The sequence below is a fragment of the Synechococcus sp. CB0101 genome (assembly GCF_000179235.2).
Classification (GTDB): domain Bacteria; phylum Cyanobacteriota; class Cyanobacteriia; order PCC-6307; family Cyanobiaceae; genus Vulcanococcus.
In genome coordinates this window covers 1308761-1363143 of sequence record NZ_CP039373.1, presented here as the reverse complement: position 1 = coordinate 1363143, position 54383 = coordinate 1308761, and the positions used below count along the sequence as shown (strand labels likewise).

59 protein-coding genes, 1 tRNA gene and 1 pseudogene (2 of these 61 running past the window's edge) are annotated in these 54383 nt (G+C 63.5%); 34 read left to right on the top strand and 27 right to left on the bottom strand.

The annotated features are described in order from the left end of the window. Nucleotides 1–628, bottom strand: partial view of an FAD-dependent oxidoreductase gene (locus CB0101_RS07410; RefSeq protein WP_010305492.1) — the 5' portion only. Its footprint begins 482 nt before the window's first position; only the first 628 of its 1110 coding nucleotides appear in the window; it begins with the start codon at nucleotides 626–628; its stop codon lies beyond the left edge, outside the window. 102 nt (nucleotides 629–730) lie between these two features. Between CB0101_RS07410 and gatB the strand changes: the two genes are divergently transcribed. From gatB to CB0101_RS07390, 4 genes are all read left to right on the top strand, one after another. After that, nucleotides 731–2203 carry an Asp-tRNA(Asn)/Glu-tRNA(Gln) amidotransferase subunit GatB gene (gatB, locus tag CB0101_RS07405; protein WP_010305489.1) on the top strand — a complete coding sequence of 491 codons (1473 nt, stop codon included), beginning with the start codon at nucleotides 731–733 and terminating at the stop codon, nucleotides 2201–2203. A gap of 136 nt (nucleotides 2204–2339) precedes the next feature. Then, nucleotides 2340–2849, top strand: coding sequence for a hypothetical protein (locus CB0101_RS07400; protein ID WP_010305485.1), 510 nt, complete (start codon nucleotides 2340–2342; stop codon nucleotides 2847–2849). Nucleotides 2850–3041: 192 nt separating this feature from the next. Continuing rightward, complete coding sequence (locus tag CB0101_RS07395) at nucleotides 3042–3557, top strand: hypothetical protein (protein ID WP_010305482.1); 516 nt, start codon at nucleotides 3042–3044, stop codon at nucleotides 3555–3557. 113 nt (nucleotides 3558–3670) lie between these two features. Continuing rightward, on the top strand, nucleotides 3671–4081 hold the full coding sequence (locus tag CB0101_RS07390; protein ID WP_136644035.1) for a hypothetical protein: 411 nt from the start codon (nucleotides 3671–3673) through the stop codon (nucleotides 4079–4081). Here CB0101_RS07390 and coaE read toward each other — a convergent pair. Next, nucleotides 4067–4702 (bottom strand): dephospho-CoA kinase, encoded by a 636-nt coding sequence (coaE, locus tag CB0101_RS07385; RefSeq protein WP_010305477.1) that lies wholly within the window; start codon nucleotides 4700–4702, stop codon nucleotides 4067–4069. The genes CB0101_RS07390 and coaE overlap by 15 nt on opposite strands. Nucleotides 4703–4767: 65 nt before the next feature. Here coaE and argJ point away from each other — a divergent pair, with 65 nt between their 5' ends. Beyond that, nucleotides 4768–5997: a bifunctional glutamate N-acetyltransferase/amino-acid acetyltransferase ArgJ gene (gene argJ / locus CB0101_RS07380; protein WP_010305474.1), complete on the top strand. Its 1230-nt coding sequence runs from the start codon at nucleotides 4768–4770 to the stop codon at nucleotides 5995–5997. On the opposite strand, the gene CB0101_RS07375 is transcribed toward argJ, so the two are convergent. Then, nucleotides 5985–6893, bottom strand: a complete 909-nt coding sequence (locus CB0101_RS07375) for a LysR substrate-binding domain-containing protein (RefSeq protein WP_010305471.1) — start codon at nucleotides 6891–6893, stop codon at nucleotides 5985–5987. The genes argJ and CB0101_RS07375 overlap by 13 nt on opposite strands. A 172-nt stretch (nucleotides 6894–7065) precedes the next feature. On the opposite strand from CB0101_RS07375, the gene CB0101_RS07370 reads away from it, so the two are divergent. From CB0101_RS07370 to CB0101_RS07360, 3 genes are read left to right on the top strand one after another with little or no spacing between them, the layout of a single operon-like run. After that, entirely contained in the window at nucleotides 7066–7605 is a 540-nt protein-coding gene (locus CB0101_RS07370; RefSeq protein ID WP_010305468.1) for a hypothetical protein, read from the top strand. 50 nt (nucleotides 7606–7655) lie between these two features. Further along, the gene (locus CB0101_RS07365) at nucleotides 7656–7964 is read left to right on the top strand and encodes a hypothetical protein (protein ID WP_010305464.1); all 309 of its coding nucleotides are present in this window, start codon (nucleotides 7656–7658) and stop codon (nucleotides 7962–7964) included. Next, nucleotides 7964–9631, top strand: coding sequence for an AarF/ABC1/UbiB kinase family protein (locus CB0101_RS07360; protein ID WP_010305460.1), 1668 nt, complete (start codon nucleotides 7964–7966; stop codon nucleotides 9629–9631). Before CB0101_RS07365 ends, CB0101_RS07360 begins: the two co-directional genes overlap by 1 nt. 23 nt (nucleotides 9632–9654) lie before the next feature. Here CB0101_RS07360 and eno read toward each other — a convergent pair whose 3' ends face one another. Then, nucleotides 9655–10947, bottom strand: a complete 1293-nt coding sequence (gene eno / locus CB0101_RS07355) for a phosphopyruvate hydratase (protein ID WP_010305456.1) — start codon at nucleotides 10945–10947, stop codon at nucleotides 9655–9657. A gap of 126 nt (nucleotides 10948–11073) precedes the next feature. Between eno and gloA the strand changes: the two genes are divergently transcribed. From gloA to rplL, 8 genes are all read left to right on the top strand, one after another. Next, nucleotides 11074–11475 carry a lactoylglutathione lyase gene (gene gloA / locus CB0101_RS07350; RefSeq protein ID WP_010305452.1) on the top strand — a complete coding sequence of 134 codons (402 nt, stop codon included), beginning with the start codon at nucleotides 11074–11076 and terminating at the stop codon, nucleotides 11473–11475. Beyond that, entirely contained in the window at nucleotides 11465–14200 is a 2736-nt protein-coding gene (locus CB0101_RS07345) for an ATP-dependent Clp protease ATP-binding subunit (protein WP_010305446.1), read from the top strand. The genes gloA and CB0101_RS07345 overlap by 11 nt, the downstream gene beginning before the upstream one ends. Nucleotides 14201–14272: 72 nt before the next feature. Further along, nucleotides 14273–14515 carry a preprotein translocase subunit SecE gene (secE, locus tag CB0101_RS07340; protein ID WP_050778747.1) on the top strand — a complete coding sequence of 81 codons (243 nt, stop codon included), beginning with the start codon at nucleotides 14273–14275 and terminating at the stop codon, nucleotides 14513–14515. Nucleotides 14516–14595: 80 nt separating this feature from the next. After that, nucleotides 14596–15210: a transcription termination/antitermination protein NusG gene (gene nusG, locus CB0101_RS07335; protein ID WP_371413627.1), complete on the top strand. Its 615-nt coding sequence runs from the start codon at nucleotides 14596–14598 to the stop codon at nucleotides 15208–15210. A 118-nt stretch (nucleotides 15211–15328) separates the two neighbouring features. Then, nucleotides 15329–15754: a 50S ribosomal protein L11 gene (gene rplK / locus CB0101_RS07330; RefSeq protein ID WP_010305434.1), complete on the top strand. Its 426-nt coding sequence runs from the start codon at nucleotides 15329–15331 to the stop codon at nucleotides 15752–15754. 93 nt (nucleotides 15755–15847) lie between these two features. Continuing rightward, nucleotides 15848–16555, top strand: a complete 708-nt coding sequence (rplA, locus tag CB0101_RS07325) for a 50S ribosomal protein L1 (RefSeq protein ID WP_010305430.1) — start codon at nucleotides 15848–15850, stop codon at nucleotides 16553–16555. Nucleotides 16556–16857: 302 nt separating this feature from the next. Next, nucleotides 16858–17391, top strand: a complete 534-nt coding sequence (gene rplJ / locus CB0101_RS07320) for a 50S ribosomal protein L10 (protein ID WP_010305426.1) — start codon at nucleotides 16858–16860, stop codon at nucleotides 17389–17391. Between the two features lie 62 nt (nucleotides 17392–17453). Then, a complete protein-coding gene (gene rplL / locus CB0101_RS07315; protein ID WP_010305422.1) occupies nucleotides 17454–17840 on the top strand; it encodes a 50S ribosomal protein L7/L12 in 387 nt (128 codons plus the stop codon). A gap of 261 nt (nucleotides 17841–18101) precedes the next feature. Here rplL and CB0101_RS07310 read toward each other — a convergent pair whose 3' ends face one another. Next, nucleotides 18102–18776 carry a DUF3747 domain-containing protein gene (locus tag CB0101_RS07310; protein WP_010305418.1) on the bottom strand — a complete coding sequence of 225 codons (675 nt, stop codon included), beginning with the start codon at nucleotides 18774–18776 and terminating at the stop codon, nucleotides 18102–18104. 63 nt (nucleotides 18777–18839) lie between these two features. On the opposite strand from CB0101_RS07310, the gene CB0101_RS07305 reads away from it, so the two are divergent. The 7 genes from CB0101_RS07305 to CB0101_RS07275 are packed head-to-tail and all read left to right on the top strand — an operon-like array spanning nucleotide 18840 to nucleotide 25886. After that, a complete protein-coding gene (locus CB0101_RS07305) occupies nucleotides 18840–19604 on the top strand; it encodes a ribonuclease H (protein WP_010305414.1) in 765 nt (254 codons plus the stop codon). Next, nucleotides 19597–20757, top strand: coding sequence for a quinone-dependent dihydroorotate dehydrogenase (locus CB0101_RS07300; protein WP_010305411.1), 1161 nt, complete (start codon nucleotides 19597–19599; stop codon nucleotides 20755–20757). The genes CB0101_RS07305 and CB0101_RS07300 overlap by 8 nt, the downstream gene beginning before the upstream one ends. A 31-nt stretch (nucleotides 20758–20788) precedes the next feature. Then, on the top strand, nucleotides 20789–21643 hold the full coding sequence (locus tag CB0101_RS07295; protein WP_136644034.1) for a hypothetical protein: 855 nt from the start codon (nucleotides 20789–20791) through the stop codon (nucleotides 21641–21643). Next, nucleotides 21643–22338 carry a PilN domain-containing protein gene (locus CB0101_RS07290; protein ID WP_043717163.1) on the top strand — a complete coding sequence of 232 codons (696 nt, stop codon included), beginning with the start codon at nucleotides 21643–21645 and terminating at the stop codon, nucleotides 22336–22338. The genes CB0101_RS07295 and CB0101_RS07290 overlap by 1 nt, the downstream gene beginning before the upstream one ends. Beyond that, complete coding sequence (locus tag CB0101_RS07285; protein WP_010305400.1) at nucleotides 22335–23024, top strand: hypothetical protein; 690 nt, start codon at nucleotides 22335–22337, stop codon at nucleotides 23022–23024. Before CB0101_RS07290 ends, CB0101_RS07285 begins: the two co-directional genes overlap by 4 nt. A 59-nt stretch (nucleotides 23025–23083) precedes the next feature. Continuing rightward, nucleotides 23084–24940, top strand: a complete 1857-nt coding sequence (locus CB0101_RS07280; protein WP_136644033.1) for a hypothetical protein — start codon at nucleotides 23084–23086, stop codon at nucleotides 24938–24940. After that, entirely contained in the window at nucleotides 24906–25886 is a 981-nt protein-coding gene (locus tag CB0101_RS07275) for an IS5 family transposase (protein WP_136643901.1), read from the top strand. Before CB0101_RS07280 ends, CB0101_RS07275 begins: the two co-directional genes overlap by 35 nt. Before the next feature lie 965 nt (nucleotides 25887–26851). Here CB0101_RS07275 and CB0101_RS07270 read toward each other — a convergent pair. Further along, a complete protein-coding gene (locus tag CB0101_RS07270) occupies nucleotides 26852–27493 on the bottom strand; it encodes a DUF2301 domain-containing membrane protein (RefSeq protein ID WP_010311173.1) in 642 nt (213 codons plus the stop codon). Next, nucleotides 27490–28454, bottom strand: a pseudogene (locus tag CB0101_RS07265) (glutathione S-transferase C-terminal domain-containing protein). The gene CB0101_RS07270 and the pseudogene CB0101_RS07265 overlap by 4 nt, the downstream one beginning before the upstream one ends. 56 nt (nucleotides 28455–28510) lie before the next feature. On the opposite strand from CB0101_RS07265, the gene CB0101_RS07260 reads away from it, so the two are divergent. Further along, nucleotides 28511–29452: an aspartoacylase gene (locus CB0101_RS07260; RefSeq protein ID WP_010311169.1), complete on the top strand. Its 942-nt coding sequence runs from the start codon at nucleotides 28511–28513 to the stop codon at nucleotides 29450–29452. Between the two features lie 34 nt (nucleotides 29453–29486). On the opposite strand, the gene CB0101_RS07255 is transcribed toward CB0101_RS07260, so the two are convergent. Together CB0101_RS07255 and CB0101_RS07250 are read right to left on the bottom strand one after the other, a co-directional pair. Continuing rightward, a complete protein-coding gene (locus tag CB0101_RS07255) occupies nucleotides 29487–29834 on the bottom strand; it encodes a hypothetical protein (protein ID WP_246833848.1) in 348 nt (115 codons plus the stop codon). A gap of 24 nt (nucleotides 29835–29858) precedes the next feature. Then, nucleotides 29859–30182 (bottom strand): hypothetical protein, encoded by a 324-nt coding sequence (locus CB0101_RS07250; RefSeq protein ID WP_010311164.1) that lies wholly within the window; start codon nucleotides 30180–30182, stop codon nucleotides 29859–29861. Nucleotides 30183–30402: 220 nt separating this feature from the next. On the opposite strand from CB0101_RS07250, the gene psbA reads away from it, so the two are divergent. After that, nucleotides 30403–31482 (top strand): photosystem II q(b) protein, encoded by a 1080-nt coding sequence (psbA, locus tag CB0101_RS07245; protein WP_136644032.1) that lies wholly within the window; start codon nucleotides 30403–30405, stop codon nucleotides 31480–31482. A gap of 99 nt (nucleotides 31483–31581) precedes the next feature. On the opposite strand, the gene CB0101_RS07240 is transcribed toward psbA, so the two are convergent. After that, complete coding sequence (locus CB0101_RS07240; RefSeq protein WP_246833847.1) at nucleotides 31582–31938, bottom strand: nucleoside deaminase; 357 nt, start codon at nucleotides 31936–31938, stop codon at nucleotides 31582–31584. Between the two features lie 543 nt (nucleotides 31939–32481). On the opposite strand from CB0101_RS07240, the gene CB0101_RS07235 reads away from it, so the two are divergent. Further along, nucleotides 32482–32667, top strand: a complete 186-nt coding sequence (locus CB0101_RS07235; RefSeq protein WP_168187961.1) for a DUF2887 domain-containing protein — start codon at nucleotides 32482–32484, stop codon at nucleotides 32665–32667. A 127-nt stretch (nucleotides 32668–32794) separates the two neighbouring features. Then, a complete protein-coding gene (locus CB0101_RS15545) occupies nucleotides 32795–33340 on the top strand; it encodes a DUF4351 domain-containing protein (RefSeq protein WP_029553107.1) in 546 nt (181 codons plus the stop codon). Nucleotides 33341–33367: 27 nt separating this feature from the next. Here the strand turns inward: CB0101_RS15545 and CB0101_RS07220 are convergent, their stop codons facing one another. Further along, nucleotides 33368–34819, bottom strand: coding sequence for a DUF6880 family protein (locus tag CB0101_RS07220; protein ID WP_010311150.1), 1452 nt, complete (start codon nucleotides 34817–34819; stop codon nucleotides 33368–33370). A gap of 102 nt (nucleotides 34820–34921) precedes the next feature. Between CB0101_RS07220 and CB0101_RS07215 the strand changes: the two genes are divergently transcribed. Next, entirely contained in the window at nucleotides 34922–35107 is a 186-nt protein-coding gene (locus tag CB0101_RS07215) for a hypothetical protein (RefSeq protein ID WP_043718058.1), read from the top strand. Between the two features lie 31 nt (nucleotides 35108–35138). Here the strand turns inward: CB0101_RS07215 and brnA are convergent, their stop codons facing one another. Then, nucleotides 35139–35396, bottom strand: coding sequence for a type II toxin-antitoxin system BrnA family antitoxin (gene brnA, locus CB0101_RS07210; protein ID WP_010311146.1), 258 nt, complete (start codon nucleotides 35394–35396; stop codon nucleotides 35139–35141). Continuing rightward, a complete protein-coding gene (locus tag CB0101_RS07205; protein WP_010311145.1) occupies nucleotides 35383–35646 on the bottom strand; it encodes a BrnT family toxin in 264 nt (87 codons plus the stop codon). Before CB0101_RS07205 ends, brnA begins: the two co-directional genes overlap by 14 nt. A gap of 194 nt (nucleotides 35647–35840) precedes the next feature. Between CB0101_RS07205 and CB0101_RS07200 the strand changes: the two genes are divergently transcribed. Continuing rightward, nucleotides 35841–36719: a zincin-like metallopeptidase domain-containing protein gene (locus CB0101_RS07200; RefSeq protein ID WP_246833846.1), complete on the top strand. Its 879-nt coding sequence runs from the start codon at nucleotides 35841–35843 to the stop codon at nucleotides 36717–36719. A gap of 34 nt (nucleotides 36720–36753) precedes the next feature. Here CB0101_RS07200 and hsdR read toward each other — a convergent pair whose 3' ends face one another. From hsdR to CB0101_RS07170, 6 genes are all read right to left on the bottom strand, one after another. Further along, nucleotides 36754–39099, bottom strand: coding sequence for an EcoAI/FtnUII family type I restriction enzme subunit R (gene hsdR, locus CB0101_RS07195; protein WP_010311139.1), 2346 nt, complete (start codon nucleotides 39097–39099; stop codon nucleotides 36754–36756). After that, a complete protein-coding gene (locus CB0101_RS07190) occupies nucleotides 39096–39479 on the bottom strand; it encodes a HEPN domain-containing protein (RefSeq protein WP_010311136.1) in 384 nt (127 codons plus the stop codon). Before CB0101_RS07190 ends, hsdR begins: the two co-directional genes overlap by 4 nt. Beyond that, complete coding sequence (locus tag CB0101_RS07185; protein WP_010311133.1) at nucleotides 39466–39849, bottom strand: nucleotidyltransferase domain-containing protein; 384 nt, start codon at nucleotides 39847–39849, stop codon at nucleotides 39466–39468. Before CB0101_RS07185 ends, CB0101_RS07190 begins: the two co-directional genes overlap by 14 nt. A 62-nt stretch (nucleotides 39850–39911) precedes the next feature. Then, entirely contained in the window at nucleotides 39912–40130 is a 219-nt protein-coding gene (locus CB0101_RS07180; protein ID WP_010311131.1) for a hypothetical protein, read from the bottom strand. A gap of 165 nt (nucleotides 40131–40295) precedes the next feature. Continuing rightward, nucleotides 40296–40553 carry a hypothetical protein gene (locus CB0101_RS15630; RefSeq protein WP_010311129.1) on the bottom strand — a complete coding sequence of 86 codons (258 nt, stop codon included), beginning with the start codon at nucleotides 40551–40553 and terminating at the stop codon, nucleotides 40296–40298. A gap of 44 nt (nucleotides 40554–40597) precedes the next feature. Further along, on the bottom strand, nucleotides 40598–41605 hold the full coding sequence (locus tag CB0101_RS07170) for a restriction endonuclease subunit S (RefSeq protein WP_210409955.1): 1008 nt from the start codon (nucleotides 41603–41605) through the stop codon (nucleotides 40598–40600). Nucleotides 41606–41835: 230 nt separating this feature from the next. Here CB0101_RS07170 and CB0101_RS07165 point away from each other — a divergent pair, with 230 nt between their 5' ends. Further along, nucleotides 41836–42816, top strand: coding sequence for an IS5 family transposase (locus CB0101_RS07165; protein WP_136643901.1), 981 nt, complete (start codon nucleotides 41836–41838; stop codon nucleotides 42814–42816). Nucleotides 42817–43028: 212 nt separating this feature from the next. On the opposite strand, the gene CB0101_RS07160 is transcribed toward CB0101_RS07165, so the two are convergent. Beyond that, a complete protein-coding gene (locus tag CB0101_RS07160; protein WP_246833845.1) occupies nucleotides 43029–44807 on the bottom strand; it encodes a type I restriction-modification system subunit M in 1779 nt (592 codons plus the stop codon). Nucleotides 44808–44888: 81 nt separating this feature from the next. Further along, nucleotides 44889–45260: a DUF429 domain-containing protein gene (locus CB0101_RS07155; RefSeq protein ID WP_246833844.1), complete on the bottom strand. Its 372-nt coding sequence runs from the start codon at nucleotides 45258–45260 to the stop codon at nucleotides 44889–44891. 144 nt (nucleotides 45261–45404) lie between these two features. Here CB0101_RS07155 and istA point away from each other — a divergent pair, with 144 nt between their 5' ends. Both istA and istB read left to right on the top strand, forming a co-directional pair. Beyond that, complete coding sequence (istA, locus tag CB0101_RS07150; protein WP_136644007.1) at nucleotides 45405–46718, top strand: IS21 family transposase; 1314 nt, start codon at nucleotides 45405–45407, stop codon at nucleotides 46716–46718. Continuing rightward, entirely contained in the window at nucleotides 46715–47578 is an 864-nt protein-coding gene (gene istB / locus CB0101_RS07145) for an IS21-like element helper ATPase IstB (protein ID WP_136643950.1), read from the top strand. Before istA ends, istB begins: the two co-directional genes overlap by 4 nt. Before the next feature lie 113 nt (nucleotides 47579–47691). Here istB and CB0101_RS07140 read toward each other — a convergent pair whose 3' ends face one another. Beyond that, nucleotides 47692–48189 carry a DUF429 domain-containing protein gene (locus tag CB0101_RS07140; RefSeq protein ID WP_136644027.1) on the bottom strand — a complete coding sequence of 166 codons (498 nt, stop codon included), beginning with the start codon at nucleotides 48187–48189 and terminating at the stop codon, nucleotides 47692–47694. Between the two features lie 3 nt (nucleotides 48190–48192). Then, nucleotides 48193–48927 carry a hypothetical protein gene (locus CB0101_RS07135; protein WP_010311100.1) on the bottom strand — a complete coding sequence of 245 codons (735 nt, stop codon included), beginning with the start codon at nucleotides 48925–48927 and terminating at the stop codon, nucleotides 48193–48195. 439 nt (nucleotides 48928–49366) lie between these two features. Between CB0101_RS07135 and CB0101_RS07130 the strand changes: the two genes are divergently transcribed. After that, a complete protein-coding gene (locus tag CB0101_RS07130) occupies nucleotides 49367–49594 on the top strand; it encodes a hypothetical protein (protein WP_010311097.1) in 228 nt (75 codons plus the stop codon). Nucleotides 49595–49609: 15 nt separating this feature from the next. Here CB0101_RS07130 and CB0101_RS07125 read toward each other — a convergent pair whose 3' ends face one another. Beyond that, entirely contained in the window at nucleotides 49610–50809 is a 1200-nt protein-coding gene (locus tag CB0101_RS07125) for a phage integrase (protein ID WP_010311095.1), read from the bottom strand. Between the two features lie 268 nt (nucleotides 50810–51077). Then, nucleotides 51078–51149: transfer RNA gene (locus CB0101_RS07120), tRNA-Thr, on the bottom strand. Between the two features lie 49 nt (nucleotides 51150–51198). Between CB0101_RS07120 and CB0101_RS07115 the strand changes: the two genes are divergently transcribed. Next, the gene (locus CB0101_RS07115; protein WP_071778155.1) at nucleotides 51199–51468 is read left to right on the top strand and encodes a DUF3493 domain-containing protein; all 270 of its coding nucleotides are present in this window, start codon (nucleotides 51199–51201) and stop codon (nucleotides 51466–51468) included. Here the strand turns inward: CB0101_RS07115 and CB0101_RS07110 are convergent. Beyond that, nucleotides 51382–52326 carry a low-complexity tail membrane protein gene (locus CB0101_RS07110; protein WP_010311091.1) on the bottom strand — a complete coding sequence of 315 codons (945 nt, stop codon included), beginning with the start codon at nucleotides 52324–52326 and terminating at the stop codon, nucleotides 51382–51384. The two genes, CB0101_RS07115 and CB0101_RS07110, sit on opposite strands and share 87 nt — an antisense overlap. Before the next feature lie 16 nt (nucleotides 52327–52342). After that, nucleotides 52343–54383, bottom strand: partial view of a translation initiation factor IF-2 gene (gene infB / locus CB0101_RS07105; RefSeq protein ID WP_136644026.1) — the 3' portion only. Its footprint extends 1316 nt past the window's final position; only the last 2041 of its 3357 coding nucleotides appear in the window; the start codon falls outside the window, past its right edge; the stop codon is at nucleotides 52343–52345.

Below are 54383 nucleotides of genomic sequence, written 5' to 3'. Positions count from 1 at the left end.
TCCAGGCGCCGCTGCAGATCACGGCGGTGGCGGCCTCCAGGGTTTGCACCGTGGCCGCGGCATCGCGCACCCGCACGCCCCTGAGGCGATCACCCTCCTGCAGGAGCTCCAGCACCTCCACGCCCTCCTGGAAGCGCACCCCCAGTTCCACGCAGGCCCGCTCCAGGGCGCGCATCAGCTGGCGGCGGTTGTCGATCTGCCCGTCTTGGCGGAACAGCAAGCCCGCCTGCCAACCCGGCCCGATTCCCGGCAGCTCCCGCTCCAGCCCCTCGCGATTGAGGGCCTCCCCCCAGGCGGCGGTGGGATACACATTCCGTTCGGCAGCCGTGGCGAACGGCACCACGATTCCGCAGGGCCGCAGGCCGCAGCTGAGGCCGCTATCGGCTTCGATCTGGGCCACCCAGGCCGGCACCCGCTCCAGGCTGAGCTGGCCGAGTTGCAGCAGGGCGCCGCTCAGCCCTTCCGCGTGGGGCGCCAACATCCCTGCGGCCACGAACCCCGCGGCTTCGCTGCGGCGCCGGCTGAGCACTTCCACGGCCTGGCCTGCGCGCGCCAGTTGGTGAGCTACCGCCAGGCCCATCAGCCCTCCGCCCAGGATCAACACCGGCGACTCGCTGGAGGCGGCCATGGCTCGCGGGCAGCTGCAGACAGCTCCTCAGTGTTTCAGCCCGGCCCCGCCGATGACCACCGGCGCCCTTCCATAGGATCGGCCCACGCTTGGAGAACACACATGGCTGCTGAGGCCGCCTGGGAAGCCGTGATCGGCCTGGAGACCCACGTTCAGCTGGGAACCAACAGCAAGATCTTCACCAGTGCCTCCACGGCCTTTGGCGATGACCCCAACACCCACATTGATCCGGTGGTGTGCGGGTTGCCCGGCACGCTGCCTGTGCTCAACCAGAAGGTGCTCGAGTATGCGGTGAAGGCCGCGATGGCGCTCAACCTCAACATCGCCGAGCACAGCAAGTTTGATCGCAAGCAATATTTCTACCCCGATCTGCCGAAGAACTACCAGATCTCCCAATACGACGAACCGATCGCCGAAGACGGCTGGATCGACGTGGAAGTGGCTGAAAAAGGCAAAGACACCTATCTCAAGCGCATCGGCATCGAACGCCTGCACATGGAGGAGGACGCCGGCAAGCTGGTGCACGCCGGCAGCGACCGCCTGGCCGGCTCCACCCATTCGCTGGTGGATTACAACCGCGCCGGCGTGGCTCTCGCGGAGATTGTGAGTAAGCCCGATCTGCGCACCGGTCGTGAAGCGGCGGAATACGCCTCCGAGATTCGCCGGATCATGCGCTACCTGGGCGTGAGCGACGGCAACATGCAAGAAGGATCCCTGCGCTGCGACGTGAACATCTCCGTGCGCCGCGGGCCCGACGCACCTTTTGGCACGAAGGTGGAGATCAAGAACATGAACTCCTTCTCGGCGATCCAAAAGGCTTGCGAATACGAAATCCAGCGCCAGATCAAGGCCTATGAGGCTGGCGAGCCGGTGGTGCAGGAAACGCGGCTCTGGGATGAGGGCAAGCAGCTCACCAAGAGCATGCGCGGCAAGGAAGGCGCCAGCGATTACCGCTACTTCCCTGACCCCGATCTCGGCCCGATCGAGGTCAGCGTGGAGCGCCGGGAAGGCTGGCGCGCTGAACTGCCTGAGCTGCCCGCCGCCAAGCGCAATCGCTACGCCGAGGAGCTGGGCCTGTCGCAATACGACGCCCGCGTTCTGACCGATGAGCGCCCCATGGCCGAATATTTCGAGGCTGCCGTGGCCGCCGGCGCTGATGCCAAGGGTCTGACGAACTGGATCACCGGTGACATCGCCGCCTATGTCAATGCCAACCGGCTTTCCTATGCCGATCTGCCTTTCCGCCCCGAGCAGCTGGCGGAGATGGTGCAACTGATCGACGGCGGCAAGATCAGCGGCAAAATCGCCAAGGAGATCCTGCCCGAGCTGCTGGAGAAGGGCGGCTCACCAGCGGCGATCGTGGAGGCCAAAGGCCTGGGCATGATCAGCGATCCGGCGGCGATCACCGCGATCGTGGAGGAGTTGCTGGCGGCCCACCCGGAAGAGGTGGAGGCCTTCCGCGGCGGCAAAACCAAGCTGCAGGGCTTCTTTGTGGGGCAGCTGATGAAGAAGACCGGCGGCAAGGCCGATCCGAAGCTGGCGAACCAGATCCTCAATCAGAAGCTGAAGGGCTGAGTTGCTTTTGAGCCCTGTGATCAACATCACAGGGCTGCATGAGCCGGGTCAAGGGAAGAAGCGGCTGAGCCAGCGAGCTTGGGTTCATCGGAAGGGAACAACCCAACCGCTTCACTCACGCACAACCCTCAGACCCATGACTCTTCAATCCTTCGCTGCCGCCGCCCTCGTTGCTGGTGGTACTGCCCTATCGATCGCTGCACCTGCCGCCCACGCCCAGAACTTTGGGATCTATGGCGCCTGTGATTCCGGTTCGGTGAGCATCTCCGGCAATGGTGGTCATTTTGATGCTGCAGGCCGTGATTGTGCTGCCGCCCGCGACTGGCAATCCAAGGAAAATGCCCGCGATCGTCAGCATGCCACCCAGGGCCAATTGATTGGACTGGGAGGCAATCTGATCACGGGTCTGATCATGAACGCCCAGAACCGTCAGTCTCAACCCCAGCCCCAGCCGGCTCAGCAAGTTGCTGCTCCCAGTGCCACGGAGCTGGAGCTGATGCGGCAGCAGCAGGAGATTGAGCTGCTCAAGTTGAAGTTGCAGCTGTCTCAGCAGCAGAATTCCTACGGCGCCAGCGTTCAGGTGCAACAGGTGCAGCCCATGCCCGGCTATCCCTCGGGTGGGGTGGTGATGGTGCCTGTGCGCTAGTGATTCGATTCTTACCGCAGACGCAAAAGCCCCGGCACATTGTGCCGGGGCTTTTTATTGCAGCTGCTCCCTGTGAGCAAGATCACCCTTGAACTTGTTTTTGGTCAACGGTTGAGATCTTGATCGCGGCGAGGCTGTGTTCATCGGAAGGGAACAGCCCAACCGCTTCACTCACGCACAACCCTCAGACCCATGACTCTTCAATCCTTCGCTGCCGCCGCTCTCGTTGCTGGTGGTACTGCCCTGTCGATCGCTTCACCTGCCGCCCACGCCCAGAACTTCGGGATCTATGGCGCCTGTGATTCCGGTTCGGTGAGCATCTCCGGTAATGGTGGCCGTTTTGATGCTGCAGGCCGTGATTGTGCTGCCGCCCGCGACTGGCAATCCAAGGAAAATGCCCGCGACCGTCAGCACGCCACCCAGGGCCAATTGATTGGATTGGGAGGCAATCTGATCACGGGTCTGATCATGAACGCCCAGAACCGTCAGTCTCAACCCCAGACCCAGCCGGCTCAGAAAGTTGCTGCTCCCAGTGCCACGGAGCTGGAGCTGATGCGGCAGCAGCAGGAGATTGAGCTGCTCAAGTTGAAGTTGCAGCTGGCCCAACAGCAGGGTGGGAACACATACACCAATGCATCCGTGCTGCAGCCCGTGCAGCCGATGCCCGGTTATCCCCAGGGCGGCTACGTGATGGTGCCTGCCCGATGAAGCGCCCGGAGCGCCCAGTTCACCATTTCTTCGCATTGAGCACCATGCACGCTTCTTTCCGATTTCTCCGTCCCGTTGCCGCATTCTTGGCGGCCTGCGCGGCTCCGGGTTTGGTGTTGGCCCTTCCAGCGGTGGCACAGCCAGTCCAGCCCTGCGCCTCCCAGCAGTTGGGACTCACGGTGGATGGCACTGGCTTTCTGCTCAGGCATCAGGCCTGTGCACCGGCTGAGCAGATCGAGCCCGAACGCCCCGCCGTTCGCCGCCCTCTGCTCAGTAGCCCACTCCTGAAAAGCCTGCTTCAGGCTCACCGCGAGCTGGGCAGCCAGGTGCAACCGCGTGCCACAACGTTCCGCTCCGAAGACGCCAATATCGCCTGTATGGCGATTTCCCCGGGCTGCTTCACAGCTGCTGAGTGGGCTTCCTGCGAAAGCAATCCAGGGGTGGCCTTCGCTCAGGCGCGTTCCTGTGCGGATGCCCGCCAAGTGTTGGCCGCTCGCAACGCGTCCTCGTCAGGTTGGCGTTGATGGCCGCAGTTGAGCGGTTAGCTGGCTTGGCAGGTCGCTGGTGGCTGAACGGTTATCAATCACCCAGTCCGCCATGGGGCGCTTGCGCTCCAGAGGCCACTGGGCGTTGATCCGTGCCTCTGCCGCTTCGGGGCTGAGCTCATCCCGTGCCATGAGCCGCTGCAGCTGTTGCGCTGGCTCGCAATCCACAAGCCAGATCTCGCTGCACAGGGCTTCCAGGCCTGCTTCAAACAGCAGCGGGATCACCAGCACCACCGTTGGAGCGCCCGCCAAGTTCGCCAAAGCGGTTTCGAACCGGTCTCGCACCAGGGGATGCACCAAGCGCTCGAGCCACTGCCGCTCCAGGGGATCGTCAAACACGATCCGCCCCAGGGCCCCCCGATCCAGAACGCCGGCGCTGGGCACACTCCCTTCAGCCTGCACCGCCTCCCCATACCGCTGGAGCACCGCTAGGGCAGTAGCGCTGCCAGGAGCCAAGGCCTCCCGGGCATACACATCCGCATCCAGCACAGGCAACCCCTGCTCCGCCAACCAGCGGGCCACGGTGCTCTTGCCGCTGGCAATGCCGCCGGTGAGACCAATGCGGCGTTGCGGGCCGTTCCAGCGGGGCGAGGAGGCCATGGGCGCAGCAGGCGAGCGGCCGATCAGCGCTCAGAATCGCAGGATTCGAGCAAGCAGCGCCGGCCGTGACGCATCCCTGGCAGTTCATCCCCGGCGGCATCACGGCCCCTGAGGGTTTCCAGGCCGCTGGGATCACCGCAGGCCTGAAGGCTTCCGGTAAGCCTGATCTGTCTCTGTTGCTGGCCCCGGAAGGGGCGGTTTGCGCCGGCACGTTCACCACCTCACTGGTGCGCGCGGCTTGCGTGGATCTCTGCGCCGAGCGGCTGCAGGCCAACGGTGGCCGGGCCCGGGCGGTGCTGACCAATTCCGGTCAGGCCAATGCCTGCACGGGCGATCGTGGCCTGATCGACAGCCAGCGCGCCACCCAGGCCATGGCCGATCGGCTGGGGTTGGCTGCCGAGGAGGTGCTGATCTGCTCCACCGGTGTGATCGGTGTGCCGATCCCCATGGACACCCTCTTGGCGGGGATCGATCCCCTGGCCGAAGCGCTCAGCTCCGAAGGGGGGGCAGCAGCTGCCACGGCGATTCTCACCACCGACTTGATCGACAAGCAGATCGCCCTCGAGGCCAATCTCGGCGGCCGCACCGTACGGATCGGCGGCATGGCCAAGGGCTCGGGAATGATCCATCCGAACATGGCCACCATGCTCGGCTACCTCAGCTGCGATGCCGGAGTGCCGGCAGAGGTGTGGCAGGCGATGGTGCAGCGGGCGGTGGATCGCTCCTTCAATGCGATCACGGTGGACGGCGACACCAGCACCAACGACACGTACCTGGCATTTGCAGCCGGCGAGCCCCTGAACCCCGAGCATTTCGAGGCGTTGGAGGCCGGCCTAACGGCGGTGTCGCAACACCTGGCCAAAGCCATCGCTCGCGATGGCGAGGGCGCCACCTGTCTGCTGGAGGTGCAAGTGGAGGGGGCTAGCGATGACGCTGCAGCGCGTGCGATTGCCCGCACCATCTGCGGCTCCTCGCTCGTGAAGTGTGCGGTGCATGGCCGCGACCCCAACTGGGGACGGATCGTGGCGGCCGCCGGCCGCGCCGGTGTGCCCATGGACCCTGATGCGGTGGCCCTTTGGCTGGGTGATCACCAACTGATGGCCGCTGGCCAGCCCCTCCCCTTTGATCGCCCTGCAGCTTCGGCCTACATGCGTGATCGGGCGGCTGGCACCTATCTGCACGACGACACGGTGCTGATCCGCATCCAGGTTGGCGCTGGCTCCGGCAGCGGCTGCGCCTGGGGATGCGACCTATCGGATCAATACGTGCGTATCAACGCCGATTACACGACGTAAGCCACCGGCTGGCGATGCAACACCACGTCTGGATGGTGGGCGGCCAGTTGGGCGATGTGATCGATCAGCTGGTTGAACAGGCTCTGGGTGCGGGGATGGTCGGTGTAGGGCTCGCGCACCATCAGCACATCCCCCACTTCAACGGGTAGTTGCTGGGGCAGCCGAACCCAGTCATCGCCGTAGAGATGCAGGGTGAGCGGGGAGGAATAGCCAATCAGCATCGCTTCCACGGGAATCTGGCCAAACCACGGCGCTTGTTTCATCGCTGCTTCTCGGGCCGCGCTGGGCAATAACCCGCAGTCACGCAGCACGCGTTCGAAGATCGGGAAACTGCCGCCCGGTAGAGGCAGCACTGGGTAGGGGAGGAGCTCATCCCAGGTGATGGCATCGCGCCGCTCCGCCAGGGGATGCCCCACCGGCACCATCAGGTGCATCGGCATGGTCGTCAACCGCAGGCCTTTGAGGCCATCGCGCAGCGGTGCATCGGGTGCTGAGCAGATCCAGGCGTCGATGACCCCGTCTTGCAAGAGCGCCAGGGGTTGCTCGTAATCGAGTTGGTTGAAGTTGCCGCGCTGCCAGTTGTCCAGGGCCAGGCCATCCAGACCTGGCGCTGACCAATGCTGCGCTTCCAGTCGCAGGGTGAAATCACGGCTCCAGCGCCATTGCTGGTGCACGCGTCGCTCCAGGTTGATCAGCTCCGTGTCGCCAATCAGGCGCCACTCGCCGCGGCTGCGCGCCAGCTCCAGCCCAAACACCTCGAGGCATTTGCGGCTGTTGCGGCTCACGGTGGGCTGGGCGCAGGCAAGGGCATCGGCTGCCCGTTGGCCGGTGCGCAACCAGATCAAGTGATCGAGCGCGGCGAGGCAGTCGAGCGAAATCACGATTGCCTCCGTCACGCAACCCTGCCGAAATTAAGAGGCGGGGACTGTCGTCCCTTGTGTTGTTGGCTGCTTCAACACACGCGGGCTTCGTTTATGCAATTTCTGCATGCCCTGGGCTCGCGCCCGGGGTGGCTTCCAGACCCTTCCGGGTTGTGCTGCTTAGAGTTGGCCCTCTTGCGCTGGCCGCATGGCCCGGGTGTTGCAGCCAACCCAGCCTCGGCCTCAGCCCCTTTGGAAGGGGCCCCTGGTGGCAGGCCTCTGCTTTGGGGTGGCCTATGGCGTGACCCAACGGTTGGTCAGCTTCAACGTGGCTGAGCTGATCCGCTTTGGTCCTGGTTTTGATGTGCAGGTGTTCCCTGGCACCAGCCTTGAGAGCCTGAAGCTGCGCTTCGGCGATGCCCAGGCGGAAATCAGAGGCGACCTGGAGCTGCAGGAGCTGGAGCGGCAGCAGGAGGAAGAAGCCAAGCAGCGTGAGGAGGAAGCCAAAAAGGCCGAGGAACGCCTTCAGAACGCGGCTCAGTTGGAGCCGCTGCAAGACGCTGAGGGTTCTGATGCTGAGCCTGTTGTTGCACCCGCACCCGCATCGGCTCCGGTTTCGACTCCCAAGCCAAAACCGAAACCCCAGTCGAAGCCCAAGCCGCAGGAGAAGCCCCCAGCGATCGCTCCCCCTCTGGCCGCGCCCCAACAGCTACCTGCGCCTCTGCCTCCTCCCGCTCCCCAGCTCTGATCTGCCACAGTTTCAGCAGATCTCGCCTGGCCTCGGCCCGGTCGGCCGCCATGAGCACACCCCAGACCCTGGTGCAGGCAGCACTGAATCGCTTATCGGCCCGCCTCGGTAGCGGTTTGGCTGATGCCGCCGCTGGCCTGGCGGTGTTGGCGCAGGACGCACCGGATCGGTTCCGCCAGGAATGGGATCTGTTTCGAGAGGAGGTGGAGATGGAAGCCCAGCGGCTGGAACGCGGCGATGGCGAGCCCGCCCCCGAGGGCGCTGAGTCAACTTCCACTCCTGTTGACCCGCAGCAGCAGATCGATCAGCTGCGGGCGAAGGTGGCGCGGGTGGCGCGCCGCTTGGAGGAGCAGCCCTGATGCCTGCACTGATGCAGGGTGTGCGCAGCGCCAGTCGGGTGTTGCGCATCTGGAGTGCCGTGCTGCAGCTGCTGCTGTGGCTCTGGCTTGATGCCCGCCCCTGGAGCTATCCCGGCGGTGCCAGCGAGGAGCGGCGTGCGGCGCGGCAGCGGCGCCGGGCCCGCTGGCTCACGGCCGAGCTGCTCACGCTGGGTTCGGCCTTCATCAAGTTGGGCCAGTTGCTCTCGGCCCGCCCCGATGTGCTCCCCGCCAGCTGGGTGGAGGAGCTCTCGCGCTTGCAGGACAGCGTTCCGGCCTTCTCGTTCCAAACGGCCCAGGCGTTGTTGGAGCAGGAGCTGGGCGAGCGCTGCGCCGAAATTATTGATCTCGATCCCGATCCGCTCGGGGCCGCCAGCCTGGCCCAGGTGCACCGCGCCAGCCTGCGCAGCGGCCGCCAGGTGGTGCTCAAAATTCAGCGGCCGGGGCTGGAGCGGCTGTTCCGCCTCGACCTCGAGGTGATGCAGCAGGTGGCTGTGTTGTTGCAGCGCCATCCCAGCTGGGGGGTGGGGCGCGATTGGGTGTCGATCGCCCAGGAGTGCCGGCGCGTGTTGTTGCGGGAGCTCGATTTCCGCCTGGAGGCCGAGCATGCGGCCCGCTTCCGCCAGCAATTTCTGGATGATCCAGGCATTCGCATTCCGGCCGTGGTGTGGGAGCTCACCACCCGCCGTGTGCTTTGCCTGGATTACGTGCCCGGGATCAAGATCACCGATCGCGAGGCGATCCTCGAGGCCGGGATCGATCCGGCTGCGGTGGCCGAAAAGGGAGCGGCCAGCTACCTGCAGCAGCTGGTGCGCTTCGGCTTCTTTCATGCCGATCCCCACCCGGGCAACCTGGCCGTGGCCCGCGATGGCGCGCTGATCTACTACGACTTCGGCATGGTGGGCAGCCTCTCGCAGCGGCTGCGCAGTCGCCTGGGTCGCATGGTCACGGCCGCTGCGGCTCGCGATGCCGGCGGCCTGGTGAGCGAACTGCAGGCCGCTGGTGTGATCGCGCCCGACATTGATCCAGGGCCGGTGCGCCGTCTCGTGCGGGTGATGCTCACCGAAGCGCTTACGCCTCCCTTCTCCGCCAATGTGATCGAGAAGCTTTCCGGTGATCTGTATGAGCTGGTTTACGGCCAGCCATTCCGCTTACCGCCCGAGCTGATCTTTGTGATGCGTGCGCTCTCCACCTTTGAAGGCGTGGGCCGCAGCCTCGATCCCAGCTTTAGCCTCGTGGCGATTGCCCGCCCCTATCTGCTGCCCCTGATGAGCGCCTCCGGCAACGGTCCCAACGATCTGTTCAATCAGCTGGGCCGCCAGGCGGTGGAGGTGGGTAGCCGCGCCCTCGGCCTGCCGCAGCGCCTCGAGGACAGCCTTTCGCGCATCGAGCAGGGCGACCTCCAGGTGCAGATCCGAGCCGGGGAAACCGATCGCCTGCTGCGGCGGGTCGCCTTGAGCCAGCAGAGCGCCGGTCAGTCGATGCTGCTGGGCGCCCTTTTGGTGTCGGCTGCGTTGTTGGCGGCCAGCACGCGGCCGGCGCTCACTGCCGTGCCAATCGTGCTCTCAGCGCCGGTGGGCCTGAGCTGGTTGAAGCTTCAGGCCAGGTTGCGGCGCGATGGCCGCATCGACAAGTTGGGTCAATCCTGAGGCGGCTGAGCCGCCTCCCTTGATCAGGCCTTACCGCGGGGGCCGCGATCTTCAGCGCCGGCGTAAACGGCCTGGCTGCCCAGTTCGTCTTCGATGCGCAGCAGCTGGTTGTACTTGGCCACGCGCTCGCTGCGGCTGAGGGAACCGGTCTTGATCTGGCCGGCGCGGGTGGCCACGGCCAGGTCGGCGATGGTGGTGTCTTCGGTTTCGCCGGAGCGGTGGGAGATCACGCTGGTGTAGCCGGCGCGGCCCGCCAGATCGATCGCCTGGAGGGTTTCGGTGAGGGAACCGATCTGATTCACCTTGATCAGGATCGAGTTGGCCACACCCAGGTCGATGCCGCGCTGCAGGCGGGCGCTGTTGGTCACGAACAGGTCGTCACCCACCAGCTGCACGGTTTTGCCGAGCTTCTCGGTGAGCAGAGCCCAGCCATCCCAATCGTCTTCGGCCACGCCGTCTTCGATCGAGGTGATCGGGAAGCGGCTCACCAGGGCTGCCAGCTGATCCACCATCTCAGCGCTGGTGTAGCTGCCGCCATCGAAGGCATAGCGGCCGTCCTTAAAGAACTCGGTGCTGGCCACATCCAAGGCCAGGGAGATCTGATCGCCGGGGCGGTAACCGGCTTTTTCGATCGCCTGCACCAGCAGCTCGCCGGCTTCGATGTTGCCGAGGTCAGGCGCGAAGCCGCCCTCATCACCCACGGCAGTGCTCAGGCCCTTGTCCTTGAGCAGGCCCTTGAGGGTGTGGAACACCTCGGTGCCCATGCGCAGCGCTTCGCGGAAGGTGGGAGCGCCGTGGGGCACGAGCATGAATTCCTGGAAGTCCAGGCTGTTGGCCGCGTGGGCGCCACCGTTGATCACGTTCATCAACGGCACCGGCAGCAGGTTGGCCATCGGGCCGCCCAGGTAGCGGTAGAGGGGCAGACCCACGCCGTTGGCGGCGGCCCGGGCGGTGGCCAGGCTCACGGCCAGGATCGCGTTGGCGCCCAGGGCGCTTTTGTTGGCGCTGCCATCGAGCTCGAGCATCGCCGCATCCACGGTGCCCTGATCGAGGGCGCTGAGGCCGCAGAGGGCGGGGGCGATCTTCTCTTCCACATTGCTCACCGCCTGCAGCACGCCTTTGCCGCAGTAACGGCTGCCGCCGTCGCGCAGTTCACAGGCTTCATGGGCACCGGTGCTGGCACCGCTCGGCACGATGGCGCGGCCGCTGGCACCGCCTTCGAGCATCACCTCGGCTTCCACCGTGGGGGTGCCGCGGGAATCGAGCACCTCCCGGGCCACGATGGTGTCAATCACAAGGTCGAGGGTGTCGATCACAGCGGCCGGGTTGTGTCTCAGTGGTCCTTGAGGGGGATCCTATGGGTCGCCCCCGCCGCCCCTCTTGTGCCCGTTGGCACCGAACGGTGAGCTCTGGTCAGAATGCGCCTGGCTGATGCGGCTTCCATGCGCTTGCTCCACACAATGCTGCGGGTCGGCGACCTGGAGCGCTCGATCACCTTCTATACAGAGGTGCTCGGCATGCGCCTGCTGCGCCGCAAGGACTATCCCGGCGGTCGCTTCACCCTCGCTTTTGTGGGCTATGGCGAGGAGAGCGACACCACGGTGCTCGAACTCACCCACAACTGGGACACCAGCAGCTACGAGATCGGCACGGGCTATGGCCACATCGCCCTTGGCGTGGACGACATCGTGGGCGTCTGCGATCAGATCCGCGCGAAGGGCGGCCGTGTGGTGCGGGAGCCGGGCCCGATGAAGAACGGCAGCACGGTGATCGCGTTTGTGGAAGATCCCGACGGCTACAAGGTGGAACTGATCGAGCTGAGCTCCCGCGCCCATGCGGCCTGACACCCTCACCGCTGAACCGGATCGCTTCAGCGATGCCGCCTGGGATCTGCTGCTGGCCAGCCAGGAGCAGGCCCGCCGTTGGCGCCATGGCGATATGGATGTGGAGCACCTGCTGCAGGTGCTGTTCAGCGACGCGCGCTACGCCAGCTGGATCGATCCCCTGCCCTTGGATTCCGAGGCCCTGCTCGATCAGCTCGACGACGTCTGCGCGGAGCAGCCCACCAGCTCGGGCCGCGAGCTTTACATCGGTGAGGCCCTGGAGGAGTTGCTCGACAGTGCGGAGCGCTGCCGTCAGGCCGCCGGTGCGCGCCTGATCGACATTCCTCAGATCCTGTTGGCCCTGCTGGATGAACCCCGCCTCGGGCGGCGGCTGCTAGCCGATCAAGGCCTCAGTGAAGACCTGCTGCGGCGTCAGCAACGACCCGAGCGCGCCGCCCCGCCACCGGAGGAGCCTGTGCGCCGCGCTCCTGAGCCCCGGCCCGCCCCGCCGAGCGATCGCGACAGCTGGATCGATCGCGCACCAGCCCCCTCGGCTCCCAGCCGGGCTGCTGAGCCCTCGCCGCCGGCGCCGGAGCTCACCCTCGAGCAGGAGCCCAGCGCGCTCGATCAGTTCGGGCGTGATCTCACAGCGGCGGCGCGCGCCGGTGAGCTGGATCCGGTGATCGGCCGCGACACCGAAATCCGCCGGCTGATGCAGGTGCTCTCCCGCCGCGGCAAAAACAATCCCGTGCTGATCGGTGAGCCCGGTGTGGGCAAAACCGCGATTGCTGAGCTTCTGGCCCAGCGGATCGTGGCCGGCGAGGTGCCTGATGCCCTTAAAGGTCAGCGCCTGATCAGCCTCGATCTGGGTGCATTGATCGCCGGAGCCAAGTTCCGCGGTCAATTCGAAGAGCGCCTGCGCAGTGTTCTCAAGGAGGTGCGCGAGGCCGAGAGCGCCGGTGAAGGCGGGGTGATCTTGTTTATCGACGAGCTCCACAACGTGGTGGGGCCGGAGCGCTCCAGCAGCGATGCCGGCAGCATCCTCAAACCGGCCCTAGCCCGCGGTGACCTGCGCTGCATCGGTGCCACCACGCCTGAGGAGTACAGCCGCACGGTGGAAAAGGATCCGGCCCTCAACCGCCGTTTCCAGCAGGTGCTGATCAAGGAGCCGGGGCTCGACGACAGCACCTTGATTTTGCGGGGCTTGAAAGAGCGCTACGAGCTGCACCATGGCGTAGCGATCACCGATGGCGCGGTGGTGGCTGCGGCGCGGCTGGCGGATCGCTACATCGCCGATCGCTGCCTGCCGGATTCCGCCATCGATCTGATTGACGAGGCCGCTGCCCAGCTGCGCATGGAGGTCACCTCCAAGCCGCGGCTGGTGGAGGAGGCCGAAGCAGAGCTGCGCCGGGTGGAGCTAGCGCTCCTCTCAGCGGAGAGCGCGCCAGAGGCGGAGCGGGTGGCCCTGCAGGAGCAGCGTCGTTTGGCCAATGCAGGTTTGCAAGAACTGCAGCAGCGCTGGCAGGGGGAGCGCGAGGAGCTCGCTGAGCTCCGGCAGCTCCTGGCCGACGACGAAAGCCTGCGGCTGCAGATCGCCGAAGCCGAGCGTGATGGCGATCTGGAGGAAGCGGCCCGGCTCCAATACGACCAGCTCCACGGCGTGCAGCAGCGCCGCAGTGAGTTGGAGGCGCAGCTTCAGGAGCAGCAGCAATCCGGCCAATCGTTGCTGCGGGAGCAGGTGGAAGAGGGCGACATCGCGGATGTGGTGGCCCGTTGGACTGGCATCCCGGTGCAACGGCTGATGGCGGGTGAGCGCCAGAAGTTGTTGGAGCTCGAGCAGCGGCTGGCGGAGCGGGTGATCGGCCAGCAGGAGCCGGTGGCGGCCGTGGCGGCAGCGATTCGCCGCGCGCGTGCGGGCATGAAGGATCCGCGCCGGCCGGTGGGTTCGTTCCTGTTCCTGGGCCCCACCGGCGTGGGCAAAACCGAGCTGGCCAAGGCCCTGGCCGCGGCTCTCTTCGATGAGGAGGAGGCGTTGGTGCGGCTCGACATGAGCGAGTTCATGGAGCGCAACGCCGTGGCCCGGTTGCTCGGTGCTCCCCCGGGCTATGTGGGCTACGAGGAAGGGGGCCAGCTCACCGAAGCCGTGCGCCGCCGCCCCTATGCGGTGCTGCTGCTCGATGAGGTGGAGAAGGCCCACCCGGATGTGTTCAACGTGCTGCTACAGGTGCTCGACGATGGGCGCCTCACCGATTCCCAGGGCCGCACCGTGGATTTCCGCCACACCGTGGTGGTGATGACCAGCAACCTCGCCAGCCGCGCGATCCTCGATCAAGCCCGCAGCGGCGGTGATCCGGCCCAACTGGAGCAGCAGGTGGAGCAGGCCCTGGCCAGCCAGTTCCGCCCGGAATTTCTCAACCGCATTGATGAGGTGATCCGCTTCCAGCCCCTCGGCCCCGAGCAGTTGCAGCGCATCGTGCACCTGCAGCTGGCGGAGTTGGCCGCCTTGCTGCGGGAGCAGGGGCTGGAGCTGCAGGTGGAGCCTCCGGTGGTGCCCTGGTTGGCCCAGCAGGGCTACGAACCGGAATACGGGGCGCGGCCCTTGCGCCGGCTGCTGCGCCGCCGCATCGAAAACCCACTGGCCACGGAGCTGCTCGAGGAGCGTTTCCTCGGTGCGGCTGCCGTGCAGGTGAGCCTGCAGGAGGCGGAGGGGCAGCTGCGCTTCAGCCCGATCAGCCAGCCGGTTTGATTACGTCCGGTAGGGTGGCTGTTTGCGCAACAGAGCGCGCCCTCGCTCTGCGAACACCTTCTGGACACCGCGGTGGAAACCCCGACTGAGCCACAGCCCAATCCGCCAGCCCCCGGGCCCTCTGCTGATACCCCTCCAGCCGCCACCGGCTTCGTGGGCAGCACGGTGGCCGAGCTGCGCAAGGTGGTGTGGCCCAGCCGCCAGCAGCTGTTTGCTGAATCGGTGGCCGTGATTCTGATGGTGACCCTCTCGGCCTTTGCCATCGCCGCCATCGACCGCTTCTACAGCTGGGTCAACGCCCAGGTGTTCCGCTGATTTCTCCTTCCCTTTTGCCGCTGCCCGTGTCCGACGTTGATCTGAGCGATCTGAGCACAGAAGATCTGGCCGTTCCCGAGCTGGTGGATACGGCGGAGCCCGCTGCCGCCCCCGCCGCCGAAGGCCGTGCGCCGATCGCCCGCTGGTATGCCGTGCAGGTGGCCTCAAGCTGCGAAAAGAAGGTGAAGGCCACGCTCGAGCAGCGCGCCGTGACCCTGGGCGTGGACAACCGCATCCTCGAGATCGAGATCCCCCAGACCCCGGCGGTGAAGCTCAAAAAAGACGGCAGCCGCACCAGCACCGAAGAGAAGGTGTTCCCCGGCTATGTGCTCGTGCGCATGGTGCTGGATGAGGACACGATGATGGCGGTGCGTAGCACCCCGAACGTGATCAACTTCGTGGGCGCTGAAGATCGCCGCGCCACCGGTAAGGCCCGCGGTCATATCAAGCCCCGTCCCCTGAGCCGCTCGGAGGTGGATCGCATCTTCAAGCGCGCCGCCGAGAAGAAGCCTGTGGTGAAGGTCGACCTCACCGAGGGCGATCAGATCCTCGTGACGGCTGGTCCGTTCAAGGACTTCCAGGGCGAGGTGATCGAAGTGTCGGGCGAGCGCAACAAGCTCAAGGCCCTGCTCTCGATCTTCGGCCGGGAAACCCCGGTGGAACTCGAGTTCTCCCAGATCAGCAAACAGAGCTGATGCCGGTGCGGCCGTCTCCCTGCGGAGGGCGGCCACAGGTTGGGTCCCGGTCAACGGGATCCGCCGCACCCGCTGCCCTAGGGTCGCGGATCCGCAGATTGCTCAAGCCGCCAGGACGATGGCAAAAAAAGTTGTAGCTGTGATCAAGCTGGCCCTCCAAGCCGGCAAAGCCAACCCCGCGCCGCCGGTGGGTCCTGCCCTCGGTCAGCACGGCGTCAACATCATGGCGTTCTGCAAGGAGTACAACGCTCGGACGCAGGACAAGGCTGGCTATGTGATCCCGGTTGAAATCTCGGTTTTCGAAGACCGCAGTTTCACCTTCATCACCAAGACCCCTCCCGCTTCCGTGCTGATCACCAAAGCAGCCGGGATTGAGAAGGGTGCCGCCACCTCCTCCAAGGGCTCCGTGGGCGCTATCAGCCGCGCACAGCTCGAAGAGATCGCCAAGACCAAGCTGCCCGACCTCAACTGCACCAGCGTTGAGTCGGCCATGCGCATCATCGAAGGCACTGCCCGCAACATGGGCGTCGCCGTGAAGGACTGAGATCAGCGGGCCTCGGCCCAACCCTGATCCCTCTCCATTTCTTGTCCCTTATCGGGGGAGAGCCCTTGGGCTCGCCTGCACCCCACGCCTGACATGCCCAAAGTTTCCAAGCGTTATTCCGCCGCCTTCGGCAAGGTTGAGACCCGCACCTACTCCCCGCAGGAAGCGGTGGAACTGGTGAAGGCCAACGCCACCGCCAAGTTCGACGAGACCGTTGAGGCCCACGCCCGCCTCGGCATCGACCCCAAGTACACCGACCAGCAGCTGCGCACCACCGTGGCGCTGCCTCACGGCACCGGCCAGAGCATCCGCATTGCCGTGATCGCCCGTGGTGAAAAGGTGGCCGAGGCCAAGGCCGCCGGCGCCGACCTGGCCGGTGACGACGATCTGGTTGAAACCATCGCCAAGGGCGAGATGGAGTTCGACCTGCTGATCGCTACCCCGGACATGATGCCCAAGGTGGCCAAGCTGGGCCGTGTGCTCGGTCCCCGCGGTCTGATGCCGAACCCCAAGGCCGGCACCGTGACCACCGATCTGGCCTCCGCCATCAACGAGTTCAAGGCCGGCAAGCTCGAGTTCCGCGCCGACCGCACCGGCATCGTGCACGTGCGTTTCGGTAAGGCCAGCTTCGACGCCGCCAAGCTGCTCGACAACCTCAAGGCCCTCCAAGAGACCATCGACCGCAACAAGCCCAGCGGTGCCAAGGGTCGTTACTGGAAGAGCCTTCATATCACCTCCACCATGGGCCCCTCGGTGGAAGTGGATGTGTCTGCGCTGCAGGACATCAAGCAGGAAGGCTGAGCTTCAGCTTCTGCTGGCTGGGTACTCCAGCCCCTTTGCCTCCGCCCCGGCGGGGGCTTTGTTGTATGTTGACAAGCTGGCTAACGCCAGAAGGGCACGCGCCCTACCCAAGACAGCAGGTCTGCCCAAGGCCAGCGATCACTTCGGTGCTTCGCTGCCGCAAGCCGTAAATCCTGCCGAGGTGCACGCGACTGGTTTTGCCCTGGTGGTTCGCTGCCGGGGGAATGCAAGCCGCAGCCCCTCGAGTGCAACCGCACTGGGGCTGCGTACCCGGCTTGTTCCCCCGATCCGTTCCGTTTCCCATGGGCCGCACGCTGGAGAACAAGCAACAGATCGTCGAAGAGCTCAAGCAGCTCCTCGGTGAGGCCGAAATGGCGCTGGTTCTTGATTACAAGGGCCTGTCCATCAAGGAGATGTCTGACCTGCGGACCCGTCTGCAGGCCAGCAACGGTGTGTGCAAGGTGACCAAAAACACCTTGATGCGCCGTGCCATTGATGGCAACAGCGCTTGGTCGGAACTTGATTCCCTCCTCACCGGTACCAACGCCTTCGTGCTCGTTAAGGGCGACGTGGGTGGTGCCGTGAAGGCCGTTCAGGCTTTCCAGAAGGACACCAAGAAATCGGAAACGAAGGGCGGTCTTTTCGAAGGCAAGCTCCTCTCGCAATCCGAGATCAAGGCGATTGGGGATCTGCCCTCCAAGGAGGTGCTCATGGCGCAGATCGCTGGTGCGATCAACGCTGTGGCCACCAAGGTGGCTGTGGGCATCAACGAAGTTCCCTCCGGTCTTGCCCGCGCGCTCAAGCAGCACGCCGACGGCGAGGGCACGGCCAACTGAGGCCTGCTCTGCTGAGCTCTCCGCTCCGACTGTTCACACAGATCTGTTGCTGATTCCCAACCATGTCTGCTACTACCGACCAAATTCTCGAGCAACTGAAGTCGCTCTCTCTGCTTGAAGCTTCCGAGCTCGTCAAGCAGATTGAAGAGGCTTTCGGTGTGTCCGCCGCCGCTTCTGCTGGCGTTGTGATGGCCGCTCCCGCCGCTGGCGGTGCTGCTGAGGCTGCTGAAGAGAAGACCGAGTTCGACGTCGTTCTCGAAAGCTTCGACGCTGCTGCCAAGATCAAAGTGCTGAAGGCCGTGCGCGAAGCCACCGGCCTGGGCCTGGGCGAAGCCAAGGCTCTGGTGGAAGGTGCCCCTTGCGCCGTCAAGGAAGGTGCTTCTAAGGCTGATGCCGAGGCCATGAAGAAGGCCATCGAAGAGGCCGGCGGCAAGGTCGCTCTCAAGTGATCGCGCCCGTGGCCCGCTTGTCGGGCCACACCGCTTCATCTCTGCCGGCTCTTCGGGGCCGGCTTTTTTGTGGCTGCTGAGCGCCACAGGCGTCAGCCAACAAAAAAGCCCCGCCGAAGGCAGGGCTTTGAGTTCGGAACGCTTCTGGGAGTCTGTCCTCGTTTCGACCCCGGAAGTGGTGTTCCGCACTCCTCACACAAGAGAAACATACGGCAGGAGGAAAACCGGGTCGAGGGGGAGTGGACCGCTGCCTCAGCTGGCCTAGGGCTTGTAGGGGATCACCTGCAGGGCGATCGGACCGCTGCCCGGCTGGGGGGGCAGCGGTTTGAGGGGCTTCATCGGTGCAGCCGCGGTGGCGGGTGTGCGATCGGCTCCGCTGCGGTTGGCCTTGGCGATCAGTTGGCTGAGGGGGGTGCCATTGGCGAAATACACGTGGCTGAGGGTCTGGCTGCCATAGGCACGCCGTTCCAGGCTCCAGCCCGGTTCCAGATCGATCGCCACAAAGGCGTTGCGGTCGCGTTGGCGTAGGGAGCCGCGCCCCACCAGCAGTTCGGTGGGCTGGCTGGGGGTCATGGCGAGGAGCGCCACGCTGTTGCCCTGCTGCTCCAGTCGCAGCCGATAACGGCTGGCCAGATCCTCGTTGCCCACCCGCAGCGAGTAGCCGTTGCTGTCGAGGTAGCGGCTGCAGATCCCGCTGAAATCGAAGCGGTTGAGGCTGGGATCAACCAAGCCATCGGAGCGCTTCTCCCAGCAGAGCGGCTCGGGCTTGATCTGCTCCAGCACGAGCAGTTTCCAATCGCTGCGGCCCACGGGCTGGGCGAGCACGGCAAAGCGCGCCTGGTCGAGGGGCTGGCTGCTGAACACGCTGGCTGCCCAGGCCGTAGGGGCTGCGGCAGCGGCGGTGAGCCCCAGGAGGGCCAGGTAGGTTCGCTGCATCGGCATCTCTTCGGCGCACACAGTCCAGGAGAGTGTTGTACCGGACCCGGAGGGAAGAGCCCAGTGCCCGATCAGCCAGTGGTGGTAGCGGCCGCCTGTGATGGAGCCTGCAGCGGCAACCCGGGCCCTGGCGGTTGGGGTTGTTTGCTGCGCTTCAGCGATGGTTCGGTGCAGGAGTTTGGGGGCTTTGAACCCAACACCACCAACAACCGCATGGAGCTCACGGCGGCGCTGACGCTGCTGGAGAAGCTGGCGGTGCTGCCGCGTGATCCCAACCTCACGATCCGCACCGATTCGAAATATCTGATCGACGGCTTCAGCAAGTGGATCAACGGTTGGAAGCGCAAGGGCTGGCGCACCGCCTCCGGCAGCCCGGTGCTCAACCGCGATCTGTGGGAGTCCCTCGATGCGGCCCGGGTGAGTGGTCTGCCGTTCACCTATGTGAAAGGGCATAGCGGCGATCCCGACAACGACCGTTGCGATGCGATTGCCGTGGCGTTTTCCAAAGGCCAGCACCCCCAGCTGGCTGATGGCGATGACGGCGGCCTGATGGTGAGCGAGCCCGAACCCGAGCCCGATCTGGCTCCGCCGGCCTTGCAGCAGCTGCTCACCCGCTTCGAGCTCGCTGATCGCCTTGCCGAAGGCGGCTATGGCCTGAGCCTGCTGGAGCTGGCTCAGCTGGTGGAACAACCGCTCAAAAAGCTGGAAAACCGCAGCGAACCGTGGCGCTGGCGCGACTGGATCGTGCAGCCCAGCGACGACGGACGCTGGCGTCTGGCCCGGGACGCGTCAGGATCGGGTGTAACGGAGCAACAACGGGATGGCTGAACTCGGCACCGGGGCTCTGTATCAACGCTTTGTGGGGCCGCTGCTCAGCCGCGATGAAGGCGCCGATGCCGAGCAGCTCAGCCAGCTGACGCTGCAGGCCCTTGGCCAGGCTTCGTTGCGCCGCAACTGGCCGCTGGTGAGCGGCAGCCTGGCGGGGCTCGGCGCCGAGCTTGAAGTGCGCGATCTGCGCCTCGAACAAACCCTGTTCGGCTGCCGGTTCCGCAACCCGGTGGGCTTGGCCGCTGGCTTTGACAAAAACGCCGTGGCCGCCGGCATCTGGCACCTGTTTGGGTTCGGCTTTGCCGAGGTGGGCACGATCACCTGGCACGCCCAGACGGGGAATCCCAAGCCGCGCTTGTTCCGCTTGGCGGCGGAACGGGCGGCCCTCAATCGCATGGGTTTCAACAACAGCGGCGCCCTGGCGGCCCGCCGCACCTTGGAGCGTCAAAGCCTGCCGCCGGTGGGCCAGCGCCCCGCAGTGTTGGGGATCAACCTGGGCAAATCGAAGGTCACCCCCCTCGAGCAGGCGCCCGACGATTACGCCTCCTCCCTGGAGCTGCTGGCGCCCCTGGCGGATTACGCCGTGATCAACGTGAGCTCCCCCAATACCCCCGGGCTGCGGGAGCTGCAGGACGATGCCCAGCTGCGTCGCCTGGTGGAGCGCCTGCGGCGGCTGCCCGCCTGCCCGCCACTGCTGGTGAAGATCGCCCCGGATCTCGAGGATGAAGCGATCGATGCCATCGCCCGCCTGGCCTACGAAGAGGGCCTCGCCGGCGTGATCGCGGTGAACACCAGCCTCAACCGCCTCGGCCTCGAGCAGCGCCGCATCGCCCAGACCGGCCGCACCCTGGCTGAGGAAGCCGGTGGACTCAGCGGGGCCCCGCTGCGCGCCCGTGCCCTGGAGGTGCTGCGCCGCCTGCGGGCGGTGGCGGGTCCTGGCTTGCCCCTGATTGGCGTGGGCGGGATCGATTCCCCTGAATCGGCCTGGGAGCGAATCAGCGCTGGCGCATCGCTGGTGCAGCTCTACACCGGCTGGATTTACGAGGGGCCGCAACTGGTGCCTTCGATCCTGGAGGGGTTGGTGCAGCAGCTCGATCGCCATGGCTTCCGCAGCATCAGCGAGGCCGTGGGCAGTGGGGTGCCCTGGCGGTAGCTTGCGGGCAGTGGGCAGCTGAGCTGCGGTGGTGCTTGCGGGCGTCCAAGATCGTCTAGCGCCGCTGCAGAGCTGGCTGTTTCCCCGCAGGGTCTACCTCCAGCTGGAGGACCAGGTGCTCGCGGCGATGGTGTTGGAGGGCGATCGCCTGGTGTGGCAGGAGCGGGTGCCGCTGCCAGAGGGCGCGTGTGAGAACGGTGCACCCGCGGCGGTGGAGGCCTTGGGTGATCTGCTGGGGGATTGGTTGATTGAGCGCGGCTATCCCGGTGCGCATGTGAAGGCCGTGTTGCCGCGGGCAGCCAACGCCTGGCGGGTGGTGGAGTGGCCCGATGGGCAGTGGCCAGAGCAGCCTGAACTGCTGGTGCGCCAGCAACAGGATGAGCTCCAGCTCCCCTGGGATTTGCATGACGCTGATCTGGTGCTGGAGCCGTTGACCGCCGCGACTCCGCGATCCCTGTTAGTGGCGGCTCAGCGGGGGGTGCTGGAGGGTTGGATTGAGGTGTTCAGCCAGGCCGGCCTGGTGCTTGATGCCCTGGAGCCATTACCGATCTGTCTTTGGCGGGCGGTGCAGCCGTGTTTGCAGGGAGGGCTGGAGGTGGTGCTCCAGCTGGAGGAGCAACACACCTGGGTGCTGGCGTTCGATCAAGGGCTGCCCCTGGGCGAGTGGCGTTGGCCGCCCTTGGCGGAGCCAGCCCAGCTGGAAGCGGTCATCCAGGCTTGGTTGCATCGCTATCAGCCCACGAGGGGTTTGTTGTGCGGTGCCGCAAGCAGCGATCCGGCCTCGGTGGAGGAATGGAAGACCTGGATGTCCTGTCCGCTGCAGGGAATGGAGCCAGGTGATGCGCCGATGGCCCTGTGGGGTTTGGTTGAGGGAGAGCGGCGCTGATGAACAGGCCTGCTTGGTTGGAGCGCGACTGGGATCTACTGCGGCAGCGCCGATTGGAGCGGGGGCTGCCACCGGCGGCCGAGCCGCTTCAGCCGGCCCGCAGCTTGCTGGTCCGCGGCGTGGCCTTGGGTGGAGGTGTCTTGGCAGCTGTTTTCGGGATTTGGGGTGGGCTGCTCTGGCGGCAAGCGCAGCTCAATGAGCAGTTGGCGGGATTACGCGGAATCCCCGTTCAGGTGCAGGCGCTGGAGGGTCAGGCACTCGCTCAGCGGCGCCGGCTGAGCACGATCCAGCGCAGCAACGAGGGGCTGGCAAAGGGGCTAGTGGCGGTGTCGTCGGGCTCGGCCCTTTTGGCTCAGCTCACGCAGATCACACCGCAGGGGGTGCAACTCACCGATGTGCAGGTGCAGGCAGGCAGCTTGAAACTCAAGGGAGTGGCGGCTGATCCGCAGGCGTTTCGCCGGGTGAATGGCCTGAGCCTTTTGTTGGCTGAATCTCCTTTGTTTCAGCCCAAGAGCGTGAAGGTGGTGAAGCTCAGCCGTGAGGCGAGCAAGCCGGCGGCCCCGGTGGATTGGGATCTCACGGCGGCCTTCGCCACGCTGCCAGCGTCCCAGCAGTTGCGGCTGCTCCAGTCGCTGGGGGCCGAAGGTCTGGCCAAACGGCTGCAGATCTTGGAGCGCGCAGGGGTGCTGCCATGACCAACTTCCAACCCACGTCGGTCACGCCGCGTTTCAAACGCGAGTGGTTGTTGCTGGGGGGGCCTGTGGTGGCTGGGTTGCTGCTGAGCGCTGGTGTCGCGGCTTTAGGGGTGTGGCCGAGTTGGCAGCGGTTGCTGATCGATCAACAGGAGCTGGAGCAACTGGAGGAGCAGCGCCAACGGCTGCCGCTGCTGCGGGCGCAGCTGCTCAAATTGCAGGATTCGGTGAAAGAGGCCGAGCAGCGCAATGCCTCCATCGTGGGGTTGATTGCGGGTAGCGGCGAGATCACCACGTTTTTGGCGCAGCTGAGCGCTGAAGCCCAGCGCACCGGTGTGGCGCTCGATGGCTATGAACCGGTTGTGACCCAGGCGCCGCCGGCTGATCCAAAAGCGACCAAAACCAAGTCCGCGAAAGACAAGACTCCAGCGCCCCCGGCTGATCCGCTGTTGGCTCCAGGCCTGCAGAAAACCTCGCTGTTGCTCACTGCTAGGGGCACAGGCCCGCAGCTCCTGGCGTTCCTGCGCAGCCTCGAACAGCTCAGCCTGCTGGTGGTGCAGAGCGATCTAAACCTCAAACATGAAACCAAGGAAGCCGCCAAGCCTGGTGAAGCGGGTGCCAACACCACCCAGCTCCGTCTCAATCTGAGCCTGTACAGCGAGGCGGAACCAGCCAACAAACAGCCCTGAAGCCTGGTCTGGCCTGGTGTTAGCCGATACCATCCGCCCAAAACGGTGGGATCGAGAGCGTGAAGCTGCGTTGTGGCTTGGTTTTGGCCGTGATGGCCACGGCCTCAACGGTTGCTCCCCTCTTGGCAGCTCCACGCGGGGCTGATCCTTCCACTGCTGTCACCAGTGCTCCGAGCACTGGCGGTGCCGTTGCGCTCACGTTGCGGCGCACGGCAGATGGGGTGGAGTTGGTGGTGGAAGGCACGGGTGCCGCACCTGTGCTGCAACAAAGCCGCGATGGCGATGCTTGGCGAGGTGACCTGCGGATCAGTGCCCCGAGCGGGTTGCGGCTCGGACCCCAACGCATCACCCTCCCGGATGCGGGCCTGCAAACGGTGAGCTTGCAGGGCAGTGGCAGCGATTACGCCTTGGAGGTGGTCCCCACACAGGGCACATCGTTAGGGAGGCCTGTGGTGAGTGCGGATGGTCGCAATCTGGTGATCACCTTCCCAAATGGCGCGCTCAGTCCGTTGCGGCAAACAGCGAGCCTGAATGTGCAGCAACCCGGCCGAGTGCCTCAGCCCGTTGTGGCGCCGCCGTTGCAACCGCGGGCCGTGGCGCCACCGCTTGGGGATATGGCTGTGGGGAGCATGGTGCTCCGCAATCAGAGCTATGTGAATGTTTCTGGGCCGAATGTCACTCTCACGTTGCGCAATGCTCCAGCTAAAGACGCGCTGATGTCGATTGCACAGTTGGGGGGATATGGATTTGTTTTTGTGGATGACCAGCCCGGTGCGGCGGTTACCGCTAATCAGTCGCCTGTGATCCAGAACGGCACAACAGTTTCAGGTGGAGCTGCCCCCTCGCCTTCTCAAGGAGGACGCCCGGTCACGATGGCTTTTCGGAATGAGAGTTATGCCCGGGCGTTGAATAGTGTGCTGCTTGCTGCTGGTTTGCAAGGTAAAAAAGATGGCAACACGATTTTGGTGGGTTCAAATGTTCTTGGTAAAGGATTCGGTTCCCAGATTTCTAAGGTGTACCGCCTGAATCAGGCTTCTGCTGGCTCTGCTGCTGATTACTTGGCGAGCCTTGGCGCTTCGATTACCAACATTTCTGTGATAACCAACTCTGTGAGTCAGGGCACTCCCTTGGCGAATGAAGTGTCGGGCGCCCAGTCCACACAGCAGACCCAGCGTCAAGACATCACAACAACTGAAACCTATGGGGGTGGTCTTGGTCCGCTGCGGGGTCTAATTGGAACGACGGATTCTCGTTTGCAAACGATCACTCTGATTGGTGATTCTGCGCAAGTGTCTGTCGCGGAAAACTACTTGCGTCAACTCGATTTGCGCCAGCGACAAGTGGCGTTAACGGTGCGAATTCTTGACGTAAATCTCGATAATGCGACTGAAATTGACAACAGCTTTGCCTTTCGTTATGGAAGTAATTTCATTGTGAATGATCAGGGAAGGCTGTTGGCTGCGTTTGGTAAGAATCTGCCGGCGCAAGGTGAAAGTTTTGATCAGTTCAAAGAGACCACAAAAACTTCTTCTTCGGGCAGCTCATCTGGGGGTGCTCGTAATTCAAGCTCGGGTCGCAATTCGAGCTCCGGGAGGGACTCCAGTACTGGTTCAACGGCCACAACTGAAGCCTCGGATTCGGTTGGAGATACCTATGAGCTCACGGATACATATACCACCGAAGAGCTCCGTAAAATTAATGATGTTCTGCAGACGTCTAGTGGCACAGTCGTTTACAAAAATGATGTGACGGGAAAGTATGAGACTTTGCCGGTCCCCGCTAATGATGGGTATCGGGAGGTGACGAATACTAAGGAAATTCTGGAAAACCCAGCCCGTCTGCGCGAAAATGAACCTGTAATCGCAGACCAGGACTGGGTTGATGGGCGGCAAGCAGCTCGGTTTCACGGACTATGAGCTGACCACGGCCAAGAAGCGCACCAAGCGCGAGAAATTTCTCTCCGAGATGGAGGCTGTGGTGCCTTGGCAGGCACTCATCGATCTGATCGAGCCGCACTACCCCAAGGCGAGCAAGAAAGGCGGCAGGCCTCCCTATCCGCTGGCAACGATGCTGCGCATTCATCTGCTGCAGCAGTGGTACTCCCTCAGCGATCCGGCCATGGAAGAGGCCTTGATCGAGGTGCCCACCATGCGCCGCTTTGCCGGCATCGAGCTGATCAGCGATCGGATCCCGGACGAGACCACGATCCTCACGTTCCGCCATCTGCTTGAGAAGCATGGGCTGGGTGAGCAGATTTTTGACACCGTCAAAGCGCTCCTGGCCGCTCGGGGCGTAACCATGCGTCAGGGCACGATCGTCGATGCCACCTTGATCGCAGCGCCCAGCTCCACCAAGAACAAAGATGGGAAGCGGGATCCGGAGATGCACCAGACCAAAAAGGGCAACCAGTGGTACTTCGGCATGAAGGTCCACGCCGGCGTTGACAAGGACTCAGGCCTGATCCATTCGGTTGTCGTCACCGCCGCCAACGTGCACGACCTCACCCCGGCAGCTGAGCTACTGCATGGAGATGAGGAGGTGGTGTACGGCGATGCTGGCTACCAGGGCATCGCCAAGAGACCAGAAATGGCTGGCAAGACAGCGGAGTTCAGAGTGGCGATGCGGCCCGGCACGCGCAGGGCTCTTCCTGACACCCCGGATGGGAGGGTGCAGGATCTGATCGAGACGGCCAAAGCTCACATCCGCTCCAAGGTTGAGCATCCCTTCCGTGTGATCAAGCAGCAGTTCGGCTTTCAAAAGACCCGGCTGCGAGGCTTGGCCAAGAACCGCTGCAAAATCAACGTGCTTGCGGCACTGTCGAATCTGTACCAGGCCCGACGACAATTACTCGCGACAGTGTGAACAGGGACTTGGTGTGCCTGCACACCTCTATTTAGCCTCAAAACCAGCCGAAAGTGGCTGGATATGTGAGCCAAGGTCATCAAAAAATGGCCTCAGAGGCAATTTGCAGCCAAAACCACTCTTTCTGCTCGCTGCCGCCGCTCAAACACCGCTTGTCCAGAGTTTCCTTAGATGTACTTGTGATCGATTGGTTTTAAGATCTTCTTTAAAACACCTTATGATTTTAATTGATCTTTATTCATTGCGCTATCGCGCAATGTCGCCTGCGGCGACTCATCTGGAGGTGATATTATTCAATATTGACAATATTGATGCCATCCCTAACAAAGATATTTATAAGAGTTTGTGTTGCATCTATCCTGATTTGTTCTTGAAACCTGACAAAGGTAATTATACATAAAATCTCTATGGTTGTCAAGTCTTCTAGGTATTAGTGAGTGCTTGTAATAATTTAAGGTAAATGCTAAAACAGTTCAGTAAGTAAAGGACAATATGGAAACCCTCTTAGACAGAAGATATCGCCAAAGACTATTTGAATGCTGCCTAAAGAAACCAGTGCCAGTCGGGTCTCCTGGTATTCCTAAGTGGAAGTTGGAATGCCCTCTGTGTGGTGGTGCTGGGGCGTTGCTGGTCTGGTTGCCCGCGCGGAATACCTACAAGTTCTTGTGCTCCTCAAGTAATTCCAGGAATTGCGGAGTCCAGGTGGAGTTCCCTGTGCTCCTGAAGATGTGGAATTTGCCCCTGTATCACCAGTATTTGCAGGAGAGGGAGGAAGAAGGCACTGCTGGTGCAGGGTTCAATGTCCCTAAGGCATCTCAGGTCTTGCCTCAGCGGCGATCGAAGAGGAGTTTGGAAGGGCGCGAACGCCAAGTCCCTCACGAACTCAAAAACGACGGTTCAAGGCATCTCGGCGACACCTCTGATGGTGCGTGACACTTTGAGAACTGGTTGTTGACTTGAGAAAATCAAGTCAACTCGGAGTCCTTGCCACTGCCTCGTCGCTGCTCTTCTAAGTAGGCGAACACACTCTTATCGCCCACATCGGCGGCCGCTGGCATCGGGAATTTGCGCAGGGTGAGCACCAGGAGCAGCGCGGCTTCGAGCCCAAGAAGATTGGCGGTGGCGGTGAGAGGCAGCAGGCCGGTTAAGGCGCCGAGTAGGGCCAGCGGCAGCAGCAGCGTCACCCCAATCGCTTCCGGGCGGCGGAAGCAGAAAAACTCCTTGAAGCCGATGCCGGCCAGGGCGGCAAAGAACGGACCGATCGCCCAGATCCAGGCGGGATGGGCCGCTACCGCAGCGGCCATGCCGCCTGGGCCGGCGCTGATGGCCAAGGCGGCAAAGCCCACGCATCCCAGCAGCCAGAGGAGCTGCAGAGCCCGATGCAGGGGCCGCAGGTAGATGTGAATCCAGCGCAAGGCCAGGCCCACCCCCAGCAGCAAGGGCAGCAGCCACGGCCAGAGCCAGGCGTCGCCGAGCTGGCGCCACTGCAGCAACAAACCCACTTGGGCGATGGCGGCGACGCACAGCGCCAGCCGGTAGCTGAGCACTTCCCGCTCGTCCTCTGCCGTGATGCTGTACGGCCCGTACACCCCTTCGAAGCTGGTCATGGCGGCGGCGGTGCTTGCACCAGTGTGGCCAGGGCCGGACCAGCGGGCACGATCCCGGAGGGGTGCAAGGGGAATAGGGCGCCGAAGTAGTCCTGGCGCCAAGCCTGATCGCAGCAGGTGTCGGCCACGCCAGGCAGCCCAAACACCCGTTGGCGCCAGTGCCACAGGGCCGGCAACTGCCAGAGGGGCCGCCGCGACACACCGAACAACGGGGCGTACACCAGCTCCAGGCGGATCAAGGTGGGGAAGAGTTGCACATCCGCCAGGGTGAGGCAGTTGCCGCACAGCCATGGCCCAGCCCCGGACGTGCCCAGGGCAGCTTCGGCTTGCTCCAGTGCTGCAAACAGTTCGCTTTCGGCGCGGTCGTAGGCCGACTGGTTGCGAGCGAAGCCACAGCGATACACCCCGTCGTTGACGGCTCCTTGAAACAGCTCCCGCCAGCCTTCGATCCCTGCGCTCAGCTCCGCTGGCGCCAGATCGGGGGCCTCGGCTGGAGCCGGCCATTGGTTGAGCAGCTCGATCAGCCGGGCGCTTTCCCCCAGCACCACCCGGCCGCTGCTGCGTTCCACCAGCACCGGCACCGTGGCCCGCTGGTCGGTGGTGGCCCAGAGCGGCGATAGAGCTCCTGGAGGGTGCTGCAGCCCAAAAACGGTGTGCCGAAGCGCCAGCGCCCGGCTTCCGGGTCGGGCTCCACCACCAACAGTTCGATGCTGTTCTGCAACTGCCGCAGCGTCCATACCAGCCAGGCGCGGTGGGCCCAGGGGCAGCTCCGCCCCACGATCAGCACATGGGAGCCCGGCTCTGCGGCATTGGTTGGCAGAGGCGGCAGGGCGCTGAAGGCCGCGGCGGGCCGGCGGTAGTTCCCATCGCTGTCAGCGGGGCCAAGCCCCTGCATCAGCTGTTGCCATTGCCAGTTCCAGCCAGCACGGGCGGCGCTCACCACGACAGGAGGAATCGCCATCGCCGGCATCACTGCATCGCTGCCAGGCTGGCGCAGCAACGAGCCGGAGAACAGGCATGGGCCAGGGCCGAGTGCTGGTGGTAGCGGCCACCCATGGCAACGAGCGCAATGCCCCCTGGCTGCTCGAGCAATGGCGGGCTCGCCCGGAGTTGCTGAATGCCGCAGGACTCGATCTTCAGCTGGAGATCGGCAATCCCGATGCGTTCGCAGCCAATCGCCGCTACCTCGATCGCGACCTCAACCGGTGCTTCACGCCGGAGTTGCTGGCGGATGCCAGTCGCGCCGAACGCGAGGTGCAGCGAGCCCGTGCCCTGCTGGTGGCCCATGGCCCTGATGGGGAGCAGCCCTGTGGGGTGGCCCTCGATCTGCACAGCACCACCAGCGCTATGGGCAATTCCCTGGTGGTGTACGGCCGCCGGCCCGCCGATCTCGCCTTGGCCGCCGGCATCCAGGCTCGGCTGGGCTTGCCGGTTTATCTGCATGAGGCTGATGCGGCCCAAACGGGGTTCCTGGTGGAGCGCTGGCCGGTTGGGTTGGTGATTGAGGTGGGGCCGGTGCCCCAGGGTTTGGTGGCCGCGGCGATCTGCCGGCAAACGCAGCTGGCCTTGGAAGCGGCTCTCGACACCCTGGCCGCGGCGGCTCTAAGCACGCTGCGCCTGCCCTGTCATCTTCAGGTGCATCTGCATCACAGCAGCCTCGATCTGCCCCGCCATCCCGATGGAACCCCGGCTGCTGCGTTGCACCCGCAGTTGCAGCACCGCGATTGGCGGCCTCTGGAGCCAGGCGATCCGCTGTATTGGAGAGCCGATGGAACAACCCTGGCCTACGCACCTGCCGCAGAGGCCGCCTCACTGGCCCGCTGGCCGGTGTTCATCAATGAGGCGGCGTACGGCGAGAAGGGCATCGCCTTGAGCCTCTGCCGCCGGGAAATCTGGGCGTGTCAGCCCAGCTGGGCAGAGGCTCTGGGGTGCTGGCCTCAGATGGCGGGGCCGTTGTAGATCAGCTGTTGCACGGTGCGGCCGTCAGGGCTGATCAGGATCTCGGTGGTGATGGTGGGGGCTGCCCTGCCTCCTGCCAGCCAGGCTTGCCGCCGTTGAAGCGGAACAGGAATCCTTTGCTGTCGTTGCCGACCATGCAGCTGCCGCCGCTGCCACCGGAGGTGAACATGCAGGCGGCGGGGATGTACTGGGTCAGGCCGCCGTTCAGGGTTACCGCGGTGTTTCGCGCCAGGTTCATGGCGCGCTGGCGAGCAGTGGCTTGCTGCTGCAGCTGATCAATCCGATCAAGGGTTTCTTGCACGTTCTGGGCCAGGCCGGTAGCCGGGGCCAGGGCCAGGGACGCCGCAGCAAGTCCGCCTGCGATCGAGGTAATGCGAAGCATGGCAATGAAAGTTGGGGAATCAGCTCAGCCGCAAGCCCATGTGCTCTGCTCCTTGGTGCAGGGCAGGTCGCTGCTGGAGCCATCGGCCCAGTAAATACGAAGCCGATCGTCTGTGGTGCCCATCCGGAACGTGAGCGATTTCACGGGACCGGCTGGTGCTTTGCCCGAGGGATCGGCCGTGTTTCCTGTCCCTGGCTTGGCCTGGCGCTGCTCGAGTTGTTGCAACCGCAGCTCGATTCGATTGAGACGCTCGTCCTCGGCAGGGGGCTGGCTCTGACAACCCACCAGCAGCAGCGCGGCGGCCAGAGACAGGGCGGAGAGGCGCATGGCCTGGGCGGAGAAAGGCAACTCCTAGCAGCGATCTCAGCGATTGACCAGGTGTTGCATCAGCGCAGCTGATCGGATTGATTAGCTGCGCTGCGCCCCGGACGCGCTTCAACCCACGTCACACGGCGCAAACATCCGTTACATTCATCTGTGGCAGGGCGGGTTTCCGGCCTGTCCTTCCTTCCCGCTCAACAACGAGTCCATTCGGGCTTGGCTGCTGAGCACTACGTATCCCGTACTCATGACCACCACCATCCAGCAGCGCCAAGGCGCTTCTGCGTGGAACCAGTTCTGCGAGTGGGTCACCAGCACCGACAACCGCCTCTACGTGGGTTGGTTCGGCGTTCTGATGATTCCCTGCCTGCTGGCCGCCACCATCTGCTTCATCGTTGCCTTTATCGCCGCTCCCCCGGTTGATATCGACGGCATCCGTGAGCCCGTTGCCGGCTCCCTGCTGTACGGCAACAACATCATCTCTGGCGCTGTGATCCCCAGCAGCAACGCCATTGGTCTGCACTTCTATCCCATCTGGGAAGCCGCCAGCCTCGACGAGTGGCTGTACAACGGCGGTCCTTTCCAGCTGGTGGTTTTCCACTTCCTCATCGGCATCTACGCCTACATGGGACGTGAGTGGGAACTCTCCTACCGCCTGGGCATGCGCCCCTGGATCTGCGTTGCTTACAGCGCACCCGTGGCCGCAGCCTCTGCTGTGTTCCTTGTGTATCCCTTCGGTCAGGGCTCCTTCTCGGACGCCATGCCCCTGGGTATCAGCGGCACCTTCAACTACATGCTGGTGTTCCAGGCTGAGCACAACATCCTGATGCACCCCTTCCACATGCTTGGTGTGGCTGGTGTGTTCGGCGGCAGCCTGTTCTCCGCCATGCACGGCTCCCTGGTGACCTCCTCCCTGGTGCGTGAAACCACCGAGAGCGAGTCCCAGAACTACGGCTACAAGTTCGGCCAAGAGGAAGAGACCTACAACATCGTGGCTGCCCACGGTTACTTCGGTCGCCTGATCTTCCAATACGCCAGCTTCAACAACAGCCGCAGCTTGCACTTCTTCCTGGCTGCCTGGCCTGTGGTCGGCATCTGGTTCACCGCCCTGGGCGTGAGCACCATGGCGTTCAACCTGAACGGCTTCAACTTCAACCAGTCGATCCTGGATTCCCAGGGTCGTGTGCTGAACACCTGGGCCGACGTGCTGAACCGCGCCAACCTGGGTATGGAAGTGATGCACGAGCGCAACGCTCACAACTTCCCCCTCGACCTGGCTGCTGCAGAAGCCACCCCCGTGGCTCTGACTGCCCCCGCCATCGGCTGAGGTTGATCCTCAAAACGGTTCAATCACGGTTGAACCAGAAGCCCCCGCGCAAGCGGGGGCTTTTTGTTGTCTTGGTGCCGGGCTCCCGCCGCTGCGCCGTCACTGGCCGATGTCTTCGGCCCAGAGCTCGGGCTTCTGCTCCAGCATGGTTTGCATCAAGTCTTCGCAGGCAGGGTCATTGAGGCACTCCACGGCAATCCCGGCTTCCTCCAGCCATCGCTCGGCTCCTTGAAAGCTGCGCCGCTCACCGATCAGTACCCGGCGGAACCCCAGCAGCACAGCCGTGCCAGCGCACATGGGGCAAGGCGAGAGCGTGGTCACCAGGGTGAGATCCCGCCAGTCGCGGCGCCGGCCTGCATTGCGGATGCATTGCGTTTCCCCATGACTGGTGGGATCACCGTTCTGCACCCGCTGGTTGTGGCCACGGGCCACGATCGTGCCGTCTTCCCTGGCCAAGACCGCGCCGATGGAATCCCCCCTTCCATCCAGCTTTGTTGTGCTTCTTGCCGTGCAGCATCCATCAGTTGCTGCATGGTGGATCGCTCCATGAACTGTGCCTTGCGTGCGAAAGGTCGTATCTGCGTTGTAGCCATCCATCGAGGCTTTTCCCGCTCAACGCTGTCGCACAGCCGTCGCGATCACGGAAAAGCCAATCGCCGTAAAACAAAAGAACCGCCAGTGACTGCAGGGCCTCTGGCGGTTCTTTTGTGTCTTCAAGCCGGTGACTGGATTTGAACCTGCGACCTACTGATTACGAATCAATCGTTTTTCGCTGAGATCGCTTGGTATGACTAGGGGTGGTTGCCCTGCTTTCCCTGTAAGTTTCCCCGTTGCAAACTGAAATGTCGAAATTCCGGTTGCAACCTGCTGATCCCTCATCAGTGGGCTGACCCACTGATTCGGTGTTTTGAGTTTCCCTGTGAGTTTCCCTGTAGATCGCTGTGCTCCCCCTGTTGTTGCAGGGATGCTTAAGTGCATGCGTGCGGCAGATCTGCAGCTGTGAGCGCGAGCGACAAGCTCTTTTATTGGGTGTTTCAGCTCGCGCCGGATCGGATCCTGCAGCTCCAAAACGACCTTCCGCCTGATGCCACCTACAGCTTCAGTGCGCCCGTTCTCAAGGAGCGCGAACACCGGCTCGATGGTCTGTTCTGGCCCCGGAGCAGCGGCCCGATCGGCCGGTGGTGATCTTCGAGGCGCAGATGGGGCCCGACTCTGGGTTCCTGCGGCGCCTCTATGCGGAGAGTGCGCGTCTGCTGCAACAGGACAGCTCGATTCAGCACTGGCGGGTGGTGGTGCTCTGCCGCGGCGGGATATGGGCTTTGGCGATCCCACTGCTGTGGCGGAGTTCATCGAGCGGCGCGTGCAGTGGCTGGAGTTGCAACCAGCCCTCGACGATCCAGCGGCCCCGCCCCTGTTGCGCAGTCTGGCCCTGTTGCTGGAAAGCGAGGACAAGCTGCCTGAGACGGCAGCGCAGATCCGCACCGCCGTTGCTGGCACCACTGATGCCGCCGGAACCATCGATGTGATCGCCGCTATCTTGATGACACGCTTCAGCGGTCGACCCCTACCGGAGATCTGCGCCATGGGCGGCATCACCCTCGAGGATTTCAGCCAAAGCGCCGCCTACCGCGAAATCTTCGGCCAAGGGCGCCAGGAAGGGCGCCAGGAAGGCCGCCAGCAAGGCGAGGTGGAGCTCACCTTGCTGATGCTTCGTCGCCGCTGCGGTGAGCTCAGCCCGGAGCAGCAAGCGCAGGTCAGCCAGTTGTCGCTGCCTCAACTGGAGGCCTTGGCCGAGGCGCTGCTCGATTTCACGGGAATGGCTGATCTCAAGGCTTGGCTGGCAGCGCCTCATCCCTGAGATCCGGCCCCGGGTCGTGTCACACCCTCAGAGCCCCAGCGGCTTGGCCTGGCTCCAGAAGCTGCTCTTGCGAGCATGTTGGCTGCGGATGGTGGCCATGTAGGCGTCGTGGGGCTGGATGGCGCCCCAGTCACTGATGCGCTGGCTGAGCAGCTGGCAGGTGTGCAGATGGTTGGCGGCGTGGCTGTATCGGCTGCTGCGGGCGTGGGTGAGGGTGAAATCCACCATGCAGCGCAAGGCGAGGGTGGCGGCCAGGGGATGGTCGGCGCTCAGCTTCTCCGCTGCGGGACCAAACACGGTGTACTGATCGCCATCCAGGCTGTCGCGGCGCTGCACGATCAGTTCGGCGGCCCGGCCGAGGGCTGACGGCCAGTTGAGCAGAAAGCAGAGCGCTTGCAGGTGTTGGGGGTGCTTGGCGGCCAGGTCGATCGCCTGCTGTTCAGCCTCCACATCCTCGAAAGCGGGCAGCTGTTGCAGGTAAGCCCTGAGGTACTCCTCGTTGAGTGAGCGCTCAAAGCACTGCCAGCGTGCGGCCTGGGCATCGGCGCTGCGACCCAGGGCTTCCAGGGTGGCGATGTGGGCGTCCTCCCAGTCGAACACCGGCCAGCCGCTGCGATGGGCTGGGCCGAATTCCAGGGCCTGCAGGGCATCCGCCGGCCGATCGGCCTTGAGCAGGCGCTGGGCGATCCCGGCGGCGATGCGCGGGGCGCGCCGCTGTTCCTCGCTGAATTGGCTGATGTAGCCATCCACATCACCCATGGCCTGGGCCACGGCCTGCAGGCCGTCCTTCACGGCCCACTGGCGCGCCTGTTCGGCATATTGATGGGCGTAGCCCGTGCCGCCACTGCCCCACGACACCGCTTTCCACTCCGCTTCCGGAGGGACGGGCACCGGCTCCTGGGCCAGCTGCTCGAACCGTTGCTTGAGGGCCTGCAGCCCTTGGGGGCCCAGCGCCTCGGTGAGGCTGGCGATCAGTGGGTCGTAGATGCCATAGCCGTTGTCGCAGAAGGCGTTGAACACCTGTTCGGCCAGCGTTTCTGGATCGGGTTCGGCGGCCAGAGCCAGGGGGCCGAGTTGCCGGCAAGCGCTGCGGAACAGATCCGACAGCACCCCACTGCGGTCGATGCACCGCGCGAACACGCTGTCGCTCAGATCGAGAAACTCCCACAGCAGTGTCAAGGCCGCCGCTGGCTCCGCTGCGGCAATCGGACCGGTGATGGCGTCGCGTTGTTGGTCGAGATCTTTGGCCAGGGCTCTGATCTGGGGCCCTTTGAGGAAGGTGCTGCCGCGGCGGATCGTGCCCAGGCGTTCGCGCACCAGGGATGCCGCATCGGTGGGACTGGCGCCGGTGGCCACCGCCAGCCGCAGTTGGCGTTTGAGCGCTGGATCGGCATTGGCCAGGTCGAGCAGCAGATCGGCGAGCCGTTCCGGCCCCAGGGCGATCAGCGTCTGGCGATCCAGGGCAGCGCGGCGGGCCATGGCGTGAGGTGTCCGCTGTTTGCGGCCGAGGTTGGCACCGGAAGGCCGGAAAACGGTTTCTGGTGGTCAGGCTCCACAGTGATGTACGTCTGGGGAGAAACGATGCCTGAACCGAACACTGAGATCCCTCTCGACGCTACCGAGCAGCAATTGCTCGAAGATGTCGAACTAGGCGCCCTGCAGAGCGTTGCAACAGCTGCGCTGTTGGAGGACCTTCGCGAGTCCGCCAGGGCCACGGGTCAGAAAGATCAGCGCATCAATAGTCGCCTCTCCATCCGTGATCTGTAGGCCATCCCTCTGATGTCTGCCTCGGCACGCGTCAGCGGTTTCCGGTGGCCTGCGGCCGATCGGCCGCGAGAGGCGGCTCCAACCGCTCCGACAGCCAAACCTTGATGATCGACTGGCGCGTCACGCCGAGGCGCGACGCTTCCCGATCCAGTTGTTCGACCATCCAGAGCGGAAAGTCGACATTGACGCGCTTCTGCTGCAGACGGGGCCGCCGGGCGGAGGCGAGATCCAGCGAGTTCAGCACGGAATCGCCCTGATCGAAGGATTGATCAAACTCAGAGCTGTTCATAGAGCTGAATCTCCTCAGGGCGTGATCGACGGACGGAGATGAGTCGGATGGCTTGGCCGCGCAGGGTGATCACCGCTGACCAGTGTTTGCGCTGAATGCGACCGATGACGAGCCATCGCGGCTCATCCAGCGTGCGCGCGGCGATCTCCAGCAAAGCGGGGTCTTCCCAGAGCGCCTGCGCGGCAACGAAGTCAATGCCGTGCTTCTCCTGGTTGGACTGGCTTTTGCTCGGGTCGAACTCAAACTCCATAGAGTTCTGAATCTATACCTTTTTGGGCAGTTGAAGCTCCACCGGTGCCGTTCCACGACCATCAGGGCATCACGGCCATGGGGCTCAGCGTTCTGCACAAATACGTGAGCGGGACCTTGCAGGACCGCGTCGCCTTGCACTGACGCTGCGGGGCGGCCGCGGGGAACGCTCAGGGCAGTGCCGTTTGCGCTGCCATGCCTGCCGTTGTTGATCAGAAGCTCACCGAATCGTTGATCGCCCTGCTCGAGCAGGGAACAACCCCCTGGCGGCGCGAGTGGGACGCGGTGGGTGGTGGTCATCACGTGAACCTGATCAGTGGCCGCCGCTACCGCGGCTCCAATCCGGTGTTGCTCACCCTTGGGATGCACCTGCGTGGTTCGGCCCTGCCTTATTGGTGCGGTTTCGGGGAGGCGAAGTCGCGCGGACTCTCGCCGCGCAAAGGCAGTAAGGCGGTGTATGTGTTGCGGCCTCAGGTGCATGTGAGCCCGGCCGATCCAGAGGCGTCCGCAGCGGTGGAGGCCTCTGGATCGGCCGCCATGCCCCGCAGCTGGGTGAGCTACCGGCCGGTGCCCGTGTTCAACGCGGCGGATCTGGTGGGTGAGGCGCTCGCAGGGCTGATCCAGACGCGCCGTGAGGCGGATGGGGTGGTGCGGCGACCGGTGCCCGAGCGGCTGGCGGCTGCGGAATCTGTGCTCTCCAGCTGGCCGGTTGAGGCGGTGCATGGCGGCGGTCAGGCCTGCTATCGGCCTGCGGCTGATTGCATTCACTTGCCTGAGCGGGCGGTGTTTCACTCCCCGGCTGCGCTTTATGCCACCTGGGGGCACGAGGCGGTGCATTCCACGGGGCATCCCGCCCGCCTGGCGCGTGATCTCTCCGGGACGGTGGGCAGCCGTGCCTACGCCCGTGAGGAGCTGGTGGCGGAACTGGGCGCGGTGTTGCTGGGGAACGACTCGAGATCGGCAGTGATGTGGCCAATCACGCCGCCTATCTCGCTAGTTGGATCGCGTTGTTGCGCGAATCACCGCGGATGTTGGTGGAGGTGCTTGGCGATGCGCGTCGGGCGGTGGATCTGATCTGCCCGGACGAGGTGGTCGTTGATTTGCCGGATTAACACTGAGGCTCGGGCTCGTATAAGTAGCGCTGAAACCCTGCGAACAATTTCCCGATTTCCTCTGGTTGTCCCAGATCCGAAATGGCATCGGCGATGGAGTTCTGGTAGCGGAGACGCAGCAATGCCGCCAGTTTTTCTTGGGCCAGCTCCTGCACGCCTGTGGTCACGTAATGCTGAAGCACAAAGTCGATAAAAAGCTGTTGTTTGTTGGTGAAGTGGGAGTGGATGTACAGCCGAGCCTGTTGCGCGCGCAACTCGCGTGGGATGGGTGGTAAGGCGTAAGCCACGTGAGCCAGTACATCAAAGAGGTCGCTGTCCTCGGCGGAGATGATCGCTTGCATCTCAGTCAGTTGATCGGGTCCAAAGCCCTTGTCTGCCAGTCCCTGCAGCAGCTTGCTGCGAGTGTGTGGCTTGCTCCAGATGGCCCGTAGTTCGGCTTCGTCTCGCACAAACTCAGGCAGTTCTCCATACAGCAGTTCGATGAATTGCTGTGAGCTCATCGGCTTGCCATCGGGATGCCAGAAGCTGGTGACCAGGATGTGCTGGACCGATCGCTCCTTGCCATCGCCGAGCTTGGTCTTGACCTTCGCTGGCCGAGGCTGCGTGTCCGGATCGGTCGTTGCTGGATCTTCCGGCTCTTCAGGTCCCGGGTTCGGTGTAGGGGTGCCTCTCGCAGGCCCTTCGGGCGCGATTGGCTCTCCATCCCATTCCGCATCACTGAAATGGTGATGCGCCTTCACGAAATCGAGGATGGTGAAGTAGTCCTTACCGTCGTAGAGGCGGGTGCCACGACCGATGATCTGCTTGAACTCGATCATCGAATTCACGGGACGCAGCAAGGCGATGTTGCGTACATTGCGGGCATCCACGCCAGTCGAGAGCTTCTGCGAAGTGGTGAGGATGGTGGGGAGTGTCTTCTCGTTGTCCTGAAAAGCCCGTAGCCAGGTGTTGCCGAGTTCGCCATCGTCGGCCGTCACGCGATGGCAGTAGTTGGGATCGGTGCTGCTCTTGCGCTGGTTGATCAGGTCGCGAATCGCCAGGGCGTGCTCCTGGGTGGCGCAGAACACCAGCGTTTTCTCGCGCTGGTTGATCTGACTGAGCAGGATCTCCACCCGCTGCCGTTCGCGCCGCTCAATCTCGATGATGCGATTGAACTCGGCCTCGGTATAGCGCTTCCCCTCCTGAACCTCTCCTTCCACCACGGTGTCGTCTGCGGTGTAGACGTACTCATCAAGGCTTGTGGTGATCTGCTTGACGCGGAAGGGCGTTAGGAAGCCGTCGTTGATGCCTTCCTTCAGGGAGTAGGTGAACACCGGTTCGCCGAAGTAGGCGTAGGTGTCGGCGTTGTCGGTGCGCCGGGGGGTGGCGGTGAGCCCCAGCTGCACCGCGGGGGCGAAGTATTCGAGGATGCCGCGCCAGGTGGATTCGTTGTTGGCGCCGCCGCGGTGGCATTCATCGATCACGATGAAGTCGAAAAAGTCCGCCGGGTATTGACCGAACCAGGGTGAGGGTTTGCCCTCCACCACCGGACCGCTCATGAAGGTCTGGAAGATGGTGATGAACACACTGGCGTTGGTGGGTACGCGGCCCTTTTTGCGCAGATCGCCGGGTTCCATTCGAGCTAACGCGTTGTCTTCGAAGGCGGCGAAACTGGTGAAGTCGTTGAAGGCTTGATCGGCGAGGGTGTTGCGATCCGCGAGAAAGAGAATGCGTGGCCGGCGACTGGGCTGGCCGGACAGATTCCAGCGGGACTGGAACAGCTTCCAGAGGATCTGGAAGGCCATCGAGGTTTTGCCGGTACCGGTGGCGAGGGTGAGCAGGATGCGGTCGCAGCCGGTGGCTACCGCTTCCAGCACCCGCGACACAGCAATGTCCTGATAAAAGCGGATCTGCCAGCTGCCCCCCTTGTCTGCATAGGGAACGGCCGCAAAGCGATCTCGCCAGGCGTTCTCCTCGGCGAACTGGCGTGTCCACAGCTCCTCCGGTGTGGGGAAGCGTTCGGCTTCGCCCTCCTCACCGGTGGCCATGTCGATGGCGTAGACGCCAAGGCCGTTGCTGGCGTAGGTGAAGCGCAGTTGCAGTTTGCTGGCGTAGTCCTTGGCCTGGGCCACGCCTTCGGTGAGGGGTGCGGTGTCGGGCTTGGCCTCCACCACCGCCAGCTGGGTGTTGCGATAGGTGAGCACGTAGTCGGCTGTGAGCGGTTTGCCGCGACGACCACCGCCTTCAATGCGGCCGGGGGTGATCGAAAACTCACGCCGGATGCGGCTGCCTTCCACCACGCCCCAACCGGCTGCCGTGAGCAGCGGATCGATCAATTCGGCACGGGTGTCGGCCTCATTCATGGGATCAGCGCGGCCACATGGGCGAGCAGATCGGCACAGAGCTGATTCCAGGCGGCGCGATCCAGTTGTTCAAGATCCGGTTCTTCGTCGTAGCGCCTGAGAACAGCGAACTCCGTGAAGCGACTCAGCCCGATGAATGGATCAATCGGAGCACTGAGATCGCGCAGCATCTGAAACAACAGCCTCAGGTTGTGGCTGAAGGGTGGTTGCTTTGGCTGGAGCACGAGGAGCCAAGCTTTGAGAGCCTTCTCGGTGGCTTGCTGGATCTGAAAACCCCAGTGCTCTTCATAGAAGAGAGTGGCATCCACCATTCCGTGGGCCGCGCGCAGATCGCGCTGCGCGATGCGCAGAAAACCGCTCGGGGTTTCAGCTGGGGCCATGCAGGGACTCCGCTGAATCCAGCTGGCGGCCATAGCGGAAGGCCTCAGCGATCACATTGCTGTTGCCATGCCGGCGCTCTGCCACCTCGCTGGCGGAGAAGAGCAGAAGCTCGATCGGCAGGCGGTGATAGGCCAACTTCCAGCCCAGGGCATCGGTTTGCTCCAACCGCGAATGAGCCGCCAGCCAGGCATCCGGCACGGTCACCAGAAGATCCAGGTCCGAGTCGGGGCGGGCGGTACCGCGGGCGCGTGAGCCGAACAGGCGCACTACGGCACCGGGGATGGCCGCCTGGATCTCGGCCGCGATCGTGCGAAGCAGCGGCTCGTCGACGACGTAGTGATAGCCGGAGGGACTGGCTGTGGCACTCATGGGGGTAGTCTGACCGATCTCCGCGGGAATAGAGAACCTCTCCACGGCTGCTCAGGTTGATGTCAAGGGCCAGTGGTCCGTTGCGAATCAGGCGTGGACTCCACGATGGGTGGCAGCTTGGCGATCTCCTCGGGCGAAAGTTTGCAGATCTTTCCCTCGCGCATGGTGATCAGCTCGGTGCCGGTCTGGATGGCAATGCGGCGCGCTTCTTCGGCTGCTCGCTGAAGAGCAGCCATGGAGCCACGCATCACAGGATCGCTGCACTCACGGATGTCCTTCATTCCCCTCCACTCGCCTCGCCCCACTCTATCAAGACCGGTTGGTCACCCAAGTTGTTGTACTTCACCCAGTGATCACCTCAGACTTGTAGCAGGCTTCGAAGTTGTGTAAGCCTGCGATAAAGCGTCGCCGGATGACAGCCTCCGGGATGCTGTGCCCTCCCTGTTTCACGCGCGCAGCAACGCGCAGGATGGCTGTTTCTGGACTCGGTAATGCCAGAAAGTAGAGACTGATCTTGTAGCCCATGGAGCGCCACTCGCGAATGCGAGCCAGATAGTCCAGACCTCGTAGGGAGGTAGGCCGGCGGCGATCAGATCGGCATTGATGAACCGTAGACAGTTGGCCTCTTGCGGCAGAAACGAACGCGCGAAGGTGGTTTTGCCGGCGCCATTGGGGCCTGCCAGGATGATGATCGCGGGGCTCATGGCATCAGGGATTACATACGGCTCAACGTCGTGTGCGCCAGGGGTTAGATCTTGCCGCTGAAGGCCTGGTGCAGTAGGGAGGTTTTGAGTTCCTCGAGGGCGGCGATTTTGCGTTCATAGATTGAGGTAAGTCGCTTCGATTCTTTGCTGAAGGCGTCCAAGTGATTCGCGATTTCCTCCTGTTTCTTCAGGGGAGGAAGCAAAACAGGTAGTGTGGCAAGTTTCGCTTGGTTGATATTGCTGATGCTTGTGCCTCCTCCGTCGCTCGTGAGGCGGCTGCGAGCAGTTCTCGACTTCATAAAGTAAAGCAAGAAGCGTGGGCTTGTTGTTTGACCGTCTGGCCGTATGCGGATGATGAATCCCGAGTAGGAAATCATTTCATTTACGGCTGGAACGAGCATGCAGCGACCGACCAGGTCCTTGCTTCCATTGGAGCGGACCGTTAAAATATCTCCCTCGCGAATCAAGTAGTCCTCAGTGACGTTGCCATCGATGGTTGTGCATTGCAGCTTGTCGAGCGGGACAATAGAGCGCTCCTGAAAGTCTCCGACGCCGACCATGCGAAGCGTCTGTCCGCTGCTGTTGCGCGAGAAATTCAAGCCATTCTTAAAGTCGGCAAGCTCTCCCAGGCGCTTCTCCGTCCATCCTTCCTCTTTCTGGTTGAAGGCCGCTTCCAAGTGGCTTTCGAAGACAGCTAGGGCATTCCGGAGGTTCTGTTCGGCGTTGGCTTTGGCGGTGGCAAGGGCCTCGAAGGCTTCGTCGAGTATGTCGACGATCCGCTGCTGTTTTGTCAGTGAAGCTGGATAGCTCACTGAAAATTGTTCGGCCAGCGCGGATCGAGAAAGTTCGGTTTGGCCGCCACATCCTTCTCCAGCTTCTTTTAGCGCGTCTTCAATTATGACGAGCATATAGCCGAAAAACTCTCGGTAAAATATGCTTCGATCTGGTCGAACGATGGTGACATGGGAGTCGACGGTCGTTGCTTCTTGGGGTTGTTCGCGTACTTGCGCAACGCGCCCGAGTGTGCCAGTGCCTGTTGAGTTGACCAACACGTCACCGATCTGAATGTATCTCTCTGCCGGGACTTTCTTGCTGTCTAGGTTGTGGCGTCTTGAGTGCGCATAGTTAATTGAGTGGTCGCGAATGCATTTCTGATTTAGGACGCAGATGCCGCCTTCTTCTGCGTAGGAGGGTGAGATGCCGCGTTTGATTAGGGAAATTCTGGAAAACCCAGCCCGTCTGCGCGAAAATGAACCTGTAATCGCAGACCAGGACTGGGTTGATGGGCGGCAAGCAGCTCGGTTTCACGGACTATGAGCTGACCACGGCCAAGAAGCGCACCAAGCGCGAGAAATTTCTCTCCGAGATGGAGGCTGTGGTGCCTTGGCAGGCACTCATCGATCTGATCGAGCCGCACTACCCCAAGGCGAGCAAGAAAGGCGGCAGGCCTCCCTATCCGCTGGCAACGATGCTGCGCATTCATCTGCTGCAGCAGTGGTACTCCCTCAGCGATCCGGCCATGGAAGAGGCCTTGATCGAGGTGCCCACCATGCGCCGCTTTGCCGGCATCGAGCTGATCAGCGATCGGATCCCGGACGAGACCACGATCCTCACGTTCCGCCATCTGCTTGAGAAGCATGGGCTGGGTGAGCAGATTTTTGACACCGTCAAAGCGCTCCTGGCCGCTCGGGGCGTAACCATGCGTCAGGGCACGATCGTCGATGCCACCTTGATCGCAGCGCCCAGCTCCACCAAGAACAAAGATGGGAAGCGGGATCCGGAGATGCACCAGACCAAAAAGGGCAACCAGTGGTACTTCGGCATGAAGGTCCACGCCGGCGTTGACAAGGACTCAGGCCTGATCCATTCGGTTGTCGTCACCGCCGCCAACGTGCACGACCTCACCCCGGCAGCTGAGCTACTGCATGGAGATGAGGAGGTGGTGTACGGCGATGCTGGCTACCAGGGCATCGCCAAGAGACCAGAAATGGCTGGCAAGACAGCGGAGTTCAGAGTGGCGATGCGGCCCGGCACGCGCAGGGCTCTTCCTGACACCCCGGATGGGAGGGTGCAGGATCTGATCGAGACGGCCAAAGCTCACATCCGCTCCAAGGTTGAGCATCCCTTCCGTGTGATCAAGCAGCAGTTCGGCTTTCAAAAGACCCGGCTGCGAGGCTTGGCCAAGAACCGCTGCAAAATCAACGTGCTTGCGGCACTGTCGAATCTGTACCAGGCCCGACGACAATTACTCGCGACAGTGTGAACAGGGACTTGGTGTGCCTGCACACCTCTATTTAGCCTCAAAACCAGCCGAAAGTGGCTGGATATGTGAGCCAAGGTCATCAAAAAATGGCCTCAGAGGCAATTTGCAGCCAAAACCACTCTTTCTGCTCGCTGCCGCCGCTCAAACACCGCTTGTCCAGAGTTTCCTTAGAGTGCAGACATCCCCTAGCTTCTTGGTCTGCCAATCTTCTTTCACAACAGCCCCCTGATCTTGTTCAGTGCCAACGCGCCTTCCGCATCCAGCGCGGCAATCTCCGCCATGATCTCCTGAGGACTTCGGTGGGCAACGGCCTGGGCGGCGTGTGGATTCTTCACCGACAGATCAAACGTCTGCGGATCCACGTCCGCCACATCAAGACTCCAGCTCTTGGGTGAATCTGCGAAGTTCTTCTGCAGCTCCACGAACTCGGCCAGATCGCGATCGTGGAGCGGGTTTGTCTTGCCGAGGTTGCGTCCTGGATCGAGCTGGTAGAACCAAACCTTTTGGGTTGGTGCTCCCTTCTCGAAGAACAGCACCACCGTTTTCACACCTGCTCCCTGGAAGGTGCCGCCGGGGCAATCGAGCACGGTGTGCAGGTTGCACTCTTCCAGCAGCTTTTGGCGCAGGGCCACAGAAGCATTATCTGAGTTGGAGAGTAAGGTGTTCTTGATCACCACGCCGGCGCGGCCGCCGGCCCGCAACATGCGGATGAAGTGTTGAAGAAACAGGAAGGCTGTTTCCCCTGAGCGGATCGGGAAGTTCTGCTGCACCTCCTTGCGTTCGCTGCCGCCGAACGGAGGGTTGGCGAGGATTACGTCAAAACGATCCCGCTCCTGCACATCGCTCAGGTTTTCGGTGAGCGTGTTGGCATGGATGATCTTGGGTGCTTCGATCCCATGCAGGATCATGTTCATGATCGCGATCACATAGGCGAGGCTCTTCTTTTCCTTGCCGGTGAAGGTGCGGGTCTGCAGTGTGTCCAGATCTTCTGTGCTCAACTCACGGCCTGAAGCCCCGCCTTTGCGCATGTATTCGAACGCTTCGCAGAGAAAGCCTGCGGAGCCAACGGCAGGGTCGTAGACGGTTTCGCCGATCTGTGGGTTGATCACCTGCACGATGGCGCGGATCAGCGGCCGGGGCGTGTAGTATTCGCCGCCGTTGCGGCCGGCGTTGCCCATCCGCTTGATCTTCTCCTCGTAGAGCATCGAGAGCTCGTGCTTCTCGGCCTGGGAGCGGAAGCGCAGGCCATCGATCACATCGATGATTTCGCGCAGGTTGTAGCCGCTGGAGATTTTGTTGCGGATCTCCCCGAAGATCTCACCGATCTTGTACTCAATCGTGTTGGGCCCACTGGCGCGCTGCTTGAACTGCTCCAGGTAGGGAAACAACCGCTGATTCACGAAATCGCGCAGGTCGTCGCCTGTGAGCGAGGCGTTGTGATCCAGCTGGCCATCGGCATTCTTGGGCGCCGCCCAGCTGTTCCAGCGGTAGGGCTCCTCCAGGATCGGGGTGTAGCTGCGACCCTCAAGCAGGGCCATGGCGGCCCGGTCGTCCTCCAGGCCATCGAGGTATTTGAGGAACAGCAGCCAGGAGGTCTGCTCGGTGTAGTCGAGTTCGGTGCCGCAGCCCGCTTCCTTGCGCAGGCAGTCGTCGATGGCGCGGAAGGCCTGATCGAAGCTGCTCGCTGTTGTTGGCTCCTTGGACATGCGAGATCGTCTGGATGCGGGCTTGGATGAGGCAGCGGCCTGATCGCCAGTGCTCCCGTCGTTCAAGGCCACCGAACCTCCGCGCCCGCGCCCGGGAACAACCATGCCAGTGCTTACCAGATCCGATCGCACCGCCTCATAGGTGTCTTCATCCCACTCCAGGATGCTGCGCAGGCGACCGTTCCCGGCCGATCCGCCAAGTGCGGCCAGGGCGCCCATGAAGTCGTCCTTCCGTTCATCGGCTTGTCCCGTCTCGATGCCTGGGAGCTGGGCAGAGGGGTTCAAGGATGCGGGGCAAGATCTCCTAAACCTGCCAGTGGGTCTGGGGTGCCCGCAAGGTGTAGGACCCCGCGGTTTCGTCCGGGCTCACCACTGCCACTCCTCGTGGTCAAAGCGGCTGTTGCTGGGGGCATCCATGAGGCCTTTGCCTGGACCAGCCGCTGCTGCCTCTGCCCATCCGGTGCGACGCGAGGCAAGGGATCCGGACGCCGTGGGCATGCCAGGCGCACCCTCCAACGCTTGAGCCGCCGAAGCCACGTTCACGATGGGTTTTGGAGATCTGTCGGCGGACAAGGCAGAAACAGCCGCTGGAACCACGATGACTCCTTCCGTCTCTTCGCCATACAGGTGATACGGCCCCCCGCTGGCGGCCACATGGGCTGTGAGGGCGCAGAGAGCAGCGTCCACCAGGTCGATGCTTGTCAGGCGTGTGAGGTTGATGCCTGCTTGCTTGAGCAAGTCCCGGCGTTGTGTGCGCTTCTGCCGTGCCTGTGTCAGGCGACAGCAAAAACTGGTCCGGCGGCGACACGAAAACTGGTCCACCCTGTGGAGCGAGCCAGGCCTGACGACACGGTGAGCGCAGGGGCGTCATCTCTGGAGCCGATGGCTGCGGAGATGCCGGTGCAGACCCCTCAGGATGTGGAGGCGATGCAGCGGCTTTCGGCAGCAGGCTGGGGCCGTAGACGGATTGCCCGGGAACTGGGCTGTTCGCCGGAGACGGTGCGCAAGTACCTACGGCAGGGTGGCTGGCAGCCCTATGGCAAGCCCTGCCGCACCTCGGTTCTCGATGGTCAACGGGAGTGGCTGCGGCAGCGATTTCTGGCCCACCGCGGCAATGCCGACGTGCTGCGGCAGGAGTTGGCCAGTGAGAAGGGAATCAAGGTGAGCCTGCGCACGGTGGAGCGTGCGGTTGAGCCATGGCGGCGTGAGCTGCGCAACGCAGCTGTGGCGACGGTGCGGTTTGAGACGCCACCGGGCCGGCAGCTGCAGGCGGACTTTGGCCAGTGCGTGGTGCGTATTGGCGGCGAGCGGGTGCGGGTGCACCTGGCGGTGCTCACCTTGGGATACTCCAGGCGACTGTTGGTGCGGGCGTTCCGCAGCGAGAAGCAGGACCACTGGCTCTCAACCCTGGAGGAGGGGTTCCGGCACTGGGGCGGTGTGCCTCAGGAGGTGCTCGTGGATAACGCTCGCGCCCTGGTGAGTCAGCACGATCCGGAACGACAGATCCTGGTGTTTGCCCAGCGGCTTGAGCAGTTCGCCAGCTACTGGGGGTTCAAGCCCCGCGCCTGCCGGCCGTACCGGGCCAGGACGAAAGGCAAAGACGAACGTGGGGTGGCGTACGTCAAACGCAACGCCATGGCCGGGCGGGAGTTCAGCAGCTGGGCGGAGCTGGAGGCCCATCTGGTGCGCTGGACCCGTGAGGTCGCTGACCTGAGGGTGCATGGCACCACGGGTGAGGCGCCGCTGGAGCGGTTTATGCGCGCAGAAGCCCAGGCCTTGCAGCCGCTGGAGGCCAAGCCGTCCTTCTTGGCAGAGCGGGAGCTGGTGCGCGTTGTGCACAGCGACTGCTGCGTGGAAGTGGAAGCGAACTGGTATTCGGCGCCGCAGGCGCTGATCCGCCAGCGGGTGAGCGTGCTGGTGCGCGATCAACAGGTTCTGATCCGCCATGGCGGCAGGATCGTGGCTGAGCACAGGCGTCAGCGGCCTGGTAGCCGTAGCCGCCAGGTGATCGACGGCCATTGGGATGGCCTGGTGCCGCAACGGCAGCGGCGCGAGGCGGTGCGTTCGCTGCGGGACACCAGCGAGCGTTGTGATCAAGAACAGGAGCAAGAGCAGGAGCGGCGCATGGTTCGCAGCTCTGAACTGGCCCGGCCTCTGGCCGTCTATGCCGAGCTGATCGGTGAGGTAGCGGCATGAGCACCAACCCGCGCAACCGATCCACACCCATCACGCCACCGGTGCCGACCGAGGAGCTGGAGGCGATGCTTACCCGCCTGCGGCTACCGGCCATCCGCGATCGCCTCGATGCGCTCCTGGAGGAGGCGGCAAGGCGGGAGATGAACCTGCGTGAGGCGCTGACCTGGCTCTGCACAGCTGAGGTGGCTCGCAAGGACCAGCTGCGGATGGAAATGGCGCTGCGGCTGGCGCGCTTTCCGTATGTGCGGACGCTGGAGGCATTTGATTTCGAGGCTCAGCCGTCGATCGATCCGGCCCAAATCCGCGAGCTGGCCACCTGCCGTTGGGTGGCCAACGGCGACACCTTGCTACTGCTCGGACCGCCGGGTGTGGGTAAGACCCACTTGGCCGTGGCACTGGGCCGGGAGGCGGTGCGGCTCGGTCACAGCGTCCAGTACGTCGGTGCGATGGAGCTGATCACAGCCCTGGCCAAAGCCCAGGCGCAGCACGCCCTGGAAGCAAGGCTGACGCAGTACGCCAAAACCCGGCTGCTGATCATCGATGAGCTCGGCTACCTGCCGCTTGAGCCGAACGCGGCCTATCTGTTCTTCCAGCTGATCTCCCGCTGCTACCAGCGCGGCAGCGTGTTGATCACCTCCAACCGCCCCGTCATGGAGTGGGGCGAGGTGTTTGGTGATCAGGTGGTTGCCACGGCAATCCTCGATCGGCTGCTGCACCACAGCCACGTGCTGACGATCCGGGGCGACAGCTACCGGCTCAAAGGGAAACGTCGCAGCGGTCTCATCCGCCCGCAGGCGGGCGGTTCCTCCTCACAGGACAGCGCTGGCCTACAGCCACCGCCGCCCAGTGAGGAGGCCTGAAGGAAAACTCGAATCAGGCAGCACAGGTTCCGCAGCCCACAACAACCACGTCACGACACACACCGATGAGGCAACGATCGAAAAGCCAACGGAAGGCCCCCATCAGCAGACCATCAGCTGGACCAGATTTCGTGTCGCCGGAGGACCAAAAGCGGATGTCGCTTGACAGCCTGGGCATTGCCGCCCCGCAGGTGCCAGGTGATGGCATGGGGGAAGGTTTCAAAGCAGCAGTGCTCACCAGGTATCGGCAGGGCTGTGCAGATCGGATGGCTGGGCTCCAGGGCCTGATAGAGCGCCTCACCGTGAAACATCCAGCCGTAGTAGTTGCTCGGGTGTTGCACAGCCCGCTCGCGGCTGGGTGAGGCGAAGCAGTGCATCCCTTGCCGCATCAGCTCGCGCTCGCAGGCGCGCATGCGTCCATCGTGGCTCCAGCGGCAGGGTGCATCGATGGCGATCACCAGGGCGTTGTGGGTGTTCAGGCACCAGTCGCGAAGCGCTGCTACGTCGGCTGTGACCAGCTGGTCGGTGGTGGTGCCGTCGGTGAGAGCCACCGCATGGAAGCCCTTGCGCTCGCCGCCTACATCAATGCCCACTGTGGTGATCAGCGCCATGGCTCAGGCTTGCAGGGCTGCCTCACCCCAGCGGAACACATGCCAGAACTCGGGGCCAAGGTCGTCCTCGAACTGGTTGCTCTTCAGGAGCGCGGCAGCGCATTGAGCGCCTGTGCGCCCCTGGGGATAGGTCGTGCGCCAGAACTCAGGCATGGTTTGCAGGGCCACTCGCAACACCCGCCAGAAGGTGTCTGGGGTTCCGGCAACGGCGATCGCGCTCTGCAGCGCACGGCTCAAGGCTCCATTGGGGGCGTTGAGAGTCGGCCAGGTGATCGGACGCTCTTGGTTGTAGATGCTGTAGAACTGCCCGATCAAGGAAGCCTCCGGCGCACCTGCGCTGCTCTCGTTGAAGGGTTCCACGCTCTCCTCGGTTGTCCCCAAGGCCGGCTGTTCGGATTGCAGTGGCTCGTTCTCCTGCGGCTCGGAGAGCTGAACCGTGGTGCCGTGCATCCCGGTGGTGAAGCTCAACCAGCCCAGGCTCTGGAGGTCGTTGAGGTCGGCGCGAAGTTCGCGGGGTTGCACGTGCCAGCTTTCGGCCAGATGCTTCAGGCCCAGTTGCACGGCCTCGCCATCTCTGGCTCTGAGTTGCAGGTAGCCGTAGAGCTGAGCCACCCGTAGGGCTCGGCTGGGTCTCTTGGAGCCTTTGCGTTGCTGCTCCAGTTGTTGCAGGGCTCGATGGGTCTGCTCAATCGCTTCGGTGTGTACGCAAAAGAAGCGCTGGGGAGGAGGGCAGATCATCGGGGCTGTGCTTGTACTGGAGGCTACTGGCGTTGGTTGGAGCGTCGGCCTGCCTGGCTGCTGCTTGCTCCTTCCTCCCCTGATCCCTGGATTGCTCGGATGGGTGTGTGTTGTTGTTTTGGTTTTATTTTCTAAGACTTTTTGAACCATATAGATGGTGGGTCAATCTGCCTCAGCCCCTTGGGGCGATCTGACCTAGGGGGTGAGATCAATCTGGCCTCACTGGTGAGATCAATATGGCCTCACCCTGAGGTCAATCTGCACCCACCCATGGGACCTCACAGGTCTCTAGTGAGGCACCCCATGCCTCAGGTGATGCACCCCGTGCCGCACTCCCAAGATCGCTCAAGGTTGGCGCCAGTAGCCTTTGTCTATACCTGGAGGCGTCTTGCAGAGTCGAGCACGAGGTCGTTGTCGTTTACCGCGGGAGAGGGATCGTTTGGGTCTCTATCCAGGCTGCGAAGCCTCGCTTTCAAGCCCGTCTCTGTGGGTCGACACCAAGGCCATCTTGCGTCACCTCAGCATCAGCCGTGCCACCCTGGATCGGCTGCGCCAGGAAGGTGTTCTGGTGGAAAAGCGGCACTACATCAAGAAGAACCCCACGGCGATGCGCGGCGTGTTCCTCTGGAATCGTCAGCGCTGTGATTTGGCCCTCGATCGCATTTGAGGGTGTGCCGGGTGCTCACGCCGCGATCGGCTGCGTGCGGGCTTTGATGCCCCGCTGAATCTCATCCTTGGTGATCCAGAAGAGATAGATCTCTTTGTGCACATCACGGCTGTGGCCCATCATTTCGGCCGCTGTCTCCGCTGAGATGTGGGCATAGGCCGGATCGGACGCCAGGCGAATGGCCCAGGCGTGGCGTAGGTCGTAGGGCACGCATTGCAGGATTTCCTGGGTGGCTCGGCGGTGGGCGCTGGCGCTGGCTTGGGCCACCACCGTGAGCGCAGGGAGCCGTAGGCGCATGGCCCGTCCCAGCTGCCCTCCCAGGTACTGGTTATTGAGGCAGGTGCCGCTGGCGTCGAACTGCGGGGTCCAGGGCAGGGCCCCTGTCAGGTTCTCCCGCAGCCCGTAGCGCTCTACCCACTCCAGCGGCGCGGGCATCACCGGGCGAAAGCCGGTTTTGGTGCGCTCGGCGCCGCCGATCTGGATCCAGCCCTCCGCATCCGGCAGGCACTCCAGGTGAAACACCTCATGGGGGCGCAGGCCGTAAGTGGCCACCATCGCCAGGGCCCATTGCAGCGGCCGTGATTCGATTCCATCCAGCCACCCCTGCAAGGCCTCCTGCGAGGGGATGGCCCGCGGCCTGTTGGCCTCCCGGGCGGTGCGTCGCCGCTCCTTGCCGCTGGGGCGCAGGGCACGGAGTTCGCTGAGCAGTGCTTCGTTCACCAGGGAGGAGCCCCAGTCGCGGATGCGGGCCAGGGTGTCGATGCGCACCGTGTAGCCCCGGCTGGCTGGATCGGCCTGGCGCGCCCACTCCCGCAGGGCCTGGGTGCGGGGTTTGCCCTTGAGCTGGCCGATCTGGCGCAGGTAGGTGCGGTAGGTACCCAGGGAGCGCGGGCGGCGTTGCTGCAGCCACGCGATCGTTTCCTCGGCCAGGGTGCTCCAGCTAAGACTGCTACTGGCGTCGGTCTTCTCCTGCTCTGGCCAGCTGCCAAGCTCATGGCCGGCCAGGCAGCGCTCATAGGCGCTGATCACGTCCTCCCGGGCAACCCACTCCAGCGGGGCCAGTGAGAACTGGCGCAGGCGTTCGCCGTCGACGATCTCGCGCACGTACAGATAGGGCGACTTCTCCGGGCTGGCGTGCAGGCGGAAGCGGCAGCCGTCCTCCACCAGGCGATGGGAGTAGAGGGTCAGGGCGGATCGGTTCACAGCAGGGGGCATCGGCTCCTTTGAGCATTCCCAGCTCTCGCCGCCTCGACCCACTGATTCGTCGACTGATTCAGTGGCGCAAATTTGGAGGGAAAGCTGGAGGGAAAGTGCGCCGGCCGGCCATCCGATCGTGGCAGATCTGGAGGGAAACTCACTTTCCCTGTAGATGGTTCAAGCTGATGCGATTTGACGAAAAGATGCGCTTGTGATACCTCATCTCAAAAGCAAGAAACCCCTGTCATGGACAGGGGTTTAAGGCTCCGGTTTGACTCTTTGAAAAAGCCGGTGACTGGATTTGAACCTGCGACCTACTGATTACGAATCAGTTGCTCTACCACTGAGCTACACCGGCAGCCGCATCAAATTAGCATTCAGGCTGTTGCGCCCACTGGGCTCGCGTCATGGCACCACAGTCCCGTGAGCCCATTGATCCGGCGCTACGCGCCCGCCTGTTGCAAGAGGCCAAAACACCCTGGCGCGGCCTGCGCCGTGGCTTGTGGTTGGCGTTTACGGCTTCAGCGGCTGTGGGTCTGGCCACCATGGCGATGCGGGCTTCCGTTGGCGATGCCGTGGCGCTCAGCGATCTAGGAATCCAGGTTGGTGCCCTTGTCCTCTTCGGCGGCTTGCTCTGGCGTGACCGCAACCCCAGCATCGACGACAGCGGCGTCTGAGGCTGCAGGATCGTCATCCGACGGATCAGGGTCCGGTTCGGGTTGCACGGGGGCCTCGGCTTGAACGGATGGCTCAGGAAGATCCGCTTCGATCGGTTCGGGTTCGGGTTCTGCTTCAACCTCCGCCTCAATCTCAACCTGTTCTTTGGCTTCTGCTTCGTCTTGTTCAGATTCCGCGGCTAAAGGCGCTTCGCTGGCGTCAGCTGTTGGCTCACTAACGCTGGCGGTGGGTTCTGGCTGCGGTGAAACCGGTGATTCGGTGGGTGCGTCGATTTCCAGAGGGGCCAGCAATAGCAGTGGTAGTCCGGCATTTAGGCGGGTCTCTGCGGCGATGTCTTGGGTAAGCGGCAGGGTTTGATCCACCAGGTTTGCGGGCCTGGTGAGCATCCACACGGCTTGGATCAGCTGTTGCCACTGCCAGAGCATCAGCGCCAGCAGAGGCACGCTCACCAGCAGCACCACCAGCCGCGGGCTGGCGGAGAACGGAGACCAAGCCCAGGCCAGGCCTGCACTGGCGTCGGCCCACCACAGCAGGGGGAGTAACAGCCCCGCTCCCGCCGCTCCGATGAGCTTGAGCGGAAGCGTTCCCTGAAGGGCGCTCAGGCGCAGTTGTTCGGGCCGCCGGCCCCGCAGAGGAACTTGCACCAGCAGCAGCGACCACAGGTCGGGCGGCAGTCGCCAGAACAAAGCCGCTGGTGCCAGCGCGCCTAAGGCCCAGGCGAGCACCCGTTCAAAACCGGGAAAAGGTCCTGGGTCAGCGCCCGCCAGCACCAAGAGCAACAGCAGCGCCTCAAGCGGCAAGGCCGCTAGCCCCAGGAGCTGGAGCCACAGCAGGGGTTCGCGTCTTGCCGGATTCACGGGGTGCGGCTGCAGATCAGGTGCTCAGTGTGCGGCGCTGCGTGACCAATTTGTAGGCCTCGACGCGGTCGCCTTCCTGCCAGTTGGCGAAGCGATCGCAGCCGATGCCGCACTCGAAGCCGGTGGCCACTTCCTTCTGGTCGTCCTTGCCGCGGCGCAGGGAGTCGAGGTCGCCCTCGTACACCTTTTCCTTGCCGCGCCAGACGCGCACCTTGCAGTTGCGCTGCAGCTTGCCGTTGGTGACGTAGCAGCCCGCCACGGCACTCTTGCCGATGGTGAACACCGCGCGCACTTCGGCCTCGCCGAGGCTCTCCTCCACCAGCTCGGGCTCCAGCAGGCCTTCCATGGCCATCTGGATGTCTTCGAGCAGCTTGTAGATCACGTCGTAATCGCGCACATCCACGCCGGTGGCATCGGCGGCGCGCTTGGCGCCCGGTGCCATCGAGGTGTTGAAGCCCACGATCACGGCGCCGGAGGCGGCCGCCAGATCCACGTCGGTTTCGGTGACCTCGCCCGGTGCCGACAGCAGCACCCGCACCTGCACCTCCTCCTGTGGCAGCTGTTCGAGGGAGCCGAGGATGGCCTCCACCGAACCCTGCACGTCGGCCTTGAGGATCAGGTTGAGCTCCTTGAGCTCGCCTTCGCTGGCCTGACCCGACATCGACGCCAGCGACACACGGCGGGAGGCCATCTGCTGGGCCAGACGTGTAGCGCGGGCCTCGGTGGCGCGATCGCCCACCACGGCGCGGGCTGCTTTCTCGTCGGGGTAGACCTCGAATTCATCACCGGCGGTGGGCACTTCGCTGAAGCCCAGGGCCTCCACCGCATAGGAGGGGCCGGCTTCTTTGACGCGCTTGCCGTTGTCGTCGACCATGGCGCGCACCTTGCCCAGGATCGGACCTGCGGCCAGCACATCGCCGGTGCGCAGGGTGCCGTTCTGGATCAGCAGGGTGGCCACAGGACCCTTGGCCTTGTCGAGGTGAGCCTCGATCACGGTGCCCTTCGCCATGCGGTCGGGGTTGGCCTGCAGGTCTTCCACTTCGGTGACCAGCAGGATCATCTCCAGCAGCTTGTCGATGTTTTCGCCCTTGATGGCGCTCACCGGCACCATCACGGTGTTGCCGCCCCAGTCCTCGGCCACGAGTTCGTGGGAGGACAGTTCCTGCTTCACCCGATCCGGAGAGGCGCCTTCCTTGTCGATCTTGTTGATCGCCACCACGATCGGCACCTTGGCGGCGCGGGCGTGGCTGATCGCCTCCAGGGTCTGGGGACGAACGCCGTCATCAGCGGCCACCACCAGCACGGCCACGTCGGTGACCTTGGTGCCGCGGGCACGCATGGCGGTGAACGCCTCGTGGCCCGGGGTGTCGAGGAAGGTGATTTTCCGCTGCTCGCCGGCATGGGGCACTTCCACCTGATAAGCGCCGATGTGCTGGGTAATGCCCCCGGCTTCTCCAGCGGTGACGCGGGTTTTGCGGATCGAGTCGAGCAGACTGGTTTTGCCGTGGTCCACGTGGCCCATCACGGTCACCACGGGTGGGCGGCGGATCAGGTGAGCGAGATCGCTCTCTTCGATCATCTCCACCGTCTTGGCGGCAGCAGCCTCCACGTCGTCTTCGAGCACCGGCACGCCGAACTCATCTGACACCGTCTCGATCGCGGAGAGATCGAGGGTCTGGGTGACGGTGGCGATGATGCCCTTGAAGAACAGGCTCTTGATGATCTCGGAGCTGTCGACGCCCAGACGATCGGCCAGTTCCTGCACGGTGAGGTTGCCCTCCGGCACCACCAGCATTTCGGGCCGTTGTTGCTTGGCCTCGCGGGCGGCGCGCAGTTCCATCGCACGGCGGCGCTGGCGCTGACGGGTGGTTTCCTTCTTGCGCTTGCGGGCCACAGCCGTGGGCTTGCGCTGGGCGGTAGCGGCGCTTCTCGGCTTGGCGGGGCGGGCCAGTGAGGCCTGCAGCACCACGGCTTCCTGTTCGCCGGCGAAACCACCGGTTTCTGCGGTCAACGCATCATCGTTTTCGCCGATGATGTGGACCTTCTGGCGTTGCTTC

Excerpts from the sequence above, each read along its gene's own strand:
- gatB (WP_010305489.1), top strand. The coding sequence starts at position 731 with ATGGCTGCTGAGGCCGCCTGGGAAGCCGTGATCGGCCTGGAGACCCAC.
- CB0101_RS07400 (WP_010305485.1), top strand. The coding sequence starts at position 2,340 with ATGACTCTTCAATCCTTCGCTGCCGCCGCCCTCGTTGCTGGTGGTACT.
- CB0101_RS07395 (WP_010305482.1), top strand. The coding sequence starts at position 3,042 with ATGACTCTTCAATCCTTCGCTGCCGCCGCTCTCGTTGCTGGTGGTACT.
- coaE (WP_010305477.1), bottom strand. The coding sequence starts at position 4,702 with ATGGCCTCCTCGCCCCGCTGGAACGGCCCGCAACGCCGCATTGGTCTC.
- CB0101_RS07370 (WP_010305468.1), top strand. The coding sequence starts at position 7,066 with ATGGCCCGGGTGTTGCAGCCAACCCAGCCTCGGCCTCAGCCCCTTTGG.
- CB0101_RS07365 (WP_010305464.1), top strand. The coding sequence starts at position 7,656 with ATGAGCACACCCCAGACCCTGGTGCAGGCAGCACTGAATCGCTTATCG.
- CB0101_RS07360 (WP_010305460.1), top strand. The coding sequence starts at position 7,964 with ATGCCTGCACTGATGCAGGGTGTGCGCAGCGCCAGTCGGGTGTTGCGC.
- gloA (WP_010305452.1), top strand. The coding sequence starts at position 11,074 with ATGCGCTTGCTCCACACAATGCTGCGGGTCGGCGACCTGGAGCGCTCG.
- CB0101_RS07345 (WP_010305446.1), top strand. The coding sequence starts at position 11,465 with ATGCGGCCTGACACCCTCACCGCTGAACCGGATCGCTTCAGCGATGCC.
- rplK (WP_010305434.1), top strand. The coding sequence starts at position 15,329 with ATGGCAAAAAAAGTTGTAGCTGTGATCAAGCTGGCCCTCCAAGCCGGC.
- rplA (WP_010305430.1), top strand. The coding sequence starts at position 15,848 with ATGCCCAAAGTTTCCAAGCGTTATTCCGCCGCCTTCGGCAAGGTTGAG.
- rplJ (WP_010305426.1), top strand. The coding sequence starts at position 16,858 with ATGGGCCGCACGCTGGAGAACAAGCAACAGATCGTCGAAGAGCTCAAG.
- rplL (WP_010305422.1), top strand. The coding sequence starts at position 17,454 with ATGTCTGCTACTACCGACCAAATTCTCGAGCAACTGAAGTCGCTCTCT.
- CB0101_RS07310 (WP_010305418.1), bottom strand. The coding sequence starts at position 18,776 with ATGCAGCGAACCTACCTGGCCCTCCTGGGGCTCACCGCCGCTGCCGCA.
- CB0101_RS07300 (WP_010305411.1), top strand. The coding sequence starts at position 19,597 with ATGGCTGAACTCGGCACCGGGGCTCTGTATCAACGCTTTGTGGGGCCG.
- CB0101_RS07290 (WP_043717163.1), top strand. The coding sequence starts at position 21,643 with ATGAACAGGCCTGCTTGGTTGGAGCGCGACTGGGATCTACTGCGGCAG.
- CB0101_RS07285 (WP_010305400.1), top strand. The coding sequence starts at position 22,335 with ATGACCAACTTCCAACCCACGTCGGTCACGCCGCGTTTCAAACGCGAG.
- CB0101_RS07275 (WP_136643901.1), top strand. The coding sequence starts at position 24,906 with ATGGGCGGCAAGCAGCTCGGTTTCACGGACTATGAGCTGACCACGGCC.
- CB0101_RS07270 (WP_010311173.1), bottom strand. The coding sequence starts at position 27,493 with ATGACCAGCTTCGAAGGGGTGTACGGGCCGTACAGCATCACGGCAGAG.
- CB0101_RS07260 (WP_010311169.1), top strand. The coding sequence starts at position 28,511 with ATGGGCCAGGGCCGAGTGCTGGTGGTAGCGGCCACCCATGGCAACGAG.
- CB0101_RS07255 (WP_246833848.1), bottom strand. The coding sequence starts at position 29,834 with ATGCTTCGCATTACCTCGATCGCAGGCGGACTTGCTGCGGCGTCCCTG.
- psbA (WP_136644032.1), top strand. The coding sequence starts at position 30,403 with ATGACCACCACCATCCAGCAGCGCCAAGGCGCTTCTGCGTGGAACCAG.
- CB0101_RS15545 (WP_029553107.1), top strand. The coding sequence starts at position 32,795 with ATGGGCTTTGGCGATCCCACTGCTGTGGCGGAGTTCATCGAGCGGCGC.
- CB0101_RS07220 (WP_010311150.1), bottom strand. The coding sequence starts at position 34,819 with ATGGCCCGCCGCGCTGCCCTGGATCGCCAGACGCTGATCGCCCTGGGG.
- CB0101_RS07215 (WP_043718058.1), top strand. The coding sequence starts at position 34,922 with ATGCCTGAACCGAACACTGAGATCCCTCTCGACGCTACCGAGCAGCAA.
- brnA (WP_010311146.1), bottom strand. The coding sequence starts at position 35,396 with ATGAACAGCTCTGAGTTTGATCAATCCTTCGATCAGGGCGATTCCGTG.
- CB0101_RS07205 (WP_010311145.1), bottom strand. The coding sequence starts at position 35,646 with ATGGAGTTTGAGTTCGACCCGAGCAAAAGCCAGTCCAACCAGGAGAAG.
- CB0101_RS07200 (WP_246833846.1), top strand. The coding sequence starts at position 35,841 with ATGCCTGCCGTTGTTGATCAGAAGCTCACCGAATCGTTGATCGCCCTG.
- hsdR (WP_010311139.1), bottom strand. The coding sequence starts at position 39,099 with ATGAATGAGGCCGACACCCGTGCCGAATTGATCGATCCGCTGCTCACG.
- CB0101_RS07190 (WP_010311136.1), bottom strand. The coding sequence starts at position 39,479 with ATGGCCCCAGCTGAAACCCCGAGCGGTTTTCTGCGCATCGCGCAGCGC.
- CB0101_RS07185 (WP_010311133.1), bottom strand. The coding sequence starts at position 39,849 with ATGAGTGCCACAGCCAGTCCCTCCGGCTATCACTACGTCGTCGACGAG.
- CB0101_RS07180 (WP_010311131.1), bottom strand. The coding sequence starts at position 40,130 with ATGAAGGACATCCGTGAGTGCAGCGATCCTGTGATGCGTGGCTCCATG.
- CB0101_RS15630 (WP_010311129.1), bottom strand. The coding sequence starts at position 40,553 with ATGAGCCCCGCGATCATCATCCTGGCAGGCCCCAATGGCGCCGGCAAA.
- CB0101_RS07165 (WP_136643901.1), top strand. The coding sequence starts at position 41,836 with ATGGGCGGCAAGCAGCTCGGTTTCACGGACTATGAGCTGACCACGGCC.
- istA (WP_136644007.1), top strand. The coding sequence starts at position 45,405 with ATGGCTGCGGAGATGCCGGTGCAGACCCCTCAGGATGTGGAGGCGATG.
- istB (WP_136643950.1), top strand. The coding sequence starts at position 46,715 with ATGAGCACCAACCCGCGCAACCGATCCACACCCATCACGCCACCGGTG.
- CB0101_RS07140 (WP_136644027.1), bottom strand. The coding sequence starts at position 48,189 with ATGGCGCTGATCACCACAGTGGGCATTGATGTAGGCGGCGAGCGCAAG.
- CB0101_RS07135 (WP_010311100.1), bottom strand. The coding sequence starts at position 48,927 with ATGATCTGCCCTCCTCCCCAGCGCTTCTTTTGCGTACACACCGAAGCG.
- CB0101_RS07125 (WP_010311095.1), bottom strand. The coding sequence starts at position 50,809 with ATGCCCCCTGCTGTGAACCGATCCGCCCTGACCCTCTACTCCCATCGC.
- CB0101_RS07115 (WP_071778155.1), top strand. The coding sequence starts at position 51,199 with ATGGCACCACAGTCCCGTGAGCCCATTGATCCGGCGCTACGCGCCCGC.